This window comes from Acetobacter sp. P1H12_c (genome assembly GCF_018811975.1).
In the GTDB taxonomy this organism is placed as follows: domain Bacteria; phylum Pseudomonadota; class Alphaproteobacteria; order Acetobacterales; family Acetobacteraceae; genus Acetobacter; species Acetobacter persici.
Genome location: NZ_JACRVR010000021.1, coordinates 1 through 52,194, shown reverse-complemented (window position 1 = coordinate 52,194; position 52,194 = coordinate 1). Strand labels below are relative to the sequence as shown.

Annotated in this window: 40 protein-coding genes and 8 pseudogenes; 24 read left to right on the top strand and 24 right to left on the bottom strand. The window is 53.2% G+C overall.

Annotated features, from left to right (window positions below; all coding sequences use genetic code 11):
• Positions 1–140, top strand: a pseudogene (locus KP699_RS11025) (transposase); the annotation flags it as partial.
• Between the two features lie 108 nt (positions 141–248).
• Here the strand turns inward: KP699_RS11025 and KP699_RS11020 are convergent.
• The 12 genes and pseudogenes from KP699_RS11020 to KP699_RS10965 all read right to left on the bottom strand — a co-directional run.
• Positions 249–521: pseudogene (locus KP699_RS11020) on the bottom strand (type I restriction endonuclease); the annotation flags it as partial.
• The gene (locus KP699_RS11015; protein ID WP_215762645.1) at positions 518–1,870 is read right to left on the bottom strand and encodes a restriction endonuclease subunit S; all 1,353 of its coding nucleotides are present in this window, start codon (positions 1,868–1,870) and stop codon (positions 518–520) included. The pseudogene KP699_RS11020 and the gene KP699_RS11015, both read right to left, overlap by 4 nt.
• On the bottom strand, positions 1,860–2,180 hold the full coding sequence (locus KP699_RS11010; RefSeq protein ID WP_215762644.1) for a nucleotidyltransferase family protein: 321 nt from the start codon (positions 2,178–2,180) through the stop codon (positions 1,860–1,862). Before KP699_RS11010 ends, KP699_RS11015 begins: the two co-directional genes overlap by 11 nt.
• Entirely contained in the window at positions 2,177–2,578 is a 402-nt protein-coding gene (locus KP699_RS11005; protein ID WP_215762643.1) for a nucleotidyltransferase substrate binding protein, read from the bottom strand. The genes KP699_RS11010 and KP699_RS11005 overlap by 4 nt, the downstream gene beginning before the upstream one ends.
• Positions 2,578–4,191 carry a class I SAM-dependent DNA methyltransferase gene (locus tag KP699_RS11000; protein WP_215762642.1) on the bottom strand — a complete coding sequence of 538 codons (1,614 nt, stop codon included), beginning with the start codon at positions 4,189–4,191 and terminating at the stop codon, positions 2,578–2,580. The genes KP699_RS11005 and KP699_RS11000 overlap by 1 nt, the downstream gene beginning before the upstream one ends.
• Before the next feature lie 125 nt (positions 4,192–4,316).
• Complete coding sequence (locus KP699_RS16465; RefSeq protein WP_252346979.1) at positions 4,317–6,053, bottom strand: hypothetical protein; 1,737 nt, start codon at positions 6,051–6,053, stop codon at positions 4,317–4,319.
• Between the two features lie 21 nt (positions 6,054–6,074).
• The gene (locus KP699_RS10990) at positions 6,075–6,452 is read right to left on the bottom strand and encodes a plasmid mobilization protein (RefSeq protein ID WP_215762641.1); all 378 of its coding nucleotides are present in this window, start codon (positions 6,450–6,452) and stop codon (positions 6,075–6,077) included.
• 174 nt (positions 6,453–6,626) lie between these two features.
• Positions 6,627–8,258, bottom strand: coding sequence for a DUF6538 domain-containing protein (locus KP699_RS10985; protein WP_215762640.1), 1,632 nt, complete (start codon positions 8,256–8,258; stop codon positions 6,627–6,629).
• Positions 8,259–8,674: 416 nt separating this feature from the next.
• The gene (locus KP699_RS10980) at positions 8,675–9,268 is read right to left on the bottom strand and encodes a contact-dependent growth inhibition system immunity protein (protein ID WP_215762639.1); all 594 of its coding nucleotides are present in this window, start codon (positions 9,266–9,268) and stop codon (positions 8,675–8,677) included.
• Entirely contained in the window at positions 9,268–10,323 is a 1,056-nt protein-coding gene (locus KP699_RS10975) for a hypothetical protein (protein ID WP_252346983.1), read from the bottom strand. The genes KP699_RS10980 and KP699_RS10975 overlap by 1 nt, the downstream gene beginning before the upstream one ends.
• Positions 10,323–10,880, bottom strand: a complete 558-nt coding sequence (locus tag KP699_RS10970; RefSeq protein WP_215762637.1) for a contact-dependent growth inhibition system immunity protein — start codon at positions 10,878–10,880, stop codon at positions 10,323–10,325. The genes KP699_RS10975 and KP699_RS10970 overlap by 1 nt, the downstream gene beginning before the upstream one ends.
• A gap of 2 nt (positions 10,881–10,882) precedes the next feature.
• Positions 10,883–11,344, bottom strand: coding sequence for a hypothetical protein (locus tag KP699_RS10965; RefSeq protein ID WP_374196932.1), 462 nt, complete (start codon positions 11,342–11,344; stop codon positions 10,883–10,885).
• A 123-nt stretch (positions 11,345–11,467) separates the two neighbouring features.
• On the opposite strand from KP699_RS10965, the pseudogene KP699_RS10960 reads away from it, so the two are divergent.
• A pseudogene (locus KP699_RS10960) lies at positions 11,468–12,221 on the top strand (IS5 family transposase).
• 15 nt (positions 12,222–12,236) lie between these two features.
• Here the strand turns inward: KP699_RS10960 and KP699_RS10955 are convergent.
• A pseudogene (locus tag KP699_RS10955) lies at positions 12,237–12,854 on the bottom strand (transposase); the annotation flags it as partial.
• An 82-nt stretch (positions 12,855–12,936) separates the two neighbouring features.
• On the opposite strand from KP699_RS10955, the pseudogene KP699_RS10950 reads away from it, so the two are divergent.
• Positions 12,937–13,080, top strand: a pseudogene (locus KP699_RS10950) (IS5/IS1182 family transposase); the annotation flags it as partial.
• Between the two features lie 137 nt (positions 13,081–13,217).
• On the opposite strand, the gene nac reads toward KP699_RS10950, so the two are convergent.
• Complete coding sequence (nac, locus tag KP699_RS10945; protein WP_212363331.1) at positions 13,218–14,159, bottom strand: nitrogen assimilation transcriptional regulator NAC; 942 nt, start codon at positions 14,157–14,159, stop codon at positions 13,218–13,220.
• 370 nt (positions 14,160–14,529) lie between these two features.
• Between nac and KP699_RS10940 the strand changes: the two genes are divergently transcribed.
• Entirely contained in the window at positions 14,530–15,732 is a 1,203-nt protein-coding gene (locus KP699_RS10940) for a pyridoxal phosphate-dependent aminotransferase (protein ID WP_215762648.1), read from the top strand.
• A 111-nt stretch (positions 15,733–15,843) separates the two neighbouring features.
• Here KP699_RS10940 and KP699_RS10935 read toward each other — a convergent pair whose 3' ends face one another.
• Genes KP699_RS10935 through KP699_RS10920 form a run of 4 tightly spaced genes read right to left on the bottom strand, consistent with a single transcriptional unit; the run spans position 15,844 to position 18,894 of the window.
• Complete coding sequence (locus KP699_RS10935; protein ID WP_212363329.1) at positions 15,844–16,314, bottom strand: biotin/lipoyl-containing protein; 471 nt, start codon at positions 16,312–16,314, stop codon at positions 15,844–15,846.
• Positions 16,314–17,681, bottom strand: coding sequence for an acetyl-CoA carboxylase biotin carboxylase subunit (gene accC, locus KP699_RS10930; RefSeq protein ID WP_215762636.1), 1,368 nt, complete (start codon positions 17,679–17,681; stop codon positions 16,314–16,316). The genes KP699_RS10935 and accC overlap by 1 nt, the downstream gene beginning before the upstream one ends.
• Complete coding sequence (locus tag KP699_RS10925) at positions 17,678–18,136, bottom strand: biotin/lipoyl-containing protein (protein WP_215762635.1); 459 nt, start codon at positions 18,134–18,136, stop codon at positions 17,678–17,680. Before KP699_RS10925 ends, accC begins: the two co-directional genes overlap by 4 nt.
• 5 nt (positions 18,137–18,141) lie before the next feature.
• Entirely contained in the window at positions 18,142–18,894 is a 753-nt protein-coding gene (locus KP699_RS10920) for an SDR family oxidoreductase (RefSeq protein WP_215762634.1), read from the bottom strand.
• Positions 18,895–19,192: 298 nt separating this feature from the next.
• Here KP699_RS10920 and pxpB point away from each other — a divergent pair, with 298 nt between their 5' ends.
• From pxpB to KP699_RS10855, 13 genes and pseudogenes are all read left to right on the top strand, one after another.
• Complete coding sequence (pxpB, locus tag KP699_RS10915) at positions 19,193–19,894, top strand: 5-oxoprolinase subunit PxpB (RefSeq protein WP_215762633.1); 702 nt, start codon at positions 19,193–19,195, stop codon at positions 19,892–19,894.
• Positions 19,891–20,898 (top strand): biotin-dependent carboxyltransferase family protein, encoded by a 1,008-nt coding sequence (locus KP699_RS10910; RefSeq protein ID WP_215762632.1) that lies wholly within the window; start codon positions 19,891–19,893, stop codon positions 20,896–20,898. Before pxpB ends, KP699_RS10910 begins: the two co-directional genes overlap by 4 nt.
• Positions 20,895–21,653 (top strand): LamB/YcsF family protein, encoded by a 759-nt coding sequence (locus KP699_RS10905; RefSeq protein ID WP_215762631.1) that lies wholly within the window; start codon positions 20,895–20,897, stop codon positions 21,651–21,653. Before KP699_RS10910 ends, KP699_RS10905 begins: the two co-directional genes overlap by 4 nt.
• 43 nt (positions 21,654–21,696) lie before the next feature.
• Complete coding sequence (locus KP699_RS10900) at positions 21,697–22,611, top strand: DMT family transporter (RefSeq protein WP_215762630.1); 915 nt, start codon at positions 21,697–21,699, stop codon at positions 22,609–22,611.
• Between the two features lie 125 nt (positions 22,612–22,736).
• Positions 22,737–23,957, top strand: a complete 1,221-nt coding sequence (locus KP699_RS10895; protein WP_215762629.1) for an MFS transporter — start codon at positions 22,737–22,739, stop codon at positions 23,955–23,957.
• 235 nt (positions 23,958–24,192) lie between these two features.
• The gene (locus tag KP699_RS10890; RefSeq protein ID WP_215762628.1) at positions 24,193–26,676 is read left to right on the top strand and encodes a TonB-dependent siderophore receptor; all 2,484 of its coding nucleotides are present in this window, start codon (positions 24,193–24,195) and stop codon (positions 26,674–26,676) included.
• 138 nt (positions 26,677–26,814) lie between these two features.
• Positions 26,815–28,311 carry an aspartate ammonia-lyase gene (locus KP699_RS10885; RefSeq protein ID WP_215762627.1) on the top strand — a complete coding sequence of 499 codons (1,497 nt, stop codon included), beginning with the start codon at positions 26,815–26,817 and terminating at the stop codon, positions 28,309–28,311.
• 222 nt (positions 28,312–28,533) lie between these two features.
• Positions 28,534–28,728: pseudogene (locus KP699_RS16635) on the top strand (IS5/IS1182 family transposase); the annotation flags it as partial.
• Positions 28,729–30,326: 1,598 nt separating this feature from the next.
• Positions 30,327–31,409 (top strand): annotated as a pseudogene (locus tag KP699_RS10875) (IS5 family transposase).
• A gap of 257 nt (positions 31,410–31,666) precedes the next feature.
• A complete protein-coding gene (locus KP699_RS10870; RefSeq protein ID WP_212363289.1) occupies positions 31,667–32,713 on the top strand; it encodes a LacI family DNA-binding transcriptional regulator in 1,047 nt (348 codons plus the stop codon).
• 91 nt (positions 32,714–32,804) lie between these two features.
• The gene (gene aroE / locus KP699_RS10865; protein ID WP_215762626.1) at positions 32,805–33,665 is read left to right on the top strand and encodes a shikimate dehydrogenase; all 861 of its coding nucleotides are present in this window, start codon (positions 32,805–32,807) and stop codon (positions 33,663–33,665) included.
• 43 nt (positions 33,666–33,708) lie between these two features.
• A complete protein-coding gene (locus KP699_RS10860; protein ID WP_212363285.1) occupies positions 33,709–35,178 on the top strand; it encodes a sugar porter family MFS transporter in 1,470 nt (489 codons plus the stop codon).
• A gap of 412 nt (positions 35,179–35,590) precedes the next feature.
• A complete protein-coding gene (locus KP699_RS10855; protein WP_252346981.1) occupies positions 35,591–36,487 on the top strand; it encodes a DDE-type integrase/transposase/recombinase in 897 nt (298 codons plus the stop codon).
• 303 nt (positions 36,488–36,790) lie between these two features.
• Here the strand turns inward: KP699_RS10855 and KP699_RS10850 are convergent, their stop codons facing one another.
• Positions 36,791–37,684 (bottom strand): LysR family transcriptional regulator, encoded by an 894-nt coding sequence (locus tag KP699_RS10850; RefSeq protein ID WP_215762625.1) that lies wholly within the window; start codon positions 37,682–37,684, stop codon positions 36,791–36,793.
• Positions 37,685–37,800: 116 nt separating this feature from the next.
• Between KP699_RS10850 and KP699_RS10845 the strand changes: the two genes are divergently transcribed.
• Positions 37,801–38,130, top strand: a complete 330-nt coding sequence (locus KP699_RS10845; protein ID WP_215762624.1) for a YciI family protein — start codon at positions 37,801–37,803, stop codon at positions 38,128–38,130.
• Between the two features lie 54 nt (positions 38,131–38,184).
• Positions 38,185–39,072: an MBL fold metallo-hydrolase gene (locus KP699_RS10840; protein ID WP_215762647.1), complete on the top strand. Its 888-nt coding sequence runs from the start codon at positions 38,185–38,187 to the stop codon at positions 39,070–39,072.
• A gap of 176 nt (positions 39,073–39,248) precedes the next feature.
• Here the strand turns inward: KP699_RS10840 and KP699_RS10835 are convergent, their stop codons facing one another.
• Positions 39,249–40,100: an SDR family oxidoreductase gene (locus tag KP699_RS10835; protein WP_215762623.1), complete on the bottom strand. Its 852-nt coding sequence runs from the start codon at positions 40,098–40,100 to the stop codon at positions 39,249–39,251.
• Between the two features lie 121 nt (positions 40,101–40,221).
• Between KP699_RS10835 and KP699_RS10830 the strand changes: the two genes are divergently transcribed.
• From KP699_RS10830 to KP699_RS10820, 3 genes are all read left to right on the top strand, one after another.
• A complete protein-coding gene (locus KP699_RS10830) occupies positions 40,222–41,166 on the top strand; it encodes a LysR family transcriptional regulator (protein ID WP_252346976.1) in 945 nt (314 codons plus the stop codon).
• A 144-nt stretch (positions 41,167–41,310) separates the two neighbouring features.
• Positions 41,311–42,093, top strand: coding sequence for an SDR family oxidoreductase (locus KP699_RS10825; protein WP_215762622.1), 783 nt, complete (start codon positions 41,311–41,313; stop codon positions 42,091–42,093).
• 92 nt (positions 42,094–42,185) lie between these two features.
• Positions 42,186–42,581, top strand: coding sequence for a hypothetical protein (locus tag KP699_RS10820; protein WP_252346975.1), 396 nt, complete (start codon positions 42,186–42,188; stop codon positions 42,579–42,581).
• A gap of 21 nt (positions 42,582–42,602) precedes the next feature.
• On the opposite strand, the pseudogene KP699_RS16765 reads toward KP699_RS10820, so the two are convergent.
• The 4 genes and pseudogenes from KP699_RS16765 to KP699_RS10805 form a co-directional block, all read right to left on the bottom strand.
• Positions 42,603–42,715, bottom strand: a pseudogene (locus tag KP699_RS16765) (IS5/IS1182 family transposase); the annotation flags it as partial.
• Between the two features lie 901 nt (positions 42,716–43,616).
• Positions 43,617–46,790 (bottom strand): error-prone DNA polymerase, encoded by a 3,174-nt coding sequence (locus KP699_RS10815; RefSeq protein ID WP_215762621.1) that lies wholly within the window; start codon positions 46,788–46,790, stop codon positions 43,617–43,619.
• Positions 46,787–48,340 (bottom strand): DNA polymerase Y family protein, encoded by a 1,554-nt coding sequence (locus tag KP699_RS10810; RefSeq protein ID WP_252346974.1) that lies wholly within the window; start codon positions 48,338–48,340, stop codon positions 46,787–46,789. The genes KP699_RS10815 and KP699_RS10810 overlap by 4 nt, the downstream gene beginning before the upstream one ends.
• Entirely contained in the window at positions 48,225–49,019 is a 795-nt protein-coding gene (locus KP699_RS10805; RefSeq protein ID WP_215762619.1) for an ImuA family protein, read from the bottom strand. The genes KP699_RS10810 and KP699_RS10805 overlap by 116 nt, the downstream gene beginning before the upstream one ends.
• Positions 49,020–49,175: 156 nt before the next feature.
• Here KP699_RS10805 and KP699_RS10800 point away from each other — a divergent pair, with 156 nt between their 5' ends.
• Together KP699_RS10800 and KP699_RS10795 are read left to right on the top strand one after the other, a co-directional pair.
• Positions 49,176–51,278 carry an ATP-dependent helicase gene (locus KP699_RS10800; protein WP_215762618.1) on the top strand — a complete coding sequence of 701 codons (2,103 nt, stop codon included), beginning with the start codon at positions 49,176–49,178 and terminating at the stop codon, positions 51,276–51,278.
• Positions 51,279–51,290: 12 nt separating this feature from the next.
• A complete protein-coding gene (locus KP699_RS10795; protein WP_215762617.1) occupies positions 51,291–51,938 on the top strand; it encodes an SOS response-associated peptidase in 648 nt (215 codons plus the stop codon).
• Positions 51,939–52,194: the final 256 nt, after the last annotated feature.

Here is a 52,194-nt window from a genome sequence, read left to right as displayed (position 1 = left end):
GGTTGAGGGATGAATGCCTCAACGAGACGCTGTTCACGTCTCTCAGCCATGCCCGACAGGTTCTGGCTGACTGGCGGGAAGACTACAATACGGTGCGTCCCCATTCCCAGCTGGATGGCAGGACACCGGATCAGATCGCCAGACAAGGGTCTCGGGGGCATGCCCCCGAGACCCTTGTCATTCCATCAACCCCAAGCCATAAAAACGGGAACTCTCCTTTTAAGTGGATACAAAAAAGGGGGCACGTCATCATGCAAGCGGCGGTTTTCGTCTACATGGTCGGGTGTGTCTTCGCGGATCAGGGCCAGCTGGGCTTCATCGCGTGAGGCTTGGCGAAGGTGTGGGTTTAGCCTGTCTATGGCTGCTCGCAGGCGTTTTTCCAGAATGACGTCCGATAACGAGGCGCGTTCGGGCTTTTTACCACCGGGAGCAATATCTGGCCCCCAGACAATGGTGTAGCCACATTCGCGCAGAATATCGCAGGCCCAGTCTTCGATCTCGTTTTCGGACAGAAAGCTCATGTCACGTCTTCCACCATCTTTTCGGCATCTCGGATGCTAATTTCGCCGGACATGAGTTTGGGGAGTAGGAGGTCCCGGAGTCCGGAGAGGGTACGGGATTCCTCACAATTCACTAAAATACGTTTGAAATATTTTGAAACCATGTTCTCGTAATGTTGAGCAAGCCTCAATGAGGGAAGTGTTGTTGAAATTGTAGAGAAGGTCTCCCGTGTAATAGTGTCAAAAACAGACCCATGCGTGTTGTTTTTCAGCTCATTAAGAATATTTTTTAATGCTTGCAGTATGAAATATTGCCCGTAACCATTAGAGCCACGAATGCCATAACATGATTGGTTCATAGTCATGTCGCCTGATGTTAAGGCTAATTTCCCCACTGTGCCACGGGCAGAGATGATAACTGTGTTTTCAGGTAAGATGGATGCTGCGCTATTATTAAGTCCGTCTTGTGTAATTTTTTTTGTTGTATCCAGAACATAAACATCGCTCTCCGTAGGGGCATCGACCACCGAGAACCAAGGTATATTTCCATTCCAATATGATGGAACAGAAGTTTTGGGTGTTCCTCCTGTAAGAATGGTTATGCAATGGTCAAATGTTGACGTTTCCCACTCCTCGGGCTTCCCCTCATCATCCAGCCTATCGGGAAAGAGTTCCCACAGTTCTGGTGCGAGGTAAGGGGCTTCTCCGGCCATTTTTGCCCGTGTCGGGCCAAAATCGACAAACCAGTTCCGAAACATCGCCCGCGCCATGGCTTCCAGCGTTTCGTTTGTCCGGCGGTTGAGGTCTATTTTGTCGTCGAGAGAGCCGAGAATAGAGGCTATGCTATCTTGTTTGTGTCTTGAGAAAACAGGTATCGGAAGAGCGCGTATGGTGGGCATGTTTAAGCGTTCGGCAACAGTTCCGTCACGAAAACTTGCAACGTAATTCACCATGATTGGTGAGTTTAGCCAGTATTTAATGAAAATATGGTTATGATTTTTTTGAGGTCTAATTAGAACCATTCTTTGCCCAAGGCACACCTTGGTATTTTGAGGAACTTCTGCCGCTATGCCAAAATATGTGCCTTCTCTACTATAAAATAAGTCTCCATATTGTGGAGTAGCTCGTGCAATGCGGAGGAGATAAGTTTCATCAGAAACATGAGCTGCCAGATGTTTCTTAAATATACCAGTTCTTATATCTTGAGAACGGACAACTAATGGTCCTATTGAGGTTATCTTGGGAGTTGAATGGGGACAATCAAAAATTCCGTCACAAATAGAAGATAGCAAAGCCCATTCTTGAATTTCGTTCCATTCTTTGGTTTCGCGCGGGATGTGAACCGTTTTTTTTGAAAAGTCAGATTTCATGGTTAAATTCTTTTTTGATAACAATATTTTCTTTGATTATATCTTTAAAATATAAATCTATTAATGCCCAGTCTAGCACATCAACTTTCCACGGTAGATAAGATTCAGAGAAAGCTTCCTCTAGTCTTGCCCGCGTCTCCAAAGGCAAAGGTTCACCACCCATAATCGCTAGATCAAGATCAGAAAATGGTTTGGCCTTGCCTGTCACGCGCGAGCCAAAAGCCCGGACTTCACGGTCAGGCACAATCTCGTTGAGTATCCGCAGCACAATGGCCCGCTCTTCGGGTGTTATGTCGATCTGCCCTGTCACGCTGTGCGCTCTTTCAGCGTGGCCAGCAGAAACTCGGCTTCTGCGATAAAATCTGGAATGATGGTCACAACTTGTTTGGCTGTGGCCTCGTTATAAGTATGGCTGGTTAGGTTGCGCATTTTGCGGAACACGCTCCACTGGGGCCATGCGCTTTTGAGCAATCCAGCCTCATTGGCGGAGCGGATCATGTCCGGAAAGCCCATGCGGTCATAGTCCTCGGGGGAGGCAGAATTGGCTTCCAGAAAGCGCTTCAGGGTCTTGTGGCTGAGTTCATAGGTAAACTCGAAACGCTGGATCAGGCCGTCCCGCAACTGCTCGTCGTTGGGCTGGGCAAGGTGGCGTGTCCAGCCTTCCTTCAGTCGGTCGAGAGCGCGTTCCAGTGGGGTAAGATACAGCATCACGCGCTTTCCTTCTGCACGATCAGCTTGAGGGAGGCGGTAATTTTCGCGTTCAGTGCGTCACCCTGCGCAAACTGTTCTTTCAGGGTCTTTTCAAGGGCTGCGAAGCGTTCGGTAAATGGCACGCTGTCTTCTTCGGCTTCCTCTGCCCCAACGTAGCGGCCCGGTGTCAGTACAAAGCCGTGCTGTTCCACTTCATCCAGTGTGGCAGATTTGCAGAAGCCCGGACTATCCTCATAGGTACCCGCGTTCTTTTCTCCGCGCCATGCGTGGTAGGTGTCGGCAATGCGGGCCACGTCCTCGTCCGTCAGTTCCCGGCGGGTGCGGTCAACAAGCTTGCCCAGCTTGCGGGCGTCAATAAACAGGATCTCTCCGCGCCGGTCTCGCCAGCCTTTTTGCTTCTTGGTACGGGTGAGGAACCACAGGCAGGCCGGAATCTGGGTGGAATAGAAAAGCTGACCGGGCAGGGCCACCATGCAGTCCACCACATCGGCTTCCACCATCCGGCGGCGGATTTCGCCTTCGCTGTTCTGGTTGGAGGACATGGAGCCATTGGCCAGCACCACGCCAGCGGTGCCGTCGGGGGCCAGATGCCACAGGATATGCTGGAGCCACGCATAGTTGGCATTGCCCGCAGGCGGTTTGCCATACTGCCAGCGCGGGTCTTCCTCCAGGGATGCATTCCACCAGTCCGACACGTTAAAGGGCGGGTTGGCCAGAATATAGTCAAAGCGCAGGTCTTTCAGCTCGTCACGCAGAAAGCTGCCTTCGTTGTTCCAGCGGATATCCGCGCCGATGCCGCGCACCGCAAGGTTCATGCGGGCCAGACGCCATGTGGTGTGGTTGCTCTCCTGCCCGTAAATGGCAATGTCACCCAGCTTGCCACCATGGGTTTCCACAAAGCGTTCGGACTGCACGAACATGCCACCAGAGCCACAGCATGGGTCATACACCCGGCCCTTATAGGGTTCGAGCATGGAGACCAGCGTGCGCACCACGCTGGAAGGGGTGTAGAACTCGCCACCGCGCTTGCCTTCGGCTCCGGCAAAGCCGCCAAGGAAGTATTCATACACCCGGCCCAGCACGTCCCGCGCCTTGTCGTCCGTATTGCCCATGCCGATGTCGGAGATCAGGTCGATCAGTTCCCCCAGCATCACACTATCAAGGGCAGGCCGTCCGTAATCCTTGGGCAGAACGCCCTTGAGCTGCTCCGGATTGGCTTTTTCGATGGCCAGCATGGCTTCATCAATGAGTTTTCCGATGCCGGAGGACCGGGCGTTGTCTCTCAGGTGAGACCAGCGGGCGGTCTCGGGCACCCAGAAGATGTTTTCAGCCAGATATTCGTCCGGGTCTTCCGCTGCTGCCGGATCATCCAGCATCAGTTCAGCATGACGGGCTTCAAAGGCGGTGGAGATGTAGCGCAGGAAGATCAGGCCAAGGGCCACATGCTTGTAATCTGAGGGTTCAAGGTTCTTGCGCAGCTTGTCAGCCGCCAGAAACATCTGCTGTTCAAAGCCTAGTGTTGCACTCGCAGCCTTGACTTTGCTTGCCTTGGTGGTTTTCTTGGGAGCAGGGGCAGCATCAGGGTTCTTGCGAGGGCGACCACGGGGCATGAAAGAAAGCCTTGTTTCTCAGAAAAATCAGATAATCCAGTTTGACGGAAACTGGCCATCTGGTCGAGAGGCAATGGCGGGATAGAGGTCTGTCTGGCATCGTGTGCTGATGGCCAACCGGGATTTTATGGTGATGGTCCCATGGCCGGTTTGGGTTGGGCAATGCCCATGGTGTTCCTCAAGCCTGCTGGAACAGACAGTTTTGAGCGCAGGCGGGCGATTTCCTGCCTTGCCCGCTCTTTTTCAGGTTGGTGGGCCTTGTCCCATTGTCTGATACGGTCTGCTCGTGCCTGCACCAATCTGTCAAAACGATGCTGGAGCCATGGTTCAAGTTTTTCCGGATCAGCCATGGCGGAAAATTCGGCATCATACTGTTTCCTGAATTCTTCAAGGACAGGTCTATCCTGTTCTGTCAGGATAGACCGGACAGGTTCTGGCGGTGTTGAGCGCAACCCGACAATATGCAGCAACGCCTGTACAACAAACCGTAGGATTTCGAGGAATTCGAGCAAAAGCTGCTGGCAGACTTTTTCCAGTTTCCCGGCTCGTCCGGTTATGCGGTGCCAGCGGCTTTCGTCAGCTTGTTTCCACTCTTTTTTGGCACGATGGTAACGCGCAAAGCTGCTGCGCAGTTGCTTCTGGTAGGGGGTGAGGGCTTTTCGCCATTTCGCGAGCATTTCTTCCCTCTTTAGAGGGGCCCAGTCCGCTTCTGGTGCTCTCTGGTCAAGGATAGCCTGCTGGTCCTGAATCGCCAGCCTGATCCGGCGGCGGAGACGGGCTTCTTCGGCGCTGATAATCAGCGGATACAATGGTTTCGGCGGGGTATGTGGCATGGCGGCTGGCCTGTCCACATCCTCCATTTGCCTGCGCCTGAGTGCGTCAATCGCTTTATTCCCGTGTGGTAGGTGAATGCGTTTCGGTTCCCTTTTTCTGGCAGGTGGGGAGGCAGGGGCTGATAGTATCTCGGTCTGGTCATTTTCAGCTGTCATGCGTACAGGGACACGGGTGCTTCTGATATCCAGTTTCGGCTTTTCGTGTTCTGCTGATTGTTCTTTTGCCAGAAGCTTCCGGAATTCCGCCATGCGCACTTTTGTCAGCCGGGTAAAGCTACCAACCAGAACACCATCGCTGGTTTCGATGATATGAGCACCCGGTCGGGTCTCCTTTCGATCCCCTTCGCGCATGGTCAGACCATGTTCTGTCAGTGTTGCACGGAAAGACTTTAATCCGTCAGATTGGTTCCAGAGAGAGGCAACAAGCTGTTTGAGTTTGGGCAGGTCAAGTCCCTGTCTTTCCGCTGTGCGGTGGGCCTGCGAGGTATAGGTGGCACGGGGTTTGTCTGCTGGCTGTGCTGGAGCAAGGGCTGCGATCAATTCTGCTTCATGGACTTTGCCTTTCTGACGTAAAGCTTTGGCAATCGAGCGGTCATGGCGTCCCGCGACAAGGGCATGACCCAGCCTGATTTCTTCCAGCCTTGCCAGCTTCTCCAGCCGTATCCAGCTAAAACGACTGTCTAAAATATGGTCTTGCTGCCATTCAGGCAGGAGGAGATGACCATGAGTGCTGCCATCCTTTTGATGGATGACCAGCGTTATGTGCTCAGGGTCTGCATAGAACTCGTGACAGATTCTTCCGGCAAATTCTGCCAGTTGGTCATCTGTCATCGGTTCAGCAGGATTAAAGGCGATATGACGCAGACCATAGGTCAGGTTTTCCCGTTTTGCTTCCCGCATGGCATCATGAAGCCACCAGTCTGACCCGGCCATGACCCTTACGGCTTCATTTTTTGGGCCATGGAGAACATGTCGGGCAATGGCATTGGCTCCGCTTTTTGTTCTGATCCGGCTCTCCTGAATAATCATGGCTCATGACCCGGACGGCTTTCAATGAAGCGTCCTGGCAGACCAGGCGCACCTGCGCCGGGGTGGGCGGCTTCGTGACTGTGCCAGAAGCCCGTCAATCTGATGCAGCCTGTCCTCAAGTTTGGTGAGTGTTTCCCCGCAGTGGATGTGGTCACCACAATGAGCAGAGTGGGCCAGTTGATTCAGATTGTTGCCAATGCGTGAGAGGGCATGACGCAGACTGTAAAGTTCTGCGCCGACCTGCTGACCATCGTCACCAGCCAGTTCTGAGGTCATCAGGAGAGCCCTGATCCAGTGGGCGGTGGTGGCATGGCCGAGGTGGCGGGCAACGCTATTCCAGCGGTCCAGTTCAGAAGGACTGGCTCTGACAGAAAGGCGGGAAGTTCGGGCAATCGGCATAACAAAGTTCTCCTTAAAGGGGGTCAACGGGGGAAGTATTCCCCCTTGCCAGCTGTCTGACGCTACCCTTTGGGTAGCCGTCTGACACTGCTGGCTCCTCTTAAAGATAACCTATTAGAACACGCGATTTCCTGTTTTTGTTTTTATGCAAACAAGACTGTCACCTTGCGCCGGTTAAATGGGCATAATGCACTCGGGCGGATAGCTCAGGGCTTCAATGACTTGTTTCAAATTGGCGACTTCAATCCCGCTCGTGTAGTTCATCGTTCCCTGTGATTTATGAGACGCTTCATGCCCTAAAACAGTGTCGATCCACAATTCTCTGATGTGGGCTTCCTGATTTCTGAGCTTGGTGGAAACAGTATGGCGGAATGAATGGAACGTCACATCTTCCGGGATGCCAATGCGCTTTTTATGCTTCGAGAAAGCCCGCGCAAAATTGTCTCCGCGTTCACCTGCCGATGAAACCGTGAGGTCAGGGAACAGGTAAAGTTCTCCTGTATTCTGGAGCAGGTCGAACCCTTCTATGTCGAGAAGGTGCGAGTGGATGGGAATGATGCGAGTGCCGGCTGCCGTCTTTGGTGACCAGCCGTCTTCAATGTGAGGTCTGACATGGAAGCAAGGCACTCCGTCGATGACTTCAATGTCCTGACGTCTGAGGTTACAGATTTCACCCAAGCGCATGCCTGTAAACATGCCGATAGTAATGATGCCAGCCCATGTGCGATGGGAAACCGCAGCACTTGAATACTGTGTACTGGCAAGTAAAGCCAATTCTCTGTCGGTCCATCCCCGTCGGACAATCTTCTTGGTGACATTAAAGTCCCAGCCTGCCCAAGGGTTCTTGTCTACAAGATCACGCTGAACAAGATGGCTCCAGAGAGAGGACATGCGCGAGAAGTGGTTCTTGACTGTCTTGCCGCTGACGGTTTCCTGTCCCTGTTCTTTGGCCTGAGCAATCACCATGCGTAAGGGGAGAACAGTTTTTCCTTTCCCGTGCGTGGCGGGCAGGGATGACAGAAGGTCAAAAAACTCACCGGCTATGGTGCCGGTGATCTGCCGAATAGGCTTATCGCCGAAGGCCTCAATGAACAGATCAATCGTTTTACGAGTGGCCTTGAGCGTGTCGGGGCTTTTGGTGGTGTCTGAATAGATGAATTTTTCGGCCATCACCGAAAGGCGAGGAGAGGACGGTTTAACAGGGACAGGCTTTTCTTCTGCGCCCACGTCCTCAAGAGAGGCGAGAGACGATGCCGGAATGTTTCCGGCCTGCTGGGCTAGTGTCTGATTGCTGCGAATGTCGACAATCATCGCCGCCAGCCTGTTTGCCTCTCCCCGCAGCATTTCTTTTTCTTTGGCACTTACGGCTGAGCCTGTTTTGAGGCGCTGGCTGAGAGATTCCAGTCGCGTCTGTATGGCAGCCAAGTGATCCTTGCGTTGTTGGAGAAAGGCGCTTTCTTTTTGAACCTGTGCCAGCATCCCCATCGCATGGCGGGCTTGCTCAGCCTTCTGCTCCAGTGCGTGGCACTCTTCTGCCAGTGAGAGGGTTGTTTCCTGATCCCGGATCATCTGGGTCTGGAGCGTCAAAAGCTCCTGTAGAAGGGTAGGGGAAGCCTGTTCGTCCAAAGTCCGGGCCTTATGAAAGAAGTCACCTGTGCGCGCATACAGATCAGCAGCTCTTTCGCGGGCGATCAACTTTTTATCGGTGCGCAGAGAGAGGGAGATTTCAGACCGGCCCAGAAGGGCTTTGAGGTCCTGGGGGATGGCACGGCGGAAATGGTAGTGTGAGCCGATGAGGCGAAGCATGACGAATTCCCATTATGGGAAGACAAACGGGAGAATCCCGCAGACCCGCCAAATTCTCATTTTACTGTTATATTTCAACAGGTTAGTGGTGCGAACTGCGGGACTCGAACCCGCTTTCTTTGGTCGCAACCAATCAGAAAACCCATTGAAACACAACGATAATTTCAGACCAAATCATCCTTCGTATGGTGACTGCGGGTTCACTCTTCGGGAAAACCCGTGGGGCAGTCAAGAGAGGGATTCGTCTGATCCCTCGTGATGATATGATGTATATATGGCGTACTGGGCGTTGTCAGGAAATGGGGGAGCAGTGTGCAGCCATGCGTCTTCCTACAGGTGCAGCCTAGTTCTTCTATTAGCTGCGGCTACCCACTTAAATCGATTGATTGGAACGGTAAATTTTTTGTAGCAGGCGTTCACGGGAACAGGGGCTCCGTGGATTTGCCCGGTCCTTCGCATTTGGCTAAAGCTTTCAGGACCATCTCACCAATCTCTTCGTCTGATGCGGTAAAAGGAATGAGAAAGACACGATCCTCGTTTATATCGAGCGGCCAAGCGGAATGATTGCCGGTGACAGAACTTTTTGAAGATAGAATTTCAATATCAGGCTCTGATTTATAAAACCAAGAAATAAAAACATGATCTTTTTTCTTCCAAGCTAGTTCCCTTGATTTATAACCATAAATTCTGGCGATCTCGTCCCAGAATGTTAGCCGTCGTTCAGTTGATTTTTCTTCCATAGCTATACGCTGCTGTTGGTCAATTGGAATGCCAGCAGGAGGCGCATAATATTCACTAGATTCAAGGGCTTTACGAACATTTTCTCCAAGCCATTTAGGTGTAACATTTCTTAAAGAATGGACGACTAATCCATGACGCGAAAAATACTTTCCTCCCCAATTTTCTTCAGAAACAACGGTTATATACTTGTCAGTACAATCAACATTACATGATTTGTATGGGGTCCGTGGAGGATAGCGTCTGGCCCGTGTAAATTTTGCTTTTTTCATTATATCACAGGATTAATATTGAAGGTGAAAATTTCGTTTTCTGTAGCCATTTCGGTTTGGGCATCATGATAAGCTCTGCACAAAGCTTTCCATTCAGCCCTGGTTTGATCATCCATTGTTGTTGGATCAGTGATGTATGGTACTCCAACGTTTAGTGCGAAGGAACTGATATCTGCTCGATCGAAACTTACGGTCCCATCCTTTGTTTGGTCCCCTTTATACCCAAGCATTTTATCGACGCTAGCTTCTACACGAGCTGCTACAGCGGAAGGGTTATCACGGTAACTGTTTGCTGACAGATTTATTGTTTTATCACTTGTAGCGATACTGTTATTTTTATCCCAATGATCAAAAGCTCTCCAATTTGATTTTTTGTTTTGAAGCCAGATCACACTGCTCGGATCCTGGGAGGGGTTAAGTTGGTTCTGCACCCAAGCTTCGTAGGGTAATCCCTGCTGATTGGCGGTTGTACCGCTGTTTTTTGATTTCCACTGAATACCCTGATCTTTGTAGCTCTGATTCCAAGGCGTACCGTCCACGCTCCCGAAAGTCTGGTTGGCTGTTTTGATATCGTTATTACTAATATTCTTTACGATCGTTGTATTGTTACGGAATTTTACTGGATCACAGTCATCATTGTTTTCGTTCTCGATCTTTTTCAGTTCAGTCAGAACAGAGCCTTCATCAATACTGGCGGCAAAGGCATTTTCACCTCCCGCTACAAGTTGTGCTTTGGCATCGGCAGGATCAGACGACATTTCAAGATAGGTATTAACCAGAAGATTGGCTTCGAGCCCGATAGCCTGGTTTGTAGATGATGCGATGTTGTTTATCTGGTCTTGAAAAGACACAGACACGGATGGCGTATAGGCTGCTGCTTCTGCGGCGAGTTGATCGGCTGTCTGGTTCTGTATAGTGAGGGTCCAGGCATAGGAGAGATTATAGAGGGCCGTGCTTGCGGTCTGGAGTGCGGCAGTGTCCGGTGGGAGTTGCCCGCAGTAAGTGGTCTTGCAGTTGCTAAACGAGCAACTATATAAGTTTTCTGCCGTAGGCATCACGGGAACAGGGGCTCTGTGGATTTGCCCGGTCCTTCGCATTGGGCAAAAGCTTTCAGGACGGTCTCACCGATGTGCCTGTCCGGAGCATCTATCGAGACAGAAAAAACGCGCCCCTCATTTCGGTTTCTGGGCCATGCCGAGTGCCCTCCACCACGAGAGCTTTTTGTGCTTAACAATTCGATATCATTCGTCGAATCAAACCGCCATGATGCGGCTACGAGGTCAAACTTTTTCCAGGCCACATCACGATTTTTGTAGCTATACGATGCTGTAATGTCATCCCAGAACGCAAGACGGCGTTCGTTGGAGGCATCTTCCATGGCAATCCGAGCCTCTCGGTCAACAGAGCTTCCATCGATGGGCGTAAAACTCTCACTGGTTTGAAGAGCCAGGCGAACATTGAGACCGATCCACTCGGGAGTGACGTCCCTTGGTGCATGAATGACATGACCTTTCCGGGAGAAATAAATTCCATACCAGACTTCCTCGGCCTCTATGGAAATCCATTTATCCGTGCGCGTGATGCTGCAACTTTTGCTACGTATGACAGCCATTATCAGCTCACCGTATCAATCTGGATTGCAATAGTCTTTCCCGTTCTTTGTGGAATTTTGACCTTGACTCTGTGATAGGCCCTGCAGAGGGCTTCCCACTCTTTCTGAAGAGTGGGGCTCATTTTGTCTGGGTCAGTGATATAGGGCACGCCAATATTGAGCGTATAACTGTTTATATCCTCTTGAGTAAAAGAAACGAAAGTGTTTAAGCCAATTTTCGATTGATCAAAATTATATCCAGCCATTTTATAAGCACTTGCCATAACGCGTGCGGTCACCACCGTGGGATTATCTTGATACCACTTTAGTTGCAGGTCAATCGTCTTGTTACTTGTTGCGATACCGTTATCTCGGTCCCAATGGTCGAAGGTGCGCCAGTTTGATTTTTCGTTCTGAAGCCAGAAAACGCCTTTCGGATCCTGCGGCGGGTTCAGCTGTTTCTGCACCCAGGCTTCATAGGGCAGACCTTGATCATCCCCTCGGCCGCCGTTAGAGCGTGTCGTCAGTTAAACGGGGGGATTATGAAGTTTGTACTCCCGTTTGATCTGTGATGTTTTCTTCCTGTTTCTGGAACGGGGACAGTGTGAATGCGACGGTATGCTCTGAGCGATGGTCAGTGGGAGCGGATAAAAGATCTTCTCCCGGGTCGCGAAGGTCATGTCGGTGGGACGGCTGCGGATAACCGTCTGTTTATCGAAGCCGTGCTGTATCGTTACCGTGCAGGCATTCCCTGGCGTGATCGGCCTGCCCGGTTCGGGGACTGGAAGAACGTGCACCGGCGGCTGCGTCGCTGGTGCGAAGGTGGCGTGATCGAGCGGATTTTCCGGCATCTGGCTGCTGACCATGACAACGAATACATGATGATCGACAGCACCATTGTCCGTGCTCACCAGCATAGCGCGGGCGCCCGTAAAAAAGGGGTATGGATCAGGCCACCGGGCGTTCCCGTGGCGGACTGACCACGAAAATCCATGCCATTGTCGATGCCGCGGGAAAGGCTGCGGCTCTTTCCCTGACGCCCGGACAAAGGGCCGACATCACAGAAGCAGAGCCATTGCTCGATGAAGTCGATCCCGAGGTCTTCATCGCCGACAAGGCTTATGATGCCGATCCCCTCATCGAAAAGCTTGAAGAGCGGGGGATCACACCGGTTATTCCGTCAAAGAAAAACCGACGCAATCCACGGAAAATCCTCTTTTCGCTTTATAAAAACGAAACATCATCGAACGCTTCTTCGTCAGACTTAAACAGTTCAGAGGTATTGCAACACGATATGACAAGCTGAAGTCAACTTTCCTCGCAGCCGTGCAATTCGTCTCCGCCATCATTGGAATTAACTGACAACACACCCTAGTCAAAGAACGGGATGACGAGATCGCTTGACGGCATGGTTCCATCATCCTGCTGCTTTGCTTTCGTGACCTTAAGAGGCCATCGCGCACGACGATCTTTAAGGACAGCTTTGCGGGCTTGTACTGCCAGTCTTCAGAAATACGTCCTACCCGGAGATCCGCTTTCTCAGCGTTGGTATTGCGCTGCTTTGGAGCCTCCACGAGTGTTGCATCCAAAATCTGGCCGGATATCGGCAGATAACCGGCGTTCCTCAAAGTTGCATCAAAACGATTGAACAGTCTTTCAATGGCACCCGCCTGTGTCAGACGCTCGCGAGACAACAAAATTGTTTTGGCATCTGGCACGCGGTTCGACAGCCTCAATCCCAGAAGGCGCATGAACGACAGACGGTCGTTGATCAGATAAATTGTTTAGCGTCTGGATCACTAGGATCTTGAGCATCATTACCGCATCAAAAGGTGGTCGCCCGCCCTTGCTCCAATCTGAATAGGCCAGAGCCTTCTCCGTATCAGGGCGAAACACTTCAAAAACCACGCTCTGGAAAAACGCTTCGAGCTGATCACCAAGCACGCTCAGCCGGGCAAGCCGCTCTTCGACATCAAAGAAATCAGGCTGCTTCATAACCCGTTCCCCAATCAACGCCGAAAAAATGGAATCACATAGGACATTTCAGAGCCAAGGGGTTTTTCGAACCTTCCATCTGTATAAGAAGCACCCTCTGATCGAAAACATGTTTGTAAAGCTGAAATACTGGCGACGTGTTGCAACCAGATACGATCGCTGCGCTCACATTTTTATGTCCGCTATCCATATCGCAGCAAGCCTCATCTTCTATCTTAAAGAATGAATCCTGAGCCTAATTATCACAGGAGGAATGGCATTATAAATACATAGCCAAAAATAAGCGGTTTTTCGAACATGCTATTTGTGTAACAAAATAGGTTCTGAGCCGAAAAAGTATTGGAATTGGTTTTTGAGCTGATGTTATGTTTTCGTGATTTTAGTACCAGGCCAGTTTTGTGACGTAACCATGTTTTTTGCCAGATCAATGAGAATTTCGCGTACGGCTAGACCAGCTTCCGTCTCTGGAATGCTTTCCGGTACACAGAGGGACACATCCTCCTGAATCACGGGGCTACATAGTTCATACACACGGGATTTGCCTGGAACGATAATCTTGCTGGCGACAGACCAGGGTAGGATTGTACAGCCAATGCCTGCGGCAACAGCATCCTGAAGCGTCAGCAGTGCTTCAACTTCAGCAACAATATTCGGCGTAATCTGTTTGCGTGCAAAAGCCATGTTAATTCGCTTGCGGACAAAGTTGTAGCCTGGGGGAAGGAGTAAGGGAGCTTCCGTCAAATCAGAGAGCCTGACCGGAGAAGAGAGGCTCTCTGTAAAAGAAGAGCTTTCCGGGGCAACCAGAAAGAAATCTTCTTTCATGAGAGGAGTGAAATGTACCCCTTTAATAGGTCCAGCCCCATGAATGACCGCCATATCCAATCGGCCTGTCATGACCATTTCACTATAAATATCGTCAAAACTTTCAGTCAGGTGGAGCGTGATGCCCGGCAATTTCTCACGCACTTCCTTGAGGAGTGCCAGAGACAGCGTGGAACCCGAAGAGTAAGGCGAAAGCCCAACCGAAACCTTGCCTACCAATGGTCCTGCACCGTTACTGATCTCAGTCATGGCGCGGTCAAGCTGTTTGATAATGGTTTGTGAGTGGCGATACAATTCCAGACCAGCGGTCGTTGGGGTGACACCCATTTTGCTGCGGATCAGCAGTTTCTGCTTGAACGCGGTTTCTAGCGATGCCAACTGCTGGCTGAGAGCTGGCTGTGCAATATTCAGAATATCGGCAGCACGAGAAATACTTCCAATATCAATAATTTTTACGAACGCTTGTAACCGACGAATATCCATTTTGCCCTCTCCATGCGCCGTACTTTATTGGATTTTAATGTAATTTTTGTAAATGGTCAATAAATTCGAAAAATTTCCTATTAAATATATATTTGTATATACATCAAGTTTAATCGGTTTTATTTCTTAGATATGAATATTAATCTCAAAATATAAACCAATATTTTTTATGATATTGCTTTATTCGATTTTGGATGACTAAATTGCGAAGATATACGTGTTATTTCTTGTCATAGAATTCTTGTATGGGGGTAGATGCTTTTCAATGCTATCTCCTGCACGGTCATTAGGCATAAATTCATTTCATATTGATAATTTTCTGTCTTCTAGGGTGCGCATGCATCAAAGAAGTTCTCGGAGTGAATGTGTGATGCCTGGTTTAGCGGATCGACTTAACGGAATTTCCATATCAGCCTCTGCTGCAATGACGGATAAAGCCTCGGCGTTGAAGGCCGCAGGTATTAAGGTTATCAGTCTTTCCTCGGGTGAGCCGGATTTTCCGACACCTCCGCATGTGGTGGAAGCTGCTGTGGCGGCAGCAGGGGCGGGTGATACAAAATATCCACCTCAGGCTGGTAAACCGGCGCTCAAAAAGGCAGTCCGTAATAAATTTCTGCGTGAAAATAATCTGGATTATGCGCTGGATGAAATCCTGATTGCCAATGGCGGAAAGCAGATCATTTTTGATGCCATCATGGCGACCTGCAATACGGGCGATGAGGTTGTACTGCTCACCCCATACTGGATCAGCTACGCGGATCAGGCGCGTTTGGCCGGGGCCAGCGTTGTTCAGGTTCCTTGCAAAGCAGAAAACGGCTTCAGGCTTGCGGCGGATGATCTGGAAGCGGCCATTACAGAGCGAACAAAATGGGTCATCCTGAATTTCCCGAACAATCCATCAGGCACATGTTGTCCGCGCGAGGATATGGAAGCAATTGCGGCTGTCCTGCTTAAATATCCCAACGTCTGGGTCATGACAGACGATATTTATGAACATCTGGTCTATGACGGGTTTGAGTTTTGTACGATTGCTCAGGTGGAGCCCCGTCTGAAAGAACGTGTTCTTACAGTTAATGGTGTCTCTAAAGCTTACGCCATGACAGGCTGGCGCGTTGGGTATTGTGGTGGTTCCAAAAAGCTGATCGCCGCCATGAACAACATGCAGGGACAGTCAACCAGCGGCATCAACACTCTGGCGCAGGCGGCTGCCGTTGCCGCCTTGGAGGGCCCACAGGATTTCCTGAAAGATCGCGCGCGGGAATATCAAACCCGTCGGGACCTGGTGGTCGGTCTGCTGAACGCCATTCCGGGAATTCAGTGCCATAAGCCTCAAGGCGCGTTTTATGTTTATGCGAATATAAGTGCATGCATGCATAAGGTTTCTGCTACTGGAAAAACCATTGCAACAGATACAGATTTTGTCATGGGCCTTTTGGAGGAGCAGCAGGTGGCAACGGTGCAGGGTATAGCGTACGGTATGAGTCCGTTTTTTCGCGTTTCCTATGCGACCGATGTCGAGACGCTCCGCGAAGGATGTGACCGGATTGCAAAGTTTGTCGCAGGTTTGAAATAAGCAAAAAAGATATCCGGCACATCCAAAGGGACGTGCCGGATAGAGAAAACCCCGCTTTGAAAAGAGGGTAGGGTTTCTTTTAACTGATTTTCAGACAGAAGTTTTTTGTTATCAAAGAGGATGAAGGGTCAGAATGGTTTGTCCATAGCTGATCAGATCGCCTTCCTCAGCCATGAAATGTACCACGGTTCCATTTTGTGGCGCTGTAATAGGGACAGTCAGTTCTCCGATTTGCAGCATGGAGACCACCTCTCCCGCACAGACAGAACTGCCTGGCGGTGCAAATTCTTCCTTTGTAAGTAGATTTTTTCGTAACAAATTCCCAAAATATGGGGCTGTAACAGAAATGTCTGTAGAGGTAGAGACAGCAGCCTCAGGCGGCCCGTGTGTGGTTACCGTATGGCTTATCGCGTCGGGAGTAGGGGCATCGCTCTCTCTCACAGTGATGCGAAGGCGTGCTCCCAGCACATTGGACAGTTCAAGGCTGCTGAGACCAGCTTCGCTCAGCCATTGGCTGATCTGGATCACTTCTTCTGAATTCGGAAGGTTGTCAAAAGCTGGAATTGATAATGGCGTGTTCATCAGGAGTGTTCCCTTTTTTCCAGCCAGTGTTCCAGATGGTGGATATCAACTCCACCTTTCTCAAAAGCAGGGTCGCACAAAAGCGCCTGATGGAGCGGAATATTGGTTGAGATTGTCTCAACCTGCATTTCAGCAAGAGCAATTTTGAGCCGCTGGATGGCTTCGCTCCGTGTGGCGCCTCGTGCAATGACTTTGGCAATGAGCGAGTCATAATATGGCTGCACAACGCTTCCGGCCACAATATGCGTATCCAGGCGAATACCAGCCCCCCCGGGAACATCCCAACGGCTTACACGGCCTGGAGACGGTGCGAATGAGAAAGGATCTTCTGCATTGATCCTGCATTCAATGGCATGGCCCATGGTATGAATGGCGCTTTGCTCGATGTCCAGATGTTTGCCTTGAGCAATCTCAATCTGTGCACACACAATATCAACGCCGGTTGTTTCTTCCGTAATAGGGTGCTCAACCTGCACGCGCGTGTTCATTTCAATAAAAGCGAAAATACCGTCCTCATATAGGAATTCAAACGTGCCCGCCCCGCGATAGCCAATATTGCGGCAGGCTTGCGCACAACTGACTCCGATTTCTGCAATCAGTTCGTGCGGAATGCCGGGTGGTGGCGCTTCTTCCAGCACTTTCTGGTGACGACGCTGTAAAGAGCAGTCACGTGCTCCCAGCCAGAGAGCCTTGCCATGTGTGTCGCATAGCACCTGTATTTCAATATGTCTGGGCTTTTGCATAAAGCGTTCCAGATACAGTGTGGAATTTCCGAAGGCCTGTTGTGCTTCCTTGCGGGTCAGGGTGACAGCCTTGATCAGTTCATCGGCTGACCACACAACCCGCATCCCGCGACCACCCCCACCGCCAGAGGCTTTGACAATAACCGGGAAGCCAACCGCATTGGCCAGATCCAGAATAGCCTGCTCGTTCTCAGGTAAGGGGCCATCTGAACCGGGAACACAGGGGACGCCGGACGCCTGCATGGTCTGCTTGGCGGTAATCTTGTCGCCCATCAGGCGGATAGACTCAGGTGTCGGGCCGATAAAGGTTATGCCGGCTTTTTCAACGGCTTCCGCAAAATCTGCATTTTCCGACAAAAAGCCATATCCGGGATGAATTGCCGTCGCCCCCGTGACCTTGGCGGCCAGAATAATGGCATCGGCATCCAGATAGCTGTGGGCTGCGGATGCCGGTCCAATGCATAGAGCAACATCGGCTTCCAGAACGTGGCGGCTCTGGGCATCGGCTTCGGAATAGACGGCAACTGTTTCCAGCCCAAGCTGGCGGCAGGCGCGTTGAATGCGCAGGGCGATCTCACCCCGGTTGGCAATCAGGACACGCCCGAAAGAGTGGGGCGCGTTCATGATAGACGCATCAGAGGCTGATCGGCCTCAACCTCACTGCCGTCAGTCACCAGAATGGCCTCAACACGGCCAGAAACTTCGGTTTTGACCGGGGTGAAAACTTTCATGGCTTCTATCAGACCTATCTGCTGTCCGACGCTCACAGTGTCTCCCACTACTACAAAAGGCGGTGCATCCGGGGAGGGAGACAGATGGAGGCTGCCATACATGGGGGCGGTGACCACACGCTCTGCCTGAGCCGGGGGCGTAGGGGCTGGAGCGGATGTAGGCGGGCCAGCAGAGGGTTCTGCTGGCGCAGCGGGTGCCAAAGGGCGGGTGGGAGCAGGGGCAGCGTGTGCGGCACCCTGCTCAGAGCGCGTGATTTTAAGAGTCTGGCCGCCTTCCGAAATCTCAAGCTCACGGAGCGGAGCACGGCCAAACAGGTCTATCAGCGCTTTGAGAGCTTGAGTGTCCATGGCTGTCAGGATTTAGCCGTTTTCTTTGCAAAGTTCAGGCCACCGACAACCTGCATGGTGGGCAGCACTTCCATGAAGCTGACATTCATGCGCTGCGGTGCAGAAATGGCAAAGGCAATGGAATTTGCAAGGTCTTCCGGAAGAAGGGAGTCGTATTCATCAAAGAAGCGGCGCTGAGCTTCTTCCATATTGCCAATCAGACGGCCAAAGACTTCCGTCTGCACACGGGCCGGAGAGACTTCCGTCACGCGGATGTTCTTGCCGAACAGGTCACACCGCAGCTGCTGAGAGAGAGAATGCACGCCCGCCTTGGTTGCGTGATACACCGTGTTGCCGCCCGCAAACGCATAATGGCCAGCAATGGAGGTGATGTTAACGATATGGCCGCGGTCACGCGCAATCATACCCGGCAGAGCCAGACGGGTCAGTTGCAGGACGGCACGCAGGTTGATGTCCACCAGCCCGTCAATATCTTCTTCCGTCGTGTTGGTGATGTTGCCCGTGCGGGACTGGCCGGCATTGTTGATGAGAATATCAATCTCATGTTCTTTGAAGATTGCGCCTATGGCGTCCAGATCGGCCACGCTGGCAGCGTGCACAATGCAGCCGGTTTCTGCGGCCAGCTTGTCCAGGCGTTCCTTGTCACGGGCAACGGCATGCACTTCCAGCCCCAGTTCCCGCAGGCGACGGACGGTCGCGGCACCAATGCCAGAGGAGGCGCCGGTAACAAGTGCTGTGCTGTAAGGCTGTGTCGTCATGATATGAAATATCCTGATATCTATGAACCGGAACTGCCCTGCGGCGCAGGCCAGACTTCAATAAGTCATTTCACTTTAGAGACGGAATATTCCATTGACCAAGATCAGTTCAGTCTTGCGTCATAAGATTATCCAATGTCTCCGCGTGGTATCGTGGTCATAAGATTATTGTATATCATCACAGGCAGATAATGTTGGCGGGGTTTCGCTGTCTGACCGTATCGTTACGGACGCAATATAGAACACCGCACAGGATGTTATTTGGTGGCTGCCATCTTACAGTATTGTTCCTCCGCGCATGACTGAAACCATGAGCGCGCTGAAGACAGATCCGTCTGGTGGTTCAGCGAATGAACCCACCATCAGCATGATTGGTACGCGGGCCATGCTGTTTGAAGCCCCCGGGGCGTTTACGCTGGCCTGCCAGCGGCGGATCTGGGCATTGATGGATGCCTGTTCCGAGCGCCCGGATATTGCGGAAGTCATGCCGGGTGTGACCAACCTGATGCTGATTTTCTCTATCCCGCCCGAAAATCCGGAGGCAGTAGCGCACTGGTTGCGTAATGCATGGGAGACTCTGCCGGAGAAGCACATCAAAGGCCGACTTTTTGAAGTAGCCGTGCGCTATGGCGGCGAGCTTGGGTCTGACCTGCCGCGTGTTGCTGAGCATTGCGGCCTGTTGCCTCGGGAAGTTATCATGCTGCATCAGGCCCCTCTTTATACAGTGTGTGCGCTTGGGAGCGTGCCGGGGTTTGGCTATCTGCACGGTCTTGACCCTCGGCTGGAAACGCCTCGAAAATCCGTTCCCTCCTTAAAAATGCTGGCTGGTACAGTCACGATTGGTGGGCCGCAAGCCGGGATTTCTGCGCTGACCGGCCCGAATGGCTGGAACTCCATTGGTTTTAGCGACCTTGTGATGTTTGACCCAGACCGCGAGCCGCCAGCGTTGTTTGAGGTGGGTGACCAGATTCGCTTTTATGCCGAAAGTATCGAAGTGTGATTACAGTTCTTGAAACTGGCGTTCTGAATAGCGTGCAGGATGCGGGCCGCTTTGGATATCGGCATCTGGGGGTAAGCACATCTGGCGTGATGGACCCTCTGGCGCTGCGTTACGGGAATAGTTTACTGGGCAATGCGCCGGATGCTGCCTGTATTGAAGTGCAGACCTTTCCTTTCAAGGTTCGGTTCGACAGGGCTGTCAGCTTTGTCGTGACGGGCGGGGAAGGCACGATTACACTTGGGGAACGGGTCATCCAGCCATGGTCGGTTGCCACGGCGCAGGCAGGTGATGCGTTGACGCTCGACCGTCCTTCTGTCGGGGCGCGGATGTATGTGTGTGTGTGTGGCGGGATTGACGTGCCGGTTGTGCTCGGCTCCCGCAGCACGCAGTTGCGTGGGGGCTTTGGCGGATATCTCGGGCGACCGTTGCAGGTAGACGATCAGCTTGCTGGTGTTGGTGGTTGTGTGCCGGATGGCTTCGGGGCTGTCCCTCCTTTGCGCGCATTGCCCGCAGCCAAGGCAGAAGAAAAAGAAAAGACCGTGACCCTGCGGGCAATTCCCGCAACAGACTATTGTCTGTTCACGGAAGAAGCGCGTACTCATTTCTGGTCTGCCTCCTGGCAGATTACAGCGCAAAGCAACCGGCTGGGCTACCGTCTGAAAGGGGGGGCTTTGAAGCTGACGCACCCTGTTGAGTTGCGTTCATACGGTGTTATTCCCGGTATTATTCAGGTTCCCCCCGCTGGTGAGCCGATTGTGCAGATGGCAGATGCCAACACGGCGGGCGGTTATCCGCGCATTGCTACGGTCATCGAAGCGGATTTATGGCGGCTGGCACAGGCGCGTATTGGCAGCTTTGTGCAACTACGGTGCTGTGACCACGCAGAGGGTTTGCAGGCTATGTGGAATGAAGATGCCTATTTGCAGGCCCTTCAGGATAATGCGGCACTTTACAGAAAATCTTTTATGCGCAGGGAGGCCGGTCAGGCCGGTAAAAAATCATGAAGATTGATTTGAATGCCGATATTGGCGAGGGCTTTGGCCGCTGGACGATTGCGGATGATGCCGCGCTGATGCGTGTAATTTCATCGGCCAATATTGCCTGTGGCTTTCATGCAGGTGACCATCTGATTATGGACCGCGTTGTGCGGGCGGCCAAAGAGCATGGTGTGAGCATTGGCGCGCATCCCGGTCTGCCTGACCGAATGGGTTTTGGCCGCCGGACCATGGTTGTCAGCGCCGAAGAAATGGAAGCGATGCTGGCCTACCAGATTGGCGCGCTTAAAGGGATTGCCGCGCGTCATGGTGTACGGGTGGGTCACGTCAGCTATCATGCGGCGTTTGGTACAATGGCCAATGCGGATCAGGATCTGGCTGATCGTCTTGCCCGCGTGATTGCGCAGATTGATCCTGATCTGGTGATGCTGGCCATGGAAGGGCAGCCGATTGATCTGGCGGCCAGAAAAGCCGGGTTGCGGGTCCGTTCTCTTTTTCTGGCGGATCGCGCCTATCAGGCGAATGGAGCGCTGGTGCCGCGTGGGCTGGAAGGAGCGGTGATTCACGATCTGGATAAAGCCAGTGAGCGCGTAAAGCAGTTTCTTGAAACTGGAAGCGTGACCACTATTGATGGAAAGTCTCTGCCCATTCACTCCCGCTCTATCCTTGTGCATAGCGACACACCGGGTTCCGACAAGCTCGCACAGGCTATCGCCACGCAGATTAAAGTGATGGGTGGTGAAATTGCGGCGGCTGAAGGATAAAAGGTTTTGAGAAGAACGGGGCAGAAACAGACCGAGAGTGACCATGCAACATAATCTTGCGCGTGGTGCGTATCTGCTGGCTCTGGCGACACTTTTTACGGCTCTTCTCAACGCCTTGCAGAAAATTACCGGTTCAACACTCTCCGTTGTTGAAATCGTTTTTTTCAGAAACCTGTTTTCTCTGCCATTTGTCGTGGTGATAGCGCTGCGCGGTGGCCTTGTTCTGAAGACTAACCATTTTGGCGGTCATGTCATCCGTTCCGTTGTCGGGTTGATCAGCATGATCATGACGGTTGTTGCTGTGACACATCTTCCGTTGGCAGAGCAGCAGGTTTTATCTTACACGCAGCCTCTTTTCCTTATTCTTCTGTCGATTCCACTCATGCATGAGCGCCCGTCTGTGCAGCGTTGGGTTGCGGTGGCTGTTGGGTTTGCGGGGGTTGTTGTTGTGGCAACCGGCAAGGGGCTTCTGGGCGGCAGTCATGGCGCAGTGCCGACATGGGCGTATGCGGTTGCTCTGGCGCAAGGCGCTGTGGGGGCTCTGACAACCATGCAGATCCGCCAGCTTTCCGCGACGGAAAAAAGCACAACTATTGCTATGTGGCAGGCTATTTTGATGACAGCGGCGACAGCAGCGGCCTTGCCGTTTGTCTGGCATATGCCAACGCGGGCTGACCTGCTCTGCCTTGTTGCCGTTGGCGCATTTGCCGGTATCGCACAGGTTTTGCAGACGGAAGCATTTGCCTCCGCGCAGGTTTCCGCCATTGGACCGTTTGCCTATTGCGGTCTGGTATGGGCAGCGCTGATCGGCTGGCTGGGTTTTGGAGAAGTTCCCGGTGTGGCCATGTTTGTCGGTGGGTTATTGATTATCGGCTCTGGTCTGTGGATGCTGCGACATGAAAGGCCAGCAAAGCAAAAAGCTATTTTAGAATCAGAATCTTCCTCCGGAGCATCTTAAAAAATCCGTAAAAAAGCACCGAAGGTATGGTGTAATCGTAATGTTCCGTTATCGTAAAAAAGACGGGTGGGCTGTGTAAGGCCAGGGTGCCTTTCAAGGCAGAAGGTTTGAAGGGTGATCAAGCGATGAACAAGAACGCAGACTCATCACGATACGTGTTTTTTGGCATGATTTTTCTGATGTATGTCATCAGTTATGGGGATCGTGCGGCACTTTCCATTTCTCTGCCTGATCTTGGCCAGGAATTTTCGCTTTCATCTGTTCAGATGGGATGGGTCTCCTCCAGTTTTCTCTGGTCTTATTTTGTGCTGAATCTGCCCTCGACCATTCTGCTGGATAGTGTTGGTGCGCGCATTGTGGGGAGTCTGGCGGTTTCCGTCTGGTCCTGCGCAATGATTCTGGGCGGCCTGACCCGTAATGTGACGCAGTTTATTCTGACGCGTATGCTGCTTGGCGTAGGAGAAGCGCCAACATTTGGTGTAGGCGCAACCATTGTTCGCAACTGGGCCAAACCGCAGGAACGTGGCACCGTCATGACGGTCCTGCTGACTGGCATGCAGATTGGGCTTGCCGGCGGCACAATTGCCGGAGCTTACCTGATTGCAAAAGTGGGCTGGCGTTTTGAATTTATGGCGCTCGGTGTTGTTGGGTTGCTCTGGGCGCTTGCATGGTGGCTGCTTTACAGAAATCCGGAAAAATCAGACACGCAGGCGCGTGTTCGCCCTATTCGCGTTTCAGAAGTGCTGTCTCTGTTCCGCTCTTCCACATTTTGCGGCATTCTTGTTGTGCAGTGCACACAGAATTTTCTGAACTTTCTGCTAATGTCCTGGGTACCCTTCTATCTGATTCATGAACTGCATCTGAATGTTCTGGGCTCCGGAAGTGGCACAGCGGGGTGCTATGTGTTGGGGGCTGTCGGCGCGGTGTTTCTGGGGCGGGTCGCGGAGCATTTTGTTTTCCGCAGGAATACCGACCCCAGCCATCGGCGGTTTATTGTCGCGTTTTGTATTATCGGGAGCGCGATGATTGGCTTTCTTCCGTTCTTTCATGAAGAGATGCCAATTCTGGCTGTGTTGTCTCTCTCTCTTTGTTGCCTGATTGCGGCGAACGGGGCGAACACCGCCATGCTGGCCGATATGTTGCAGGACGGCCAGAAAATCGGATCAGTAACCGGTGTCACACTAACATTCAGTAATGCCCTTGGTCTGACGGCTCCGATTCTGACGGGTTACATCGTTGCCTGGACCGGGAACTTTAACATGGCCTGGTATCTGTGCGCGGTTGCTCTGATTGTTGCTGGCCTGATTTCCTTGATGACCGTGCGTAAGCCGATTGTTATGGAATAATTTTTCAAGATAATTTTCATTGAGTTTTTCTGGATGTGAATCCCCCGCAGGGCCGTTTGTGGTTGTGCGGGGGATTTTTTTGTATCGAGGAAAGGGGTTTATGTTTATAAACCCGCCAGAAAATTACTTCTGGAAGCAATATATCAATATTCAATATGACGCCAAAACATAACGGAAACGTATCATAAGAAAACCAGATAAGTTTCTTAATCCGACCGGATGTCAGGGTGATGCGATGGCCAGAATATCGAAATTTGAATTGTCACTCGTCGCGAGTGTGGCGTTCGGTGCTCTTGTTCCGGCAGGAAGTGGTTTTGCAGCAAGTGCCGCATCTCCAGCAGAAAAGCCTCAGAAAGTTTTTGTAAAAAAGACAAAAGCGACCAAAGCGGCTTCTGTAAAAGCTGCCCCTGCACGTAAGCATTCAAAACCGACCCCATTGCAGGGTGGTGAAGAATCCATCGAAGTGGGCGGTCATTCTGGCAGTTCCGTCTTTTCTCCCACAACGCCTAAGCACAGTACCACGCAGGTAACTGTCGTGACAGGCGCAGAACTTTTGAAAACTGGACAGACAAACGTTTTGTCTGCTCTGGCACAGGCAAATCCGGCTATTACAACGGCAGCTCTTCCCGGTGGTGGTGCAAGCTCCTTTGTGCAGACCATGCAGCTACGTGGTCAGTCCCCGGATGACACGCTCATTCTGGTTAACGGTCATCGCCGTCATATTGGTGCGAATTTTAACTCAAACTCTGGCACCAACTGGGGGAGTGAACCGGCTGACATCTCTCTGATACCGGTTTCCGCCATTGATCATATTGAAGTTGTGACAGAAGGTGCGTCTGCTCTGTATGGGCAGGATGCCATTGCGGGTGCCGTGAATATTGTGCTCAAGCACGATACGCATGGTGGTAGCATCAATTTTAAAAATAGTGGCTATTATGAAGGGGATGGTCAGGCTCTGGATGGCTCTGCTAATTACGGCATGGCTCTGGGTCGTAATGGCGGTTATCTTGACCTTGCTGCACAGGTTTCCCATCAGCTCCCCACTACGCGCGGTGGCGATTTTTATGGGAAACTGTTTGATGATTCCAGAAATGAAACAGCCAATCGTAATGTTCAGCGCGGCTTAGGTATTCCCAAATCTACGCTGGAAACCATTAGCGAAAATATGTCTGTGCCGATGGCGCGCGGCTTTAATTTCTATAGCACGTCCACCTTTTCTCATCGTCGCGCAAACGTGCCGGAAACTTACCGCGCTAACACCAGCTCGGATGAGTGGATCAATCCCGATCTGTATCCTGATGGTAACCAGCCCTATATTGCTATGGATCAGCTTGATTTTGAGACGGATAACGGCATCAAGGCGCGCAAGTTCGGTTTTGCGTGGGATGCTTATGTGACCTACGCGCGTGATAAGCAGAATTACAGCACCACGAATTCCGAAAACGTCTCTATTCCCGGCAGTACGCAAACATCCTTCTATGATGGCGCCTCTATTGCCACACAGCTGACGGCGGGTCTGCGTGGGTCCCGTTCATTCCGTCCGGACTGGGCGCCGCGGCCGATCAATCTGCGGTTTGGTGGTGAATATCGTCACGACACCTTCCAGATGGTTGAAGGTGAAGCGTCTTCCTGGAGCGGTATGGGCGCAACTGACCACCCGGGTAACGTTCCAATGGCGGCGACTTACCAGAACCGTGATGTTTATGAAGGTAACGTCAATCTTGATTTCTATGTCACCAAGAAATGGGAATGGACGCTGGGTGGCCGTGTAGGAAGCTATAATAATATTGCTACAGTTGAAACCGGCTCTGTTGGAACCCGCTACAACTTCAACAAACGCTGGGCGATTCGCGCCAATATTAATACCGGCTATCGTCCCCCAACACTGGGTGCGCTGTCTTATTTCTATTCAGCACCGTATCCCGGTTATACGGTTGACCAGATTCCGGCCAGCAGCGCCATTGCCAAATATCTTGGCGCAGGGAATATGAAAGGTGAATATTCCCGCAGCTATTCCATTGGTTTTGATGCGACCCCGGTTGATGATTTCCACGTAACGGGGAACCTGTATTATATTGCCATTAACGGTAGAATGGGCAGCACCAAGACCTATTCGGTCAACCAGAATGATTCTGAGCTTCTGGCTCTTCTGAAAAGCGCAAATCTTGAAAGTGCAACATCACTTTCCTATTATGCCAACCTGTATAACACGCAGACATTTGGCGGTGACTTTAGCGCTGATTACACCCTGCATACGGCAAAGCTTGGTCAGTTCCGGTTTGCGATGGGGATTAACTTCTCGGATAACGAAATCCGGTCTGCAAAGTCTGATCTGGTGAATGAATACACCAAGATGATGGTTCTGCATTCCGCCCCGAAAAACCGTGAACAGATCAGCATGAACTGGACACGTGGGAAGTGGTCTGCTTCCGTGCAGGAACTGCGTTATGGGTCCATTGTCTATATGGCTGCTCCCACCGGGGCAGGGGCTGTGCCGTTCCAGCAGAATCCGGGGTTCATCACCAATCTGGAAGTTGATTATAAAATTCTTCCGCGCTGGACTGTGGGTGTGGGCGCCAACAACGTTGGGAACAAGCACCCGACACGTGTGCCGCACTCCATTGCCAACACGCAGCAGGGTTTGGCTAAATATGCGTCCTACTCTCCTTATGGGTTTAGCGGTGGTATGTATTACGTCAAAACCTCTCTGGATTTTTAATGCCGGATAAGTGTGCGTCATGCACACACTGTAAATTTAAGGGTATGAGCGCGCTGCCGCAGATCGGTTAACCAGAATATGGTGACAGGTCTGCGGCATTTTTTTTTGGAAAAAAACGCAGACGGGAAAGTGGTCCTGATGTCTTACAAAAATAGTGTCGATCCGAAGAGTGACAAGATACAGCGGACTGAACGGGATAGTCTGGGTGCCTATGTCCTGCCCCATCATGCAAGGTGGGGTGTGCATACTGCGCGTGCGGTCGACAATTTTCCGGTAACAGGAACGCCGATAGGAAAATTTCCCGATCTCATCAAAGCCCTTGTTCTGGTCAAGCAGGCAGCGGCTTTGGCCAATCACCAGCTGGGCTATCTATCGCCCGAAAAGGCTGTGATGATTGAAAAGGCCTGTCAGGAAATTAGTCAGAACCTCTCGGTATATTTAACAGATTTTAAGGTCGATGTTCTGCAAGGTGGTGCTGGAACCTCAACCAATATGAACGCCAATGAAGTGGTGGCGAATGTCGGGCTTCTGGCATCAGGCCTTCAGACCGGGCAGTATGACAGTCTGCATCCGAATGACGATGTGAACATGTCTCAGTCCACCAATGACGTGTATCCGACAGCTGTTAAAATTTCCGTCTGTTTTGCTTTGCGCTCTTTCCTGTCGTCTCTAAAAAATCTGGTGAATGCGTTTGAGGAAAAAGCTGAAGAATTTAAGGATATCCTGAAAATAGGCCGCACACAGTTGCAGGATGCTGTTCCGATGACGCTGGGGCAGGAGTTTAAAGCTTATGCCGGCACCCTGCGGAAGGAAATTGCCGCTGTTGAAAGTATGGTACCGCAGCTTTCTGAAATCAATCTGGGTGGGACTGCGATCGGCACCGGGATTAACTGTGACCCACGTTATGGAGCACTGGTAACGGCCCATTTGTCTGAGCTGTGTGGTTTCCCACTAAAGCAGGCTGAGAACCTGATTGAAGCGACGTCGGATGTCGGGGCGTTTGTGACCTGCTCAAGTGTCTTGAAGCGACTGGCTATCAAGAGCTCCAAAATTGCGAACGACCTGCGCCTGCTGTCCAGCGGGCCGCGTGCCGGGCTGGGGGAAATTGTTCTGCCTGCTGCACAGGCTGGCTCGTCCATCATGCCGGGTAAGATCAATCCGGTTATTCCGGAAATGGTCAATCAGGTGGCCTTTATAGTGATCGGGCATGATGCAACCGTCTCATTCTGTGCGGAAGGCGGTCAGCTCCAGCTGAATGCGTTTGAACCCGCCATGGGTTACTGTATTTTGGATTCCATTCAGACGATGAACAACTCCTTCCGAGTTCTGGCCGAAAAATGCGTGCGTGGTATTCGTGCGAACAAAGAGCGGTGTCTGGAGCAGGTGCAGAACAGCATCGGCATTATTACCGCCTTTGTGCCGGTGCTTGGGTATGAGTTGTGTGCGTCCATCGCCAAACAGGCGTTGGCCGAAAACCGGCTGGTGGCCGATGTGCTGAAGGAGCGTGTGCCGATGTCAGCCGAACTGCTTGCGGACCTTCTGAAGCCGGAAGCAATGATAGTCCCATTGCGCAAACAGACAAGTAATCTGGTCACTGATCAGCCATATGCGGCTTCGAGCAGTCCGTTATGTTGATGTATGCCTTGAAATGATAATCTTCTCAAAAAAAGCGATATTATTTGCAAGTGGACTGTCTTCAAGAGTGCTGCGTGCTTTGGCGTGGGATAGGTTTCTGTAGTGCCTGAAACAAGCTTGTCCTCAAGAGCCATATACGATGGTAGTTTTGTGAGGTGGAGGGGGTAGCCCCCCGTTTATCTGGCTCTGTTTGTGATTTCATCATTTATCTTACGATGAGGGATGTATAAAGAAGCAGTCCGGTTTTTTGATGTTGAAAAGAGCCTTGCCGGTGGAGTGGGGTCGGTAACCAACTTGAAGCATTTTCCCGGGTTGTGGATTTTTGAGGTGTTCCGTCCGGAGCTGAACAAGGCACTGGCCTATTCAGACGGAAGCAAAGGCGGTCGTCCTCCGTTTGATCCAGTGCTGGTGTTCCAGTAGGGCACCTTTGTCCGGACGCGGGATGTGCTGGCGGGCAGTGGGCGGCCGGGAGGTGGAGGGGGCTAGGACATAAGCGCGTCCTGTGAGGGCAAGAGCTGCTATGGCAACGAGAATAAAGCGCTTAAGTTAAGTCCTTTTCCTTAAAGGTCTATGTTATCACAGGAGAGGGTCCTCGGTATTATCGAGGCGAAACAGCGCCATTGCTCTTTCTCCTGCGGTAAAAAGATCGGGAAATTTCAGAATCCCTGCTTCAATTGACCAATCAGATGCACGCCCCAAGAGCTTGAGCTTAAGCAGTCCTGTTTAGGTTTTCCCTGTACTGACCAGTCGGGACATGGCCTTTCGTGCACCATATCGCTGAAATATGACGGGTTATCGGCATGCCGCACGGATATCTGAATGCTCTCGGCAACCCATTTACTCAGATCCGCTTTGCTCAAAATAACCTCCCGTTAAACTCCGAAGAGGATAGCTTTGCCTGGTGTCGGGGGAAACTTCTTATGGGACCTCGTGGCTGCCGGTAATACGGTTGTCCAAATTGAGTAAGGGAGCGCCTCCTTCTTCTTCTTCTTCTTGCCACATAGAATGCTTTATGGACGGAGGGGGCGGCGGAAGCGCCGGCCAAACCTGAGCATACCTTTGGTCGAGACTTCAGGGAGGTACCGCTTTCCATTGTTCTTTTAGCCTCATGCAGTCCGCCTCCATCCTGCGCATAACATCAGGCGGCAATGGTGCTGTCATCATTGCATGATACTCATGACACGCTACCGTTTCATCTGCAGATGCATGCGGGCGCGCAGAGCATTCTGTTAGAAAAATCACAGAAGAGAGCGAAACTGCGATCAACTGAAAAGCGTTCATTACCAATGAACTCTCCTTATCCCACCACCAGACCATAGTTCTGCAAAACACCGACCAACTCGGGGGATAAGAACACTTTCCCGTCAGGAGGAGTTTTTGAAAGGCCAGTAAGAATAATGTCCTGAATTTGAAGGAGCACAATGTACGAAGAAATCATTTCTGACATCTTATTCTTCACGATACTTGTGTTATAGTGCGAATTTATAATATGGTCTGTGTATTCTTCTATTTTGATTTTTATGAGAAACTGCGTTCTCTGGACGTTTCTAAGAAGTTCGCGGACCTTCTGTCGTTTATTGGAAACGTCAATTTGCATACCGTCTCACACGCTGCTGTTTTATTTATGAAGTATCGTTGCAGGCTTCGTGCGGCATGGGATATCATTCGCTGTTTCGAATACCAAATATATAAGATTTTAGTATAAATTATTTTTCATATATTCCTTTTGGGAATAATAAAAAACTATCCTTCAGCTGTCCGCCAGTCACGTTGCGTCCTCTCACATAGGAATTGCTATGATGCGCAACGTTCACCAGCTTTAAATGCGCGATGCTGTCCTTTCAAGGATACCTCATCGATATGGACACTGCCACTTTTAGCTCCGTTTCCGCGCCGGCACTGTCCAAATTGGACACCGCTACAAAGCGCCGGGCGGAGGTGGATGGTTCGAAAAACCCGCTGGTTTTGAGGCGTTCTTTGTGGTTCCATTTCCTCTGCGTTGATTGGAAGGGTAGATAACGAAGCAGCCCGGTTTCTTTGATGTTGAAGAGCGGCTTGCTCGACTGAGTGGGCTTGGCGATCAACTCGAAGCGTTTTCCCGGACTGTGGATTTTGAGGTGTTCCGCCCTGATCTGGACAAGGCTCTGGCGTATTCCGAGGAAAGCAAAGGCGGACGACCGCGTTTTGATCCGGTGCTGATCTTCAAGATCCTGGTGATCCAGACGCTGAACCATTTATCTGATGAGCGGACGGAGTATCTGGTCAACGACCGTCTGTCCTTCATGCGCTTCCTGGGACTGGGCCTGTCGGATCGGGTGCCGGATGCCAAAACGGTCTGGCTGTTTCGCGAGCGTCTAACACAGGCGGGTGCGATTGAAAGTCTGTTCAATCGCTTTGACGCCGCTTTGAGGAACGCCGGTTATCTGGCGATGTCAGGCCAGATCCTGGACGCAACACTGGTGGCTGCTCCAAAGCAGCGCAATACGAACGCTGAGAAAACCGATCTTCGGGAGGGACGGATTCCACAGGACTGGCAGGACAAGCCGGCAAAGCTGGCGCATAAGGACCGTCAAGCGCGCTGGACGTTGAAATTCACGCAAGCAAAACGGCAGGATGACGGAACGATCCCTGCAACGGACCTCGCCATTCCGTTCTTTGGCTACAAGTCGCACATCTCCATCGACCGGAAGTTCCGGTTCATCCGCAAATGGAAAACGACGCACGCCGCCGCCAGTGATGGCGCGCGATTGAGAGAGGGGCTGTTGGATAAAATCAATACGGCCTCAAACGTCTGGGCTGACACGGCGTATCGCTCAAAAGCCAATGAAGGCTTCATGGAAAAGCACGGCTTTGTCTCAAAGGTTCACAGGAAGAAGCCGCATCTCAAGCCTATGCCATGACATATCCAGAAATCGAATGCTGGAAAGTCCGTGATCCGATCCCGCGTCGAGCATGTCTTTGCTGACCAGAAATCACAGACCGGGCTGTTCGTCCGAACTGTCGGTATCGCGCGAGCCACCATGAGGATCGGGCTGGCCAATATCGTCTATAATATGCGCAGCTTCCTCTTCTTGGAACGGATCAGCGCGAGCGCATAGCTATCCAGCGGGTGATCTTCCCGGATCTGCTCAAAACGCAGAGCGAAAATCAGTTCCAGAAACCGTCAATCAAATCGCCAAAAGTTCAAAATCACCAACAAGGCAAATCAATTAACGGCTCTTCGATCACTCCAAATTATGTTATAACAAGACAAGAAAATCGTTTCTCGCGAACCTAAACTGAAACACGTAAAGTACAGCTTGGCAGCTGTTACTTACCCATAGTAGATAACTGTGACCGCCTTCGATCAGTCGTTATGGCAACTTCACATGAACCAAGGAAGACTAGAATCATTCGCTCCGTTACGTCGATAGATGTTGCAAAGTTGGCCGGTGTGTCCCAGTCGGCTGTCTCCCGTGCTTTTTCTTCAAATGCTAGTATTTCCAGCAAGACGAGAGAAAAAGTGCTGGCTGCTGCTGCCACGCTCGGATATCGCCCTAACCGGATACCAAGTATCATGCTTTCCGGACGATCTCATATGATTGGTGTTGTTATCGGCGGGCTAGATAATCCGTTTTATGCTTCCGCACTTGAACGGCTGGCGACTGCCCTGCGCCAGGCAGGACTGCAGGTGCTGCTGGTTCAGGTTGACGACGCGCTGACTTTGGATACAGCGCTTGATCAATTAGCCAGCTACAGAATTGATGCAGTGGTAACCTCATTGGCCGTGGGTTCGCAATCTGTCGTTCAGGCACTCTCCGAACTTCATACTCCCGTGATCTGTTTTAACTCATCTTTTGTGGGGCCGTGTATATCCACAGTCGTATCCAACAACTACGGGGCAGGTCAGATCGCTGCACAAATTTTTATCAAACATGGCGCAACACATCCTGTATGGCTGGCAGGCCCCGCAAAAAATGCTGCCTCCCGCGCACGAGGAGAAGGATTTTGCGATACCCTGAGAGATAAATCTGACTGTTTTGGAAAACTGGTCCGGCTTCGCGGCGATGATACCTATCAGAGCGGCTATAATGCTATTCGCCGCCTCTTGCAGCGAGGCTTACGTCCCGATGGTATTTTTTCCAGTAACGATATGATGGCCTGCGGTGTGCTGGATGCCCTCCGTGAGTGCGCAGATCTGCGTTGCCCTGATGATGTGATCGTTTTGGGGTACGACAACATCCCCCAGGCAGCATGGCATGGCTATGATCTGACCTCTTTTGACCAACGGACGGATCAGATGGTGATGGTCGCTATGGATATGCTGAATGAGGCGCTTCAGACGGTCGATCATCCGTATTCCCAAACGCGCACCATTAACGCGCAGTTGATCGAACGCGGCAGCACGCGCACAGGCAAATAAGGGATTAGGGGTTGCGCTCCCAGGCAAAAATGGTCTTCATTGCATAGCTATGCATACAAGCTCTATAGCCACTAAAAAGGAATGCAACACGATGCACCGCACTTTCCGTAGCATTCTCACCGGTTCTTTCTCGACGCCATGCGCAGACAACCCTACCGTCGCGATGATCGAAGCCGGGTTTCAGCACGCAGGACTGGACGCGCGTTATATCAACTGTGACGTGAAACCTGCGCACCTCGGCGAGGCAGTACGCGGCGCTCTGGCCATGGAATGGGCTGGCTTTAATTGCTCCTTGCCGCACAAAGTTGCTGTTATCGAGTATCTTGATGACATGGCCGAAGCTGCCCGGATTATCGGTGCCGTCAACTGCGTCAGCATTCGTAATGGCAAACTGATAGGCGACAACACCGATGGTAAGGGCTTTCTTGCCTCGCTCAGGACCGTCATCGATCCTGCAGACAAGAAGGTTTTTCTTCTTGGTGCCGGAGGAGCCGCGCGGGCAATTGCCGTTGAGCTTGGTCTGGCAGGCGCAGCCCATATAACCGTGGTCAATATGAAAAAGGCGCACGCGGACATCATTGCTGATCTCGTGCGTGATAACACCAAATGCAATGCGACTGCACACCTATGGGAAGGCGAAGCGCGCATACCGGCTGATACGGACATCGTGATCAATGCGACCTCGGTTGGCTTTGGTAACGCAGACACCATGGCGGCAGTAGATGTCGAGACTTTTAAAAAAGGCCAGGTAGTCGCGGATGTTATCCCCAACCCGCCGATGACGCGCTTCCTACGTGAAGCAAAAAAACGGGGCTGCACGCCGCTTGATGGACTTGGAATGCTCGTCAATCAGGGCGTGATCGGGGTGGAACTCTGGCTGGGCAAGACGCTTGATGCGACCGTTATGCAGCGTACGTTGAGCGACATATTCAACACATCTGACGCGGAATGATGTCCGGGCACTGCACCTGATCAAAGAAAATGGAGGCGCCGTTATGACCGCCGCGCCGGGCACCCACAACACATCCACGTCCTTAATGCACAAGCGTGCCATATCTGCCTTTCATGCTCAGGCCCATGACGAGGATCAACGAGAATCTGCGCGTCGGTATGTCTCCATCGCTGCTGCTGTCGCTGCGGTTGGTGGGCTTCTTTTTGGCTATGATACCGGCATCATAGCGTCCGCATTGATTTTTGTGACGCAGACGTTCTCTCTTTCCACAATGGGGCAGGAATGGGTTGCTGCTTCATTAAACATCGGTGCAATTTTCGGCGCAGTGTTCAGCAGTCCGATTTCTGACCGCTGGGGCAGGCGTCCTGCCATTATGGCTGCAGCGGTGGTCTTCATCGCTGCATCAATCGGATGTGGACTGGCCCCCAATGTGGTCGTGCTGATCTGCGCCCGGCTTGGTCTAGGCATTGCTATTGGGGCTACTACGCAGATCGTGCCAGTCTATGTGGCGGAATTGGCCCCTGCATCGCGTCGGGGCGGGCTGGTATCGCTGTTCCAGCTTGTATTCTCCTTAGGACTGCTTCTGGCGTTCTTTGTCGGTTACGAACTTGCAGGCAGTGCTGAATCATGGCGGGCCATGTTCATGCTTGGAGCCCTGCCGGCATTGCTCCTTGCCTTTGGCATGCTTTTCTTACCCGAAAGTCCGCGCTGGTTGTTGCATAACGCGCAGGAGCAACATGCCGTCTCCGTTCTTTATCGGCTCCGTGGCCATAAGGACGTGGTACGCAATGAGCTTGATGAAGCACTTGTTGTCAGAACAGCAGAGCACAACGAAGGCGATTGGAAAATCCTGAAGCAGAAATGGGTAAGGCCAGCACTTATTGCCGCTTTAGGAATAGCCGCCTTTTCCCAACTGTCAGGCCCTAACGTGATTGTCTATTATGCTCCTATCATTCTGTCGCAGGCAGGCTTGGGACATTCCGCAGCATTACTGACGTCTGTTTCTGTTGGCGTGGCCTCCACTATCACAACCGCCCTGGGGATAGTCCTTATTGATAGAGTGGGAAGACGCCGCATGATGCTAGTCATGCTTCCGCTGGCTGCACTCTCGCTCTTTGTGTTCGGTGCCATTTTCGTTAGTTCCGCACCACTCTCCGGTGCACGTCTGGCTCTGATGGTAATTTCTTTGTTGGGATATATTTTCTTTAATTTTGGCTCTCTGTCCGTTGCGGTGTGGCTTGTTGCGTCTGAAGTGTTCCCTCTCATTATACGCAGCAAAGCAATGGGGTTAGCAAGTGCCACAGTCTGGTTCTCCGATACCGTCGTATCCCTAATTACACTTTCTCTGGTTAAAGCATTAGGTACGACAGGAACCTTCTGGCTATTCGGGGGTGTTAACGTCGTGGCATTCCTGTTCATCTGGAAATATGTTCCTGAAACAGCTGGCACGACATTGGAATATATTGAAGAGTCTTTAAGGCATGGAAATTTCTATAAAATACACAAAAAATAGATGTTTCTCTTTGCTTTTTATAGCCAAGGTATTTCGTAAAATCTCCTTTTCTTCCCGCAGAAGATATTCATACTACCCTTGAGTACAATCCTGCAAAAGAGTCACTGGATCTATCTACCTGGAGAGATCGAAGAACCCTTAGCTGTCAGGTTGTCAGACGTCATTGGGATGATGTCGCGTGGGCAATACCGTGTTACGCTCCATGGTTTTCTTCCGTCTGCAGAGAGAGCGAATGATGCTTCAGATCCATCCACAGGCACGCACGACACCAGCCGTCCGGGCTGACATAGCGCGTTCGTCAGAACCGACATCAGTACTCGCCAGACGCTACGGGATCAGTGATGAAACTGTCCGCAAGTGGCGCAGGCGTGGTTCAGACGCCTGCTAGGACCGCGGCAGCTGTCCCTGGAAACTGGCTTGGAAAGCCTCGGAGGAAGAGCGCGCCATTGTCTGTCAGCTTAGGCGTTCGACCGTTTTTGGTCTGGATGATCTGACCTTTGTCGTGCGGCATTTCCTGCCGCATCTCAACCGGGACACTATTTGGGGTATTCTGAAAGATGCTGGACTTAACAGGTTACCTCCTGCGCAAAAAGCCGGAACTGTGCGTGGACAGGGAAAGTTCCGGGATTACGATCCAGGTGATGTCCATATCGATGTGAAACATCTGCCTAAATTGCAGACAGCAGATGGAGAACGGCGGAAACGTTTTCTCTATGTTGCCATTGATAGATGCTCACGCTCGGTCCATCTGGCCGTCTATGACGCGGAGAATGCCTATAACTCCGTCGATTTCTTCAAAGCTGTCAAAACCGCCTTTCCTTTCCGGATCACCCATATTCTGACCGATCGTGGCTCCTGCTTTACGGCGGATGCCTTCGAAAAAGCCTGTCATGACATGGGAATCGGCCGACGTCGGACCAAAGCTTACTCTCGTCAGACCAATGGAATGGTCGAACGCTTCAATTGCCGTGTCGCGGCAGAGGTGTTGCCGGTCTGTGTCTCAAGCCATAAGGATCTGGAAATTCTGCTCAGAGGCTTCTGTTTAGCTTGCAATCATCGCCCGCAGCGTGTTCTGGGCGGCATAACTCCCGCCCAATGCATCATGTCGTGGCTTGAAAAGCATCCCGCGTCTCGCAATCCTGATTACGTCAAACCAGCCAATCGTGACATCATGAAGCCGGTCGACGAAATCCTCGATTATCCCAATGACGTCTCACAACCTGACGACGGCAGAGACAGCCATAGGTGGCTCGGTCCGTCGGATAAACGAGCACGGGTGGAAAGTCGGCCATATCGAGCCGGCAGCTAACGACCCGTCGCAGCCCGACCTGCTTTGCCGCAACATGGGCCTGAACCATGCCAGCCAGAGAGTTACAATCACAGATGCCGTGTGAATGCAAACGCCATCAATTCACCGAATATCCGCTTTGGGGTGTATCGAATGGGAGGCTGTATATCCGAGATGTAGGCGAACCCGCCTTTCTGCTTGACTCTCGCTGAGCAGGCCAACCGCTTCCGCCCTCATATCGGTCGTAAGAGAATTGTTCGGCCATCTGGAAAGCGGACAATCGCCAATAGTTCTCGTTATCTGCTGAGAACGCCGTAAAGAGGCTTAAGGCTGGAAAGCCTGTTGAAGTTCGGTCACAAAGACCCGCAGTTTTGGTGTCATGACCGGACCTGCGTTATAGAGCAGGTGCATGGGCCTGTCCGGAACTGCCCACCTCGGCATAAGCCGGACAAGCCGTTTGCTTTTAATATCTGGAAGCAGAGCCTGCTCATATCCCAGCAGAATGCCATCGCCACCAAGAGCTGCAGAATGCAGAACACTTGAATCATTACTGATTATCTTCCCGGACACGGTGACAGGTCGCGTAACGCTCCCCTGAGAAAGGTGCCACGTGGTTACAGGGCCGCCGGAGTTTTCATATAGGAGACACTCGTGGCGCATCAGATCTTCGGGCTGCCCTGGAAAACCGTGTTTTTCCAGATAGGTTTGAGCCGCGCAGATGACCCGACGATAGGCCGTCAAAGGACGACTGACTGCTGTAAGGTCCGTCTCCAGTTCACCAATTCGGATCACAGCCTCATGACCATCCATTGTGGGGTGAACCAGTTGGTCTGTCAGGGATAAATGCACTTGAATTTCTGGGTATCTTTTTTGAAAACTGTGAATAAATGATAGAAATACCGTTCGCCCGAAGGTGACTGGGACGCTGACAGATAATGTGCCGCGCGGTGTGCCAAGCGTATTGGCTGCCAGACTGTCAGCTCGTTCAGCAGCCTGCAGAACAAGCCGACATTGCTCGCAATAGAGCCGTCCTGTTTCAGTCAGACTTTGCCGACGTGTCGTTCGATGCAACAGGCGAGCACCAAGGTGATGCTCCAGAGCCTCTATATGCTTGGCGACCATCTGCGGCGACAAAGTCAGATGCTGGGAGGCCGCAGCAAAGGACCCCAATTCCACGACCTTGATAAAAATCTTCATGCTGGTTAACCGGTCAAGCATTCATCCTCCTCAGTTGTGACTGATGTCTCGTATCGACAATTTATCCAGCGAAAAAAGAGGAATATGCTGAAGGCTTCTAGTGATTGGCAAGTCCAGTTCTGGTGGAGACTTTCGAAATGCCTGTTTATCTTGTGCGCATGGACCACCCTGACGGCGAGGGATGGGGACAGCATGTCGCAGCACACGTGTTGTATCTCAGGCGCCTTATTCAGGAAGGCAGCCTGCTGGCGTCCGGTCCGTTGAAAGGGACCCCATTGCGCTCCGGCTTTCTGATTATGAAAGGCGCCAATCGGCAAGAGATCGACGCGATGATTGCCGCTGATCCCTTTGCATCAGAAGGTTTGATTTGCGATCTGCGCATTGAAGAATGGGATCCTCTTTTCGGTTGCCTTTCAGATCATGCGACAGGGGCTCTCCCGCAACAATTGAAGTCTATTTTCCCTTGATGGCGACAGTTCTGTATTTTTTGAGAAATAAAAACGAGAGGGAGCATTATGCTTCTGAACGATCTTCAGTGGTATACTGTGGGGGATGCCCGTATTCTAAAAATACAGGATCTGATGCTGGCTGCACTCTCTCCAGAACAGTTGCTTCCAGATTGGGACGAAGCAACGGCTCTTCAGATTTATCCCCGACTGCCTGAAACGCTGGATAGTTCAGAAACGAAAGTCCTTTTGAGCGTTCATAGCTGGCTTATTGAGGATCGCGGTCGAAAAATTCTCATTGATACGGGAGCTGGAAATAACAAAGCCCGTCCTGCTGCCCTGTATTTCGATCACTTGCAGACCGTGTGGCTTGAAAATCTGATGCGCGCTGGTGTCTGTCCAGAAGACATCGATTTTGTTCTTCTTACCCATCTGCATGTCGATCATGTGGGTTGGAATACACGCCTGCAAAATGGGATCTGGGTACCGACCTTCCCGAATGCCCGATATGTCTTTTCCAGAGCCGAATATGATTTTTTCAGCAATCCGGCCCATGATAGCGTCCGTAATAAAACCAGTTTCATGACACGCGCAGATAGCGTTGATCCTATTGTCGGGGCGGGTCTTGCAGATCAGATTGACGTGGACGGATCGGATGTTCTCGAAGGAATTTCCTTTCATCCAACACCGGGGCATACACCACATCACGCATCTGTTGTGCTGAGGTCAGGCGTCGAGCACGCCATCTTCACGGGCGATGTTATGCATCATCCTATTCAGGTGTGTGTTCCGGAGTGGAGTGCTGTCTTTGATGCAGACCCTCAGACAGCCATCATATCACGCAAATGGGCTTTGAATTACATTGTCGAACACGATGCGACAGTATTCACATCACATTTCCCAATGACATCTGCTGGCAGAGTCATGACAGGTGACCAAAATATGAGTTGGTCCCTCCTTTAGAACCACCACTATATCGGCGTTTTACGTCATACATTTTTCTTGCCCCGAAATGTCTCGTCACTCAGCGATATATGATGCGACTGCCAGATCCTGCCTTCATTGTTGAGATGATCGTCAGGAAAGCCAAGCAGACGGCGACCAGAGTTCGCGATGCCTGGAACTGATCATCCGAAAGCTCACGCTTCCCTCATCCATTGCGTAAATTTTTGCGTCCAAGCCGGGTTCCAGCGTGAGAGTGCGGGACGGTTGTGAATCATGTCGTCGGCCGACCACTGGATGCGGCGCATATCCATTTCGGATGTGACTTCGTTGTCCGGACACAAGATGTAGAAGTCCTCACTGAATAGCCGCTGCAGAAAATAATCTACCACCTGTTCCGTTGTCCATGCTGCCTCCGGTTTACGGTCATGAGGCCCGTCCTTGCCGTGGAAATTCATGGGGGTCCATGTATAACCTGGCACCAGAAGATGGGCCGACACTGTTCCTCCTGTGGAGACCAGAAGTTCATGGGCCAACTGCTCGGTGAGCACCTTCACTGCCGCCTTGGCGACAGAATAGGAGGCGTGACCAGGCGGTGTAGTGATCCCTTCCTTGGAGCCAAGATTCACCACGGCCGATGGACGATTTGCGGCGATCATATGCGGCATGAATAAATGTTGTGCACTGAGGACGGCGCGAAAATTGACGTTGAGAGTCCGGTCCCATTCATCGGGTGAATCCCAAGGACCGGCTTTGCTCAGCACACCAACATTATTAACCAGTAATCCGACATCCCCAAAGCGGGTCAGCGTTTGATCACGCAGGCGCAGAAGCACTGTGTCATCGGTCACGTCACCCATGACAGTCAGTACTTCAACGGGAAGCGTGGACGCCAGCGCCTCCAGCGCGTCACCGTCCTGATCAAGAAGTGCCAAGCGCATCCCCAGGGCCGCAAATTCCCGGGCAAGAGCAGCACCAATGCCTTTTGCTGCACCGGTGATGACTGCAACACGATCCTTTGCGACAATTTTCCGCATTCTTTCTGACATTCACGTTGCTCCTTCTGTCTGGGTGGCCAGGAAAGACGATAGATCCAAGGATCCTAGCGCAACCTCATAAGGCCTGTAATTGAGTCAAATGGCACATGGTGTATGTTTATACTCAACGGATATGAACGAACGAGCGAAACGCATCATGCATCTTTCACGTGGAGATCTGGGAGATCTCAACCTGTTCTGCGCCATCGCCAAAACAGGCGGCTTTCGCAAAACTGCAGCAGAACTGGATTTTTCTCCATCGGCCTTGAGCCACGCTATCCGCGGACTGGAAAAGCGTCTGGGTGTCCGTCTCTTCAACCGGACCAATCGCAGCGTCACGCTAACACCAGCTGGACGGGAATTGCTCTCGCATGTCACGTCCGGGCTCTCTGAAATCACCAATGGGCTCGAAGCCCTCAATCGTTTTCGGGACCGACCCGCTGGACAGTTACGTCTGAACGTACCAACTGACGCCGCTCGGCTCGTTCTGGCCCCGGTCATGGCGCGTTATGCCGCCCTTTATCCCGACGTCCGTCTGGAAGTCGCGGTGGAGGATGCCGTGGTGGACATCATCGAACAGGGCTTTGACGCAGGTGTTCGCTATGGTGGCACAATACCAGAAGACATGATCGCGGTCCCGCTCTGTCCCGATCTGCGATGGGTGACAGTTGCATCGCCTGCCTATCTTGCATCAGCTCCCCCTCTTCGATGCCCGGCCGACCTACATCAGCATCGCTGTATAGGGATCCGGATGGGAAGCGGAAAAATCTACCACTGGGAGCTGGAGCGCGGCGAAGAGAAAGTCTTTTTGGACACGGACTGGTCAGTGATCGTCAACGAAACCGTTCTATCTATCGAGATCGCCGAACGCGATGGGGGGATCAGTTACAACCTTGAACGCCGGGCGGCAGTGCAGATCGCAAACGGGTCACTCGTCAAGGTCCTGCCCGAATGGGCCTCCATGGGCCCGCCACTCTTTATTTATTATCCCAGCCGGCGACAGCTTCCTGAAGCATTACGGGCTCTTATTCGCCTGATACAGGGGCAAAAACCTGATCAGAACGTAACAGGTGAATAAAAATGATCACTTCGTTGATTTCAGCTCTCCGCCTACGGCATAGATTTTCACTCATTTCGCGCTTAACTCCACAAACAAGTGGCAACAGGCATGACCAGCAGTGTGTCGTCCCGTTTTATGAAACTTGGGGAAGAGTGAGGACAGATGAGCAAACTTGCCATGATCAGCGGATCGTCTTCGGGTATTGGTTTCGAGATTGCACGTATCCTCGGCGGCATGGGTTATGACCTCGCCATTTCAGGGGCCAGTGATAAAATCCACGACGCCAAAACAGAACTCGAAAAGATCGGTGTAGCAGTCTATGCATTTCAGGCGGATGCAGCGACCTATGACGGCGTCGAAGGGTTCTGGCAGTTTACGAAAGATCTTGGACGAAACGTCGATATTGCCGTTCTCAATGTTGGCATCGGTCTGGGCGGGGCCTTTGTTGATAACAAGCTCGAAGATGATTTCCGGGTTATTTCCATCAATATCTCCGGGACGGTGCATCTGGCTAAGCGCGCAGTGCAGCACATGGTGCCCAACAAGGCCGGCCGGATCATGATTGTGTCCTCCCTCTCGGCAACCACACCGACACCTTACGAAACTGTCTATGGTCCTTCTAAAGCGTTCGGTTTTATGTTTTCAGAATCCCTGCGAGAAGAACTTCGCGATACGGGCGTCAGTGTCACAGCCCTGCTCCCGGGTGCCACAAACACGCGTTTTCACAAGAATGCCGGCATGGCCACCAGCAAGATCGATCATGGGCCCAAAAATGACTTGCATGTCGTGGCGCAGCAGGGTGTCGACGCTCTCATGCAAAGCGAAGATATGGTCGTTGGCGGCGATGCCGCAACAAAGCAGCAGGCTATCGACAACCGCACCACACCTGAAACGGTCAAAGCGGCTCGGCATGCCATTCTTTGCAAACTGAACGGCGTCGCGTGATCAGATAAATTACGGCTGAGATTGCGCCGGATGGTATCGGGCAGACACCCATCGTCTGTCCGATACCAGATGAGCAAGCCAGGGATAAGCTCATGTCATCAGAACGAACGTTTCCGGCACCTGAAATCAGCCGTTACCGTGTCGGAGAGTTCGCCGTAACGGTTCTGAGTGACGGCTCTCTGGACGCCTCGCTCGATCTTCTTGATGGGATTGATCAAGATGAGGCGTTGTCGCTTCTGGGCGCGGCAGACACTTCACCTTCATCGCACATGAACATCAATGCATTTGTTATTGAGGCCGGTGCGCGGACCATTCTTATCGGTGGTGGTGCCGGAAACCTCAACGGATGGGGCGGCCGACTGATATTCCCTGAAAGACAATGTTCGGTTCCGGGAGCATCCGACATCAATGATTTCTATAATCCGCAGAGGCTGCACTCCGCACTTCAATGGAAAAGCCCTCTGGATTATGATCGCAACGCTGCTTAACAGATAACCTATGGTCCGGAACTAAACCGGGGCACGTCCAATCCTCATGGTGGCCCGGGTGATACCGACAGTTCGGGTGAACAATCCCGTCTGCGATTTCTGATCGGCAAGACATGCTCTACGCGGGATCGAATCTCCTAAAAGGCTGTTAAAGTTGTTCAGGTGACTGACCATTTTCATACGCTTTCAGGCTCGACAATATTCCATGATCAGAACAAAACTATCCACAGGGCAAATCGCCTCAAAAACCAGTCATTTTTCACTGCAGTTCATTCCGGATAAGAAACGCTAAGTCATTGTTTTTATTCAATGCCGCAAAATGCGTTTTGGGATTTAATCCCAAAAGTGCCCTTTTTTACAACAGTGTTCAGTTTTTGTGGTACAAAACACACGGTGCAACCTGCGGTACTAATCACACACAAACCCAAACATCCTAAAATGCGCCAGACCAGCCCCTAGAGCAGCTTCTGTGACACCATCGCCCACTACACAGGGCCACAACGAGACAAAAATATCGATCCGCACACCTTTCACCGGAAACTCACACAGGTCGCTACAGCCTCAAGAAAATGGCCTCTCCGTTCACATAGGCCCATACACCTCCCTAGATTCACCTTCTTGCCGACAGAATTTCCCCAAGAGACGCCTGCCACCACCCTTTCCTCTTCCATACGCCCCATTTTCGCGGTTTGGAGGGCACGCTACCTCAATTTCATATGCACCCTTCGGATGCATATGAAATCGCTACGCTTTTTCTCTTTTCTTCTTTCCTCTATCGCCAAATAAATTCGGCTCCCTTTTCGATGCGACACCGTAACACGTCACACCCCCCTCCGACCACGCGGGGGCAAAAAAAGGCACTTGCCCTGTATTTCATGTACCAAATCCGGAAAAAAAAGTGACGGTTTTTTACCCCCCCCCCTTTTTTTGCGTCCAAACAGCAGCGGTCGAAATTCGCCCAGAAACTGACTTATCCACAGGCGAAAATGTAGGAATTTTGGATGCTAGTCAGGCTTGGCTCGAACAGCTTGTGGCTCAGTGAAAATTGCGCGATATGACGACGAGGCGTTCACCGTCTGAATCTGTTCTGGCTGTAGTGTCTGCGGAGGATCGGTTCCCGACGTCCGCCAGCAATATTGACAGATCGCTGATCTCCTTCGCCAAGAGATGCACGACGTCACCTTCTTTCTGGAGCATGCCTTTCACGGCCAGCATTTGGCCACCCAGCACCACACGCCGGTTGACGTCGAACAGATCCGGCCAGATGATGACGTTCATGTTGGCCGTCTCATCCTCCAGCGTTAGGAATACTACGCCTTCCGCCGATCCTGGTCGCTGCCGGACCAGCACCAGTCCCGCTACGGTGAGACGCTTCCCGTCCTTCGCCGCCAGCGCCTGCTGACACGTTATGATGTCCCGTTCTCGCAGATCCCTGCGAAGAAATGCGAGAGGATGGTCCCGTAGGCTCAGGCCAAGCTGGTTGTAATCTCGCACCACCTCCGCCCCATCCCGCATGGGCTGGAGCAACACATCGGGCTCATCTGCTTCTCGCGTTACTTCCGCAGCCGCAAACAGGGGCAATGGTTCATCGCGCAGAGCTTTGATCGACCACAGCGCCTCGCGCCGTGCCTGCCCGAGCGAGGGCCGGAAGGCATCTGCCTCGGCCAGATGGGTGAGGGCTGCTGCTTTGACACCCGCCCGACGCCATAGGTCATCGACCGAGGTAAACGGGCGTGAGGCCCGAGCGGCAACAATCCGGGCAGCATCGTCATTGGGAAGTCCCTTCACCAGACTCATGCCCAGCCGCACGGCGAACATCCCGTCAGGTCTTTCCGGTCCTTCCAATGTGCTGTCCCAGCGTGAGGTATTGACGCAAACGGGCCGGATTTCCACACCATGCTCCCGCGCATCGCGGACCAGTTGCGCTGGCGCGTAAAATCCCATTGGTTGGGAGTTCAGGAGCGAGGCCAGAAACACATCCGGATGCGTGCATTTCATCCAGGATGACGAATAGGCCAGAATAGCGAAACTGGCGGCATGGCTCTCTGGAAATCCGTAGGAGCCAAAACCTTCGAGCTGCTGATAGATCCGTTCTGCAAAATCCTCACCATAGCCGTTGGCGCGCATGCCCTCGATGAGCCGTCTCTGGAACTGCGAGACGGTACCCGTATTCTTGAACGTTGCCATGGCTCGACGCAGCTGATCGGCCTCGGCGGCGGTAAACCCCGCACAGATCATGGCGACCTGCATCGCCTGTTCCTGAAACAGCGGGATGCCTAGCGTTTTGCTCAGAACCGCTTCCAGTTCGGGTGTCGGATAGTCTTCGGGCTCAAGGCCCTCCCGGCGACGTAGATAAGGGTGCACCATGTCGCCCTGTATAGGGCCGGGCCGTACGATCGCCACTTCAATGACGAGGTCATAAAACACACGCGGTTTGAGCCGTGGCAACATGGACATCTGTGCCCGGCTTTCGATCTGGAACACACCAATGGTGTCAGCCTTGCGGATCATGGCGTAGGTGCGTGGATCCTCGGCCGGGATGGTCTGGAGCGTGAAGTGCTGGCCCTTGTGGTCCGCCAGAAGATCCAGCCCCTTTTTCATGCAGGTCAGCATGCCAAGCGCCAGGATATCCACCTTCATGAATTTCAGAACGTCGATATCGTCCTTGTCCCACTCGATAATCTGGCGGGCCTCCATGGAGGCCGGTTCAATAGGGACAAGCTCATCCAGCCGGTCATGCGTCAGCACAAAACCACCGGGATGCTGTGACAGATGACGGGGCACGCCGATCAGGCAACGCGCCAGATCCAGCGTCAGGCGGATGCGCCGGTCGGACAGATCAATGCCGCTGTCAGTCAGGGCGTCATCGTCCAGCTTGCGCCCCCAGCCGTGAATCTGGCCCGAGAGTGTGCGGATCAGGTCTTCCGGCAAGCCCATGACCTTGCCAACATTCCGCAAGGCCCCCTTGGCGCGATAGCGGATCACCACGGCTGTCAGGGCTGCACGGTCACGCCCGTAATGCTCATAGACCCACTGGATGACCTGCTCACGGCGTGCGTGCTCGAAATCTACATCGATGTCCGGCGGCTCGCCCCGCTCTTCGGAGACGAAACGTTCGAACAGCAGGGAGTTGCGGGCGGGGTCGATGGCGGTGATGCCCAGCACATAACAGACTGCAGAATTGGCAGCCGACCCACGACCCTGGCAGAGAATGTCCTGAGAACGGGCATAGCGGACGATACTGTTTACGGTCAGAAAATAGGGCGCATAATTCATGCGCCCGATTAGGGCGAGTTCATGGTGCAGGCTTTTGCGAACCTCGTCCGGAATCCCCTCGGGATAGGTGCGTGCGGCCGCTTCCAATGTCAGGGTTTCCAGCGCCTGCTGGGGCGTCTGGGCAGGCACGGACACTTCATCCAGATACTGATAGGCCAGATCATCGAGCGAGAAACGGCATCGCTCCACGATATCCATGGTGCGGGCAACCGCTTCGGGGTAACGGCTGAACAGCCGGGCCATCTCCTGCGGTGGCTTGAGATAACGGTCGGCATGGCGTTCGCGGACGAACCCGGCCTCGTCGATGGTCGTGTTGTGCCGGATGCAGGTGACGACATCCTGCAGGATGCGCCGGTCATGGGTATGGAACAGCACGTCATTGGTCACGACTGTTGGCACACGCGCCTGATGCGCCAGGTTCGCCAGTTCATACAACCGCATCTGGTCATTGGGGCGACGCAGGAGGGTAAGGGCCAGGTAGGCGCGATCGGCAAAGACGTCCTTCAGCTTGCGCAGATGCAGCGCGCAGGCATCGTCTGCCGTGTCGGGGAGCATGACAACGATCTGGCCTTCACCCCACGCGACCAGATCCTCCCAGAGAAGACGGCATTTCCCTTTGCCGGCACGCGCCTTGCCGAGGGTCAGCAGACGGCAGAGGCGGCCATAGGCGGCCCGGTCCATCGGGTAGACCAGCACGGGCGGGAAATCGGCCAGATTGAGACGGCATCCCACAACAAGCCGGAGCCCGACCTCTTTTGCCGCGACATGGGCCTGCACCATCCCGGACAGAGAATTGCGGTCGCAGATGCCCAGCGCTTCAATGCCAAGAGCCTTTGCCTGAGCAAACAGTTCGATCGGAGAAGACGCCCCGCGCAGGAACGAGAAATAGGTCGTCACCTGCAATTCGGCATAACGTGGTGCCGAGGGGCTCATCCGAAAATCCCGTGCAGAAACCAGCCCTGCGAGCCGGTCTCGCTATGCTCACCGTCACCAGCACGGTAAAGCCAGAAGCGCTCGCCGCTGGTGTCTTCCACCCGGAAGTAATCGCGGGCGATGGTCAGCTCGGCGTCATTCTTCCACCACTCGCCAAACACCCGCTCCGGCCCATCGGCACATTTTACTTTCCGTCGCACACCACGCCAGATGAAGAACAGCGGCGGCTGGTCCGGCAGTTCCGCCATGGCCTGCACCGGCTCAGGTCGCGCCAGCAGCCGGGTAGGGCGTGGCCAGTGCTCCGGCCAGTCCTTTGTCTCTTTGGGGGCCAGCGCGGGCACGCGGCAGAAGGAGCGTTCGGGGAGATCGCTTTCCACGGGGGCAAAGCGATACAGCGCCTGCATGCCGACACGGTTGGCCAGTGTGTCGATCAGGTCGAACACATCGGCTTCTTTCTCGGCGATCAGGGAAGACACGGTTTGTCGCCGATCCATGGGTTCCGCCAGAGAGGCGATCAGCACCATGCGCTCGATGCCGAAGCCCGGATTGATCGTTTCGATCTTTTCGCACAATAGTCGCGTCAGGCGCTTCACATCGCGTACCGGCATGGCGGTCGCGACCCGGATCGCCTCGGTTCGGCTGTCCACCCGATGCAGCAGCAGATCAAGACGGCGCACGCCCTGTCCGCGTTCGTCCAGTCCCTGGCAGAGCAGCGGCACCAGCTTGCCGATGTATTTGGCGATAGTTTCGGCGGCCCCGATCGGCTCGGCGAAATTCCGGTTGACCTCGACCGGGTTAACCGGGCGGACTGGCACGATGGCTTCACCCATACGCCCGAACGCCTGATCCAGCCGGCGGGCGACGTCGGGGCCAAACCGCAAGGCCAGCGGTGCGCGGGGCATGGCGGCCAGTGGTCCGATGCGGGATACGCCCAGCGTGGCCAGACCCTCAATAATAGGGGAGGGCAGGCGGAGAGCTTCAACGGGCAGATCAGCGAGAGCAGAGGTCGTTTTATCTGAAGGGATAGCCGCAATCGCTAACTGGCCATAGCGGGCCATGGCGTGCGCGGCGCCCCAGGTGTTCGCCACCACGGCCTTTGCCCGAAACCCGGCTCCCGCCATGCGGTGGACCATATCCTTGAGCATGGGAAGTTCGCCACCATGCAGGTGATCGGCCCCGGTCGTGTCCAGAACCAGCCCGTCCGGCGCATCGACGGCCACGATGGGCGCGATCCTGTGCTGGAACCACAGGGCAAGTTTTTCCAGCCCCAGCCGGTCGCCTTCGGGATCGGCATCCATCAGCACCAGATCGGGATAGAGCGCCTGAGCCTTGGCCACCGGTATGCCGGGGCGCAGCCCCAGCTTCCGGGCGGCGAGATCGACCGACAGGACAACTCGTCGCCGTCCTTCCCGTCCGACAAGGGCCAACGGCGTTTCAGGCGCGGGCGCGTCTGGTCCAAGTCGTTTCCTGATCCGGTCGGTCGGCCAGAGTGGCAGGTAAAGCGAGACGATCCGCGACCGGGATACAGGGAGAGAGCCTTCCTTTGGCATCACAGGCCTCCACTTCAAAATCGGCACATTCGCCCGCCCGGGCACGGATGAGTTCCAGCAACCAGCGCGGTCTTCCAACGCCGGGCACCGGTAAAGGCACGGATGGCAGGACTGAGACCCGCCATCGGGTCACACTGGCAGTCGGCTGGCCGAAATCCGCCGCATCCGTCTGTCGTCGCCACCGGCGTATCGCGATGCCAAGCGAACCAGACGTTTCAGCCGCCAGTTGCAGGCGACGTGAGGCCGTCATGGACAGACGCGCCACCTCGGCGACCACGGCCCCAAGGCCGCCATGCCGCAGCCCTTCCTCGAAGCAGGCCAGCACATCGACGTCTGAACTGGCCTCGACAAAAATGGTCCGCCGAGCAGAAAGCCCCACCTGTTTCAGGGAGGGAGCGAACACGTCCTGGCGGGTGACAATCCAGAGCACCGTGCCGCGCGTGCGGGCTGCAATCCCGGCGCAGAACTGACCGGCGGCAGCACTGTGCAGGGCGTCGTTGCCTCCGCCCGCCACCTCATGCAATGCCCCCAGCGCCAGACCGCCACCGGGCAGACGGGCGTCGATTTCGCGCACACCAAAGGGCAGCACCGTGCGGCGTCGATCGCTATGACCTTCAAGCCGACTGATCGTGGCCCGTAGCGTCTCCAGACCGGGTTTTTTATGGGTTTCAGTAGTCATGTCACGGCTCGGCGTCCCTTGTGCAGGAGTATTTCATGATTATGTGTTCCTGATTTGTTCCAATCATGCTACGCAAGTCAATGCAAATTCGCTCTGTATCCGGCATGGTGGTGTCCAATGTTGGTTCAGTATTGTTGATGAAAGTGCGCTAAGGAATTGAATCCAGAACCTTCTCCCGTTTCGGGCAGCGACGATTATCTGTCCCGTCTGAATGACGCGCAGCGGCAGGCCGTCACGCACGGGACCGGAGTCTCGGCAGGCGGGGTAGATTCACCCCCACTGCTGGTCATCGCTGGCGCTGGTTCGGGCAAGACTAACACGCTTGCGCATCGGGTGGCGCATCTGATTGCGTCGGGGGCTGATCCGCGTCGTATCCTGCTGCTGACCTTCTCGCGCCGGGCCAGTGTGGAGATGACGCGGCGGGTGGAACGCATCTGCAAAACGGTGCTGGGCGACAAGACCGGTCCACTGGCCGACGCGCTGGCCTGGTCCGGGACGTTTCATTCCATCGGTGCGCGGCTGCTGCGGGAGTATGCCCAGCAGATCGGCATGGATCCGGCCTTCTCGATCCATGACCGGGAAGATTCTGCTGACCTGATGAATCTGATTCGCCATGATCTCGGGTTTTCGAAAACCGAGAAGCGGTTTTCTGGTAAGGGCACGTGCCTTGCCATCTATTCCCGTGTGGTGAATTCCGGCGCACCGCTCTCCGATGTGTTGCTGAAGCACTATCCGTGGTGCGCGGGCTGGGAAGCCCAGTTGAAACAGCTTTTTGCAGGCTACGTCACGGCCAAGCAGGAACAGGGCGTGCTGGATTACGACGATCTGCTGCTATGCTGGGCGCAAATGGTCAGCGACCCGGTTCTGGCCACTGACATTGGCGGCAAATGGGATCATGTACTGGTTGATGAGTATCAGGATACCAACCGGCTGCAGGCGGACATCCTGCTGGGCATGAAGCCGGACGGGCACGGGCTGACGGTGGTGGGTGATGACGCGCAGAGCATCTATGCCTTCCGGGCTGCGACCGTGCGCAACATTCTTGATTTTCCGGCGTCCTTCGATCCCCCGGCCCGTGTGGTGACGCTGGAGAGGAACTATCGTTCCACGAAACCCATTCTGGATGCGGCCAATACCGTGATCGGCGAGGCGGCAGAGCGGTTCACCAAGGATATGTGGACCGAACGGGCGTCGGAGGAAAAGCCGCGACTGGTCACCATCTGGGACGACACGGCGCAGGCCAACTACATCGCCGATCGGGTCCTGGAAGAGCGGGAGGCCGGGACACCCATGAAGCAGCAGGCCGTGCTGTTCCGGGCTTCGCACCATAGCGGCACGCTGGAGGTGGAACTGACCCGGCGCAATATTCCGTTTGTGAAATTCGGTGGCCTGAAGTTTCTCGATAGTGCGCATGTGAAAGATGTTCTGGCGCTATTGCGTTTTGCTCAGAACCCACGCGACCGCATCGCCGGCTTCCGTGTGTTGCAGCTTCTGCCAGGCGTGGGTCCAGCCTCGGCCCGGCGTGTGCTGGATACGATGGGGGAGAATGCTCATCCGTTCGAGGCGTTGAAGGATGTGAAAGCGCCGCAGCGCAGTGGCGAGGCCTGGACGGGGTTTGTGAATATGCTGACCGCTCTCGGCAGCCATCAGGTCGGCTGGCCGGGCGAGATCGCCGCTGTGCGCTACTGGTATGAACCGCATCTGGAACGGCTTCATGAGGATGCCTCCACCCGGTTGGCCGATCTGGTGCAGCTGGAACAGATCGCCGGCGGCTATCCGTCACGCGAGAAATTCCTGACCGAACTGACGCTCGACCCACCGGATGCCACGTCCGATCAGGCTGGCGTGCCGTTGCTGGATGAGGATTATCTGATCCTCTCCACCATTCATTCCGCCAAGGGGCAGGAGTGGAAAAATGTCTTCGTGATGAACGCCGTCGACGGATGCATTCCATCCGATCTGGCTACCGGTGAGAAGGATGACATCGAAGAGGAACGTCGCCTGCTCTATGTCGCCATGACACGGGCGAAAGACAGTCTCGATATCATGGTGCCGCAGCGCTTCTATGTGCATGGCCAGCACAGCCGGGGCGACCGGCATGTCTATGCCTCACGGACGCGTTTCATTGATCGGGACATGCTGCCTTTGTTCCAGTCAGTGGCCTGGCCGGTCGTGAAACCGGAGGAACAGGCCCGGCAGGAGGCGGTGAAATCCGTAAGGATCGATATGGCAGCCAGATTACGCGGCATGTGGTCATAAGGGAGCAGGCGGATGTGCAATCTCTATTCCATGACCTCCAATCCGCAGGCGATCCGGGAGATTGCCAAAGTCCTTGAGGACCGCACGGGCAATCTTCAGCCGCTGCCGGAGATCTACCCGAATACGATGGCGCCGATCGTGCGGAACGTGGAAGGCGGTCGTGAACTGCTCATGGCCCGCTGGGGTATGCCGACACCGCCCGGTTACCTCAAAGGCCATAAGGTGGATCGCGGTGTGACCAATATCCGCAATCCGGGATCTGCGTGGTGGAAGCGCTGGGAAGGTGTGGCGCATCGCTGTCTGGTGCCGCTGACGGCGTTCTCGGAACCCGAGCGTTTGCCTGACGGGAAATCACGGCCTGTGTGGTTTGCCCGCAGGGACGGAGAGCCACTGGCTTTCTTTGCCGGGATCTGGTGCCGGTGGACATCGGTGCGGAAACTGGCGGACGGGGAGACGACGGATGACCTGTTCGGGTTTTTGACTACTGAAGCGAACAGGGAAGTGGGCGCCATCCATCCGAAAGCCATGCCGGTGATTCTGACGCAGCCAGATGATCTGGATGTATGGATGAATGCGACTGTCAGCGAGGCTCTGCGGCTTCAGACGCCTTTGTCTGATGGCATGCTTGCTTGTGTCGATCCTCCGCGGCCTTTGGAATGACAGTTATGGGGGGGAAGCAGACGGGTGGCTTTCGGGTAAAATTTCTTCGGAATCGGACGTCTCCGCCAATCTCGGGGGAGTTCAGACCCTATTCAGCTGTCTTCGTTCCTACCCGGGATTTGTCAGATAGAGGGGTCACTCGCTACGCGCAGGTTGCGGATTTTCCTTGCAGCCCCCAGTGACAAACTTCCCCTCGTTGTTGAATAAGAAAGAGTATTTGTTTGAGCTAAGTAATTCTAGGGCTTCTTCGCGGGTG

Bases quoted from the DNA above. Each gene is read 5' to 3' on its own strand.
- KP699_RS11015 (WP_215762645.1), bottom strand. From the start codon at position 1,870: ATGAAATCTGACTTTTCAAAAAAAACGGTTCACATCCCGCGCGAAACC.
- KP699_RS11005 (WP_215762643.1), bottom strand. From the start codon at position 2,578: ATGCTGTATCTTACCCCACTGGAACGCGCTCTCGACCGACTGAAGGAA.
- KP699_RS11000 (WP_215762642.1), bottom strand. From the start codon at position 4,191: ATGCCCCGTGGTCGCCCTCGCAAGAACCCTGATGCTGCCCCTGCTCCC.
- KP699_RS16465 (WP_252346979.1), bottom strand. From the start codon at position 6,053: ATGATTATTCAGGAGAGCCGGATCAGAACAAAAAGCGGAGCCAATGCC.
- KP699_RS10990 (WP_215762641.1), bottom strand. From the start codon at position 6,452: ATGCCGATTGCCCGAACTTCCCGCCTTTCTGTCAGAGCCAGTCCTTCT.
- KP699_RS10985 (WP_215762640.1), bottom strand. From the start codon at position 8,258: ATGCTTCGCCTCATCGGCTCACACTACCATTTCCGCCGTGCCATCCCC.
- KP699_RS10980 (WP_215762639.1), bottom strand. From the start codon at position 9,268: ATGAAAAAAGCAAAATTTACACGGGCCAGACGCTATCCTCCACGGACC.
- KP699_RS10975 (WP_252346983.1), bottom strand. From the start codon at position 10,323: ATGCCTACGGCAGAAAACTTATATAGTTGCTCGTTTAGCAACTGCAAG.
- KP699_RS10970 (WP_215762637.1), bottom strand. From the start codon at position 10,880: ATGGCTGTCATACGTAGCAAAAGTTGCAGCATCACGCGCACGGATAAA.
- nac (WP_212363331.1), bottom strand. From the start codon at position 14,159: ATGGATATTCGTCGGTTACAAGCGTTCGTAAAAATTATTGATATTGGA.
- KP699_RS10940 (WP_215762648.1), top strand. From the start codon at position 14,530: ATGCCTGGTTTAGCGGATCGACTTAACGGAATTTCCATATCAGCCTCT.
- KP699_RS10935 (WP_212363329.1), bottom strand. From the start codon at position 16,314: ATGAACACGCCATTATCAATTCCAGCTTTTGACAACCTTCCGAATTCA.
- accC (WP_215762636.1), bottom strand. From the start codon at position 17,681: ATGAACGCGCCCCACTCTTTCGGGCGTGTCCTGATTGCCAACCGGGGT.
- KP699_RS10925 (WP_215762635.1), bottom strand. From the start codon at position 18,136: ATGGACACTCAAGCTCTCAAAGCGCTGATAGACCTGTTTGGCCGTGCT.
- KP699_RS10920 (WP_215762634.1), bottom strand. From the start codon at position 18,894: ATGACGACACAGCCTTACAGCACAGCACTTGTTACCGGCGCCTCCTCT.
- pxpB (WP_215762633.1), top strand. From the start codon at position 19,193: ATGACTGAAACCATGAGCGCGCTGAAGACAGATCCGTCTGGTGGTTCA.
- KP699_RS10905 (WP_215762631.1), top strand. From the start codon at position 20,895: ATGAAGATTGATTTGAATGCCGATATTGGCGAGGGCTTTGGCCGCTGG.
- KP699_RS10900 (WP_215762630.1), top strand. From the start codon at position 21,697: ATGCAACATAATCTTGCGCGTGGTGCGTATCTGCTGGCTCTGGCGACA.
- KP699_RS10895 (WP_215762629.1), top strand. From the start codon at position 22,737: ATGAACAAGAACGCAGACTCATCACGATACGTGTTTTTTGGCATGATT.
- KP699_RS10890 (WP_215762628.1), top strand. From the start codon at position 24,193: ATGGCCAGAATATCGAAATTTGAATTGTCACTCGTCGCGAGTGTGGCG.
- KP699_RS10885 (WP_215762627.1), top strand. From the start codon at position 26,815: ATGTCTTACAAAAATAGTGTCGATCCGAAGAGTGACAAGATACAGCGG.
- KP699_RS10870 (WP_212363289.1), top strand. From the start codon at position 31,667: ATGGCAACTTCACATGAACCAAGGAAGACTAGAATCATTCGCTCCGTT.
- aroE (WP_215762626.1), top strand. From the start codon at position 32,805: ATGCACCGCACTTTCCGTAGCATTCTCACCGGTTCTTTCTCGACGCCA.
- KP699_RS10860 (WP_212363285.1), top strand. From the start codon at position 33,709: ATGACCGCCGCGCCGGGCACCCACAACACATCCACGTCCTTAATGCAC.
- KP699_RS10850 (WP_215762625.1), bottom strand. From the start codon at position 37,684: ATGCTTGACCGGTTAACCAGCATGAAGATTTTTATCAAGGTCGTGGAA.
- KP699_RS10845 (WP_215762624.1), top strand. From the start codon at position 37,801: ATGCCTGTTTATCTTGTGCGCATGGACCACCCTGACGGCGAGGGATGG.
- KP699_RS10835 (WP_215762623.1), bottom strand. From the start codon at position 40,100: ATGTCAGAAAGAATGCGGAAAATTGTCGCAAAGGATCGTGTTGCAGTC.
- KP699_RS10830 (WP_252346976.1), top strand. From the start codon at position 40,222: ATGAACGAACGAGCGAAACGCATCATGCATCTTTCACGTGGAGATCTG.
- KP699_RS10825 (WP_215762622.1), top strand. From the start codon at position 41,311: ATGAGCAAACTTGCCATGATCAGCGGATCGTCTTCGGGTATTGGTTTC.
- KP699_RS10820 (WP_252346975.1), top strand. From the start codon at position 42,186: ATGTCATCAGAACGAACGTTTCCGGCACCTGAAATCAGCCGTTACCGT.
- KP699_RS10815 (WP_215762621.1), bottom strand. From the start codon at position 46,790: ATGAGCCCCTCGGCACCACGTTATGCCGAATTGCAGGTGACGACCTAT.
- KP699_RS10810 (WP_252346974.1), bottom strand. From the start codon at position 48,340: ATGCCAAAGGAAGGCTCTCTCCCTGTATCCCGGTCGCGGATCGTCTCG.
- KP699_RS10805 (WP_215762619.1), bottom strand. From the start codon at position 49,019: ATGACTACTGAAACCCATAAAAAACCCGGTCTGGAGACGCTACGGGCC.
- KP699_RS10795 (WP_215762617.1), top strand. From the start codon at position 51,291: ATGTGCAATCTCTATTCCATGACCTCCAATCCGCAGGCGATCCGGGAG.